The sequence below is a fragment of the Neisseria sp. HMSC068C12 genome (assembly GCF_001814095.1).
Lineage (GTDB): Bacteria > Pseudomonadota > Gammaproteobacteria > Burkholderiales > Neisseriaceae > Neisseria > Neisseria perflava.
In genome coordinates, this window is the sequence record NZ_KV814776.1 from 1 (window position 1) to 57474 (window position 57474).

The 57474-nt window shown below is 51.7% G+C and carries 52 protein-coding genes and 3 tRNA genes (1 of these 55 only partly in view); 21 read left to right on the forward strand and 34 right to left on the reverse strand.

Features of this window, described 5'->3' with window-relative positions:
- Positions 1-224 precede the first annotated feature (224 nt).
- A complete protein-coding gene (gene uvrB, locus HMPREF2952_RS00005; protein WP_049336895.1) occupies positions 225-2252 on the forward strand; it encodes an excinuclease ABC subunit UvrB in 2028 nt (675 codons plus the stop codon).
- A gap of 38 nt (positions 2253-2290) precedes the next feature.
- Complete coding sequence (locus HMPREF2952_RS00010) at positions 2291-3352, forward strand: FRG domain-containing protein (RefSeq protein ID WP_049336896.1); 1062 nt, start codon at positions 2291-2293, stop codon at positions 3350-3352.
- A gap of 237 nt (positions 3353-3589) precedes the next feature.
- Here the strand turns inward: HMPREF2952_RS00010 and xth are convergent, their stop codons facing one another.
- From xth to HMPREF2952_RS00035, 4 genes are all read right to left on the reverse strand, one after another.
- Positions 3590-4360 carry an exodeoxyribonuclease III gene (gene xth / locus HMPREF2952_RS00015; protein ID WP_070625267.1) on the reverse strand — a complete coding sequence of 257 codons (771 nt, stop codon included), beginning with the start codon at positions 4358-4360 and terminating at the stop codon, positions 3590-3592.
- A gap of 167 nt (positions 4361-4527) precedes the next feature.
- Complete coding sequence (locus tag HMPREF2952_RS00025) at positions 4528-4806, reverse strand: ArsR/SmtB family transcription factor (protein ID WP_070625266.1); 279 nt, start codon at positions 4804-4806, stop codon at positions 4528-4530.
- 414 nt (positions 4807-5220) lie between these two features.
- Positions 5221-7002 (reverse strand): extracellular solute-binding protein, encoded by a 1782-nt coding sequence (locus HMPREF2952_RS00030; RefSeq protein ID WP_003749172.1) that lies wholly within the window; start codon positions 7000-7002, stop codon positions 5221-5223.
- 99 nt (positions 7003-7101) lie between these two features.
- On the reverse strand, positions 7102-8304 hold the full coding sequence (locus HMPREF2952_RS00035) for a YihY family inner membrane protein (protein WP_049336900.1): 1203 nt from the start codon (positions 8302-8304) through the stop codon (positions 7102-7104).
- Between the two features lie 98 nt (positions 8305-8402).
- Here HMPREF2952_RS00035 and wrbA point away from each other — a divergent pair, with 98 nt between their 5' ends.
- Together wrbA and HMPREF2952_RS00045 are read left to right on the forward strand one after the other, a co-directional pair.
- Positions 8403-9008, forward strand: coding sequence for an NAD(P)H:quinone oxidoreductase (gene wrbA / locus HMPREF2952_RS00040; RefSeq protein ID WP_049336901.1), 606 nt, complete (start codon positions 8403-8405; stop codon positions 9006-9008).
- Positions 9009-9216: 208 nt separating this feature from the next.
- Positions 9217-11394: a TonB-dependent siderophore receptor gene (locus HMPREF2952_RS00045; protein WP_049344350.1), complete on the forward strand. Its 2178-nt coding sequence runs from the start codon at positions 9217-9219 to the stop codon at positions 11392-11394.
- A 191-nt stretch (positions 11395-11585) separates the two neighbouring features.
- Here HMPREF2952_RS00045 and aroG read toward each other — a convergent pair whose 3' ends face one another.
- The 12 genes from aroG to folD all read right to left on the reverse strand — a co-directional run bounded on the left by aroG (position 11586) and on the right by folD (position 23762).
- A complete protein-coding gene (gene aroG, locus HMPREF2952_RS00050) occupies positions 11586-12629 on the reverse strand; it encodes a 3-deoxy-7-phosphoheptulonate synthase AroG (RefSeq protein WP_004520940.1) in 1044 nt (347 codons plus the stop codon).
- Positions 12630-12907: 278 nt separating this feature from the next.
- A complete protein-coding gene (locus HMPREF2952_RS00055; RefSeq protein WP_004520941.1) occupies positions 12908-13585 on the reverse strand; it encodes a TIGR02117 family protein in 678 nt (225 codons plus the stop codon).
- 215 nt (positions 13586-13800) lie between these two features.
- Positions 13801-15297: a subtype B tannase gene (locus tag HMPREF2952_RS00060; protein ID WP_191620598.1), complete on the reverse strand. Its 1497-nt coding sequence runs from the start codon at positions 15295-15297 to the stop codon at positions 13801-13803.
- A gap of 289 nt (positions 15298-15586) precedes the next feature.
- Entirely contained in the window at positions 15587-17062 is a 1476-nt protein-coding gene (locus HMPREF2952_RS00065; protein ID WP_283120690.1) for a surface lipoprotein assembly modifier, read from the reverse strand.
- A 156-nt stretch (positions 17063-17218) separates the two neighbouring features.
- Positions 17219-17590 carry a hypothetical protein gene (locus HMPREF2952_RS00070; protein WP_004520945.1) on the reverse strand — a complete coding sequence of 124 codons (372 nt, stop codon included), beginning with the start codon at positions 17588-17590 and terminating at the stop codon, positions 17219-17221.
- A gap of 172 nt (positions 17591-17762) precedes the next feature.
- Positions 17763-18458: a M48 family metallopeptidase gene (locus HMPREF2952_RS00075; protein ID WP_039862552.1), complete on the reverse strand. Its 696-nt coding sequence runs from the start codon at positions 18456-18458 to the stop codon at positions 17763-17765.
- Positions 18459-18523: 65 nt separating this feature from the next.
- Complete coding sequence (locus HMPREF2952_RS00080) at positions 18524-19255, reverse strand: lysophospholipid acyltransferase family protein (RefSeq protein ID WP_070695146.1); 732 nt, start codon at positions 19253-19255, stop codon at positions 18524-18526.
- 71 nt (positions 19256-19326) lie between these two features.
- Complete coding sequence (gene gmhB, locus HMPREF2952_RS00085) at positions 19327-19905, reverse strand: D-glycero-beta-D-manno-heptose 1,7-bisphosphate 7-phosphatase (protein ID WP_039862535.1); 579 nt, start codon at positions 19903-19905, stop codon at positions 19327-19329.
- Positions 19906-19916: 11 nt separating this feature from the next.
- On the reverse strand, positions 19917-20288 hold the full coding sequence (locus HMPREF2952_RS00090) for a DUF7832 domain-containing protein (RefSeq protein ID WP_070695147.1): 372 nt from the start codon (positions 20286-20288) through the stop codon (positions 19917-19919).
- Between the two features lie 93 nt (positions 20289-20381).
- Positions 20382-21623 carry an aromatic amino acid transporter gene (locus HMPREF2952_RS00095; protein ID WP_070695148.1) on the reverse strand — a complete coding sequence of 414 codons (1242 nt, stop codon included), beginning with the start codon at positions 21621-21623 and terminating at the stop codon, positions 20382-20384.
- A gap of 129 nt (positions 21624-21752) precedes the next feature.
- Entirely contained in the window at positions 21753-22826 is a 1074-nt protein-coding gene (locus HMPREF2952_RS00100; protein WP_049322947.1) for an AI-2E family transporter, read from the reverse strand.
- A gap of 84 nt (positions 22827-22910) precedes the next feature.
- Positions 22911-23762 carry a bifunctional methylenetetrahydrofolate dehydrogenase/methenyltetrahydrofolate cyclohydrolase FolD gene (gene folD, locus HMPREF2952_RS00105; RefSeq protein WP_070695149.1) on the reverse strand — a complete coding sequence of 284 codons (852 nt, stop codon included), beginning with the start codon at positions 23760-23762 and terminating at the stop codon, positions 22911-22913.
- A gap of 201 nt (positions 23763-23963) precedes the next feature.
- Here folD and HMPREF2952_RS00110 point away from each other — a divergent pair.
- The 9 genes from HMPREF2952_RS00110 (at position 23964) to prmC (ending at position 30931) form a co-directional block, all read left to right on the forward strand.
- Positions 23964-24041: transfer RNA gene (locus HMPREF2952_RS00110), tRNA-Pro, on the forward strand.
- A 27-nt stretch (positions 24042-24068) separates the two neighbouring features.
- Positions 24069-24145, forward strand: a tRNA-Arg gene (locus HMPREF2952_RS00115).
- A 9-nt stretch (positions 24146-24154) separates the two neighbouring features.
- Positions 24155-24230 (forward strand) — tRNA-His (locus tag HMPREF2952_RS00120).
- Positions 24231-24490: 260 nt separating this feature from the next.
- Positions 24491-24997 (forward strand): adenylyltransferase/cytidyltransferase family protein, encoded by a 507-nt coding sequence (locus tag HMPREF2952_RS00125; RefSeq protein WP_188212340.1) that lies wholly within the window; start codon positions 24491-24493, stop codon positions 24995-24997.
- The gene (locus tag HMPREF2952_RS00130) at positions 24994-26754 is read left to right on the forward strand and encodes a bifunctional biotin--[acetyl-CoA-carboxylase] ligase/type III pantothenate kinase (protein ID WP_004520956.1); all 1761 of its coding nucleotides are present in this window, start codon (positions 24994-24996) and stop codon (positions 26752-26754) included. The genes HMPREF2952_RS00125 and HMPREF2952_RS00130 overlap by 4 nt, the downstream gene beginning before the upstream one ends.
- 15 nt (positions 26755-26769) lie before the next feature.
- Positions 26770-27612 carry a hypothetical protein gene (locus HMPREF2952_RS00135; protein WP_004520957.1) on the forward strand — a complete coding sequence of 281 codons (843 nt, stop codon included), beginning with the start codon at positions 26770-26772 and terminating at the stop codon, positions 27610-27612.
- Positions 27613-28171: 559 nt separating this feature from the next.
- A complete protein-coding gene (gene tldD / locus HMPREF2952_RS00140) occupies positions 28172-29614 on the forward strand; it encodes a metalloprotease TldD (protein ID WP_070695150.1) in 1443 nt (480 codons plus the stop codon).
- Positions 29615-29667: 53 nt separating this feature from the next.
- The gene (locus HMPREF2952_RS00145) at positions 29668-30129 is read left to right on the forward strand and encodes a hypothetical protein (protein WP_070695151.1); all 462 of its coding nucleotides are present in this window, start codon (positions 29668-29670) and stop codon (positions 30127-30129) included.
- Positions 30119-30931 carry a peptide chain release factor N(5)-glutamine methyltransferase gene (gene prmC, locus HMPREF2952_RS00150; RefSeq protein ID WP_070587580.1) on the forward strand — a complete coding sequence of 271 codons (813 nt, stop codon included), beginning with the start codon at positions 30119-30121 and terminating at the stop codon, positions 30929-30931. Before HMPREF2952_RS00145 ends, prmC begins: the two co-directional genes overlap by 11 nt.
- An 88-nt stretch (positions 30932-31019) precedes the next feature.
- On the opposite strand, the gene HMPREF2952_RS00155 is transcribed toward prmC, so the two are convergent.
- The 4 genes from HMPREF2952_RS00155 to HMPREF2952_RS00170 form a co-directional block, all read right to left on the reverse strand.
- Positions 31020-31814 carry a 3'-5' exonuclease gene (locus tag HMPREF2952_RS00155; RefSeq protein WP_070587578.1) on the reverse strand — a complete coding sequence of 265 codons (795 nt, stop codon included), beginning with the start codon at positions 31812-31814 and terminating at the stop codon, positions 31020-31022.
- Between the two features lie 770 nt (positions 31815-32584).
- Positions 32585-33469 carry a lipid A biosynthesis lauroyl acyltransferase gene (locus tag HMPREF2952_RS00160; RefSeq protein ID WP_256388729.1) on the reverse strand — a complete coding sequence of 295 codons (885 nt, stop codon included), beginning with the start codon at positions 33467-33469 and terminating at the stop codon, positions 32585-32587.
- 81 nt (positions 33470-33550) lie between these two features.
- A complete protein-coding gene (gene ruvC / locus HMPREF2952_RS00165) occupies positions 33551-34093 on the reverse strand; it encodes a crossover junction endodeoxyribonuclease RuvC (RefSeq protein ID WP_070587573.1) in 543 nt (180 codons plus the stop codon).
- A gap of 7 nt (positions 34094-34100) precedes the next feature.
- Positions 34101-34931, reverse strand: coding sequence for a carbon-nitrogen hydrolase family protein (locus HMPREF2952_RS00170; RefSeq protein ID WP_070695152.1), 831 nt, complete (start codon positions 34929-34931; stop codon positions 34101-34103).
- A 95-nt stretch (positions 34932-35026) separates the two neighbouring features.
- On the opposite strand from HMPREF2952_RS00170, the gene HMPREF2952_RS00175 reads away from it, so the two are divergent.
- The 4 genes from HMPREF2952_RS00175 (at position 35027) to HMPREF2952_RS00190 (ending at position 37486) form a co-directional block, all read left to right on the forward strand.
- Positions 35027-35326: a porin gene (locus HMPREF2952_RS00175; protein WP_070695153.1), complete on the forward strand. Its 300-nt coding sequence runs from the start codon at positions 35027-35029 to the stop codon at positions 35324-35326.
- Positions 35327-35627: 301 nt separating this feature from the next.
- Positions 35628-35822, forward strand: a complete 195-nt coding sequence (locus tag HMPREF2952_RS00180; protein ID WP_063068317.1) for a CsbD family protein — start codon at positions 35628-35630, stop codon at positions 35820-35822.
- 72 nt (positions 35823-35894) lie between these two features.
- Positions 35895-36053, forward strand: coding sequence for a DUF1328 domain-containing protein (locus tag HMPREF2952_RS00185; protein WP_039862543.1), 159 nt, complete (start codon positions 35895-35897; stop codon positions 36051-36053).
- A 140-nt stretch (positions 36054-36193) separates the two neighbouring features.
- Positions 36194-37486, forward strand: coding sequence for a valine--pyruvate transaminase (locus HMPREF2952_RS00190; protein WP_070695154.1), 1293 nt, complete (start codon positions 36194-36196; stop codon positions 37484-37486).
- 68 nt (positions 37487-37554) lie between these two features.
- Here HMPREF2952_RS00190 and HMPREF2952_RS00195 read toward each other — a convergent pair whose 3' ends face one another.
- The 7 genes from HMPREF2952_RS00195 to HMPREF2952_RS00225 all read right to left on the reverse strand — a co-directional run bounded on the left by HMPREF2952_RS00195 (position 37555) and on the right by HMPREF2952_RS00225 (position 46422).
- Entirely contained in the window at positions 37555-38313 is a 759-nt protein-coding gene (locus HMPREF2952_RS00195) for an iron ABC transporter ATP-binding protein (protein WP_049328943.1), read from the reverse strand.
- A gap of 83 nt (positions 38314-38396) precedes the next feature.
- Positions 38397-39023 (reverse strand): FmdE family protein, encoded by a 627-nt coding sequence (locus HMPREF2952_RS00200; RefSeq protein ID WP_070695155.1) that lies wholly within the window; start codon positions 39021-39023, stop codon positions 38397-38399.
- A gap of 140 nt (positions 39024-39163) precedes the next feature.
- Positions 39164-41029 (reverse strand): acyltransferase family protein, encoded by a 1866-nt coding sequence (locus HMPREF2952_RS00205; protein ID WP_070695156.1) that lies wholly within the window; start codon positions 41027-41029, stop codon positions 39164-39166.
- Between the two features lie 142 nt (positions 41030-41171).
- On the reverse strand, positions 41172-42143 hold the full coding sequence (locus HMPREF2952_RS00210; protein ID WP_070695157.1) for an iron chelate uptake ABC transporter family permease subunit: 972 nt from the start codon (positions 42141-42143) through the stop codon (positions 41172-41174).
- On the reverse strand, positions 42133-43101 hold the full coding sequence (locus HMPREF2952_RS00215; RefSeq protein ID WP_070695167.1) for an ABC transporter permease: 969 nt from the start codon (positions 43099-43101) through the stop codon (positions 42133-42135). Before HMPREF2952_RS00215 ends, HMPREF2952_RS00210 begins: the two co-directional genes overlap by 11 nt.
- A 227-nt stretch (positions 43102-43328) precedes the next feature.
- Positions 43329-44291 carry a siderophore ABC transporter substrate-binding protein gene (locus tag HMPREF2952_RS00220; protein ID WP_070695158.1) on the reverse strand — a complete coding sequence of 321 codons (963 nt, stop codon included), beginning with the start codon at positions 44289-44291 and terminating at the stop codon, positions 43329-43331.
- A 115-nt stretch (positions 44292-44406) separates the two neighbouring features.
- The gene (locus HMPREF2952_RS00225; protein ID WP_049336909.1) at positions 44407-46422 is read right to left on the reverse strand and encodes a TonB-dependent receptor domain-containing protein; all 2016 of its coding nucleotides are present in this window, start codon (positions 46420-46422) and stop codon (positions 44407-44409) included.
- 418 nt (positions 46423-46840) lie between these two features.
- Here HMPREF2952_RS00225 and groES point away from each other — a divergent pair, with 418 nt between their 5' ends.
- From groES to groL, 3 genes are read left to right on the forward strand one after another with little or no spacing between them, the layout of a single operon-like run.
- Positions 46841-47128 carry a co-chaperone GroES gene (gene groES, locus HMPREF2952_RS00230; RefSeq protein ID WP_003744509.1) on the forward strand — a complete coding sequence of 96 codons (288 nt, stop codon included), beginning with the start codon at positions 46841-46843 and terminating at the stop codon, positions 47126-47128.
- Between the two features lie 18 nt (positions 47129-47146).
- Complete coding sequence (locus HMPREF2952_RS00235) at positions 47147-47365, forward strand: hypothetical protein (RefSeq protein ID WP_049336910.1); 219 nt, start codon at positions 47147-47149, stop codon at positions 47363-47365.
- 29 nt (positions 47366-47394) lie between these two features.
- Entirely contained in the window at positions 47395-49029 is a 1635-nt protein-coding gene (gene groL, locus HMPREF2952_RS00240) for a chaperonin GroEL (RefSeq protein WP_049322649.1), read from the forward strand.
- A gap of 234 nt (positions 49030-49263) precedes the next feature.
- On the opposite strand, the gene accC is transcribed toward groL, so the two are convergent.
- The 3 genes from accC to accB form a co-directional block, all read right to left on the reverse strand.
- Positions 49264-50625: an acetyl-CoA carboxylase biotin carboxylase subunit gene (gene accC / locus HMPREF2952_RS00245; RefSeq protein ID WP_070625230.1), complete on the reverse strand. Its 1362-nt coding sequence runs from the start codon at positions 50623-50625 to the stop codon at positions 49264-49266.
- Between the two features lie 28 nt (positions 50626-50653).
- On the reverse strand, positions 50654-50848 hold the full coding sequence (locus HMPREF2952_RS00250) for a YqaE/Pmp3 family membrane protein (RefSeq protein ID WP_039862547.1): 195 nt from the start codon (positions 50846-50848) through the stop codon (positions 50654-50656).
- Positions 50849-50918: 70 nt separating this feature from the next.
- Positions 50919-51377 (reverse strand): acetyl-CoA carboxylase biotin carboxyl carrier protein, encoded by a 459-nt coding sequence (gene accB, locus HMPREF2952_RS00255; RefSeq protein ID WP_070504010.1) that lies wholly within the window; start codon positions 51375-51377, stop codon positions 50919-50921.
- A 357-nt stretch (positions 51378-51734) separates the two neighbouring features.
- On the opposite strand from accB, the gene queA reads away from it, so the two are divergent.
- Positions 51735-52763, forward strand: a complete 1029-nt coding sequence (queA, locus tag HMPREF2952_RS00260) for a tRNA preQ1(34) S-adenosylmethionine ribosyltransferase-isomerase QueA (protein ID WP_004520993.1) — start codon at positions 51735-51737, stop codon at positions 52761-52763.
- 205 nt (positions 52764-52968) lie between these two features.
- Here the strand turns inward: queA and gyrB are convergent, their stop codons facing one another.
- The 4 genes from gyrB to HMPREF2952_RS00280 all read right to left on the reverse strand — a co-directional run.
- Complete coding sequence (gene gyrB, locus HMPREF2952_RS00265; protein ID WP_049336914.1) at positions 52969-55359, reverse strand: DNA topoisomerase (ATP-hydrolyzing) subunit B; 2391 nt, start codon at positions 55357-55359, stop codon at positions 52969-52971.
- A gap of 194 nt (positions 55360-55553) precedes the next feature.
- Positions 55554-56441, reverse strand: a complete 888-nt coding sequence (gene prmA, locus HMPREF2952_RS00270; RefSeq protein WP_049336915.1) for a 50S ribosomal protein L11 methyltransferase — start codon at positions 56439-56441, stop codon at positions 55554-55556.
- Positions 56442-56530: 89 nt separating this feature from the next.
- A complete protein-coding gene (gene dapB, locus HMPREF2952_RS00275) occupies positions 56531-57340 on the reverse strand; it encodes a 4-hydroxy-tetrahydrodipicolinate reductase (protein ID WP_049336916.1) in 810 nt (269 codons plus the stop codon).
- 9 nt (positions 57341-57349) lie between these two features.
- Positions 57350-57474, reverse strand: partial view of an outer membrane protein assembly factor BamE gene (locus HMPREF2952_RS00280; protein ID WP_049336924.1) — the end only. 271 nt of this gene lie beyond the right edge of the window; 125 of the gene's 396 nt are visible here — the last part of the coding sequence; its start codon lies off the right edge, out of view — the gene reads right to left on this strand; its stop codon occupies positions 57350-57352.

Here is a 57474-nt window from a genome sequence, read left to right on the forward strand (position 1 = left end):
ACGGGGTAGAAACCTGATCTAAAGGGAGGAAGCGAATAAAGAAAAAGGACGTGGGGTACACGTCCTGGGAGAGGGTAGTTTAATTGTTCCAGCTAACACAACCAACCTCAGTTAGTTAAGGAAGGAGATGAAATATTTAGTCTTATCAGATTGGCACACTATCAATTTTCAGACGGCCCTTTGTTATAATTCTCTCTTTACCTGAACATAAAACAGGCCGTCTTATGGAAGTCATCCAATATCCCAATTCTCCGTTTAAACTCCATCAGCCGTTTCCTCCTGCCGGTGACCAGCCCACTGCCATTGCTGGCTTGCTCGAAGGGCTTTCAGACGGCCTAGCCTATCAAACCTTGCTTGGTGTAACCGGTTCGGGCAAAACCTACACCATGGCGAACGTCATCGCCCAAAGCGGCCGTCCCGCCATCATCATGGCGCACAACAAAACCCTTGCCGCCCAACTCTACGCCGAAATGCGCGAGTTTTTCCCCGAAAACGCGGTGGAATATTTCGTCTCCTACTACGACTATTACCAACCCGAAGCCTATGTACCCAGCCGTGACTTATTCATCGAAAAAGACAGCGCGATCAACGAGCACATCGAGCAGATGCGCCTTTCTGCCACCAAAAACCTGATGACGCGCGACGACGTGATTATCGTCGCCACCGTGTCCGCCATTTACGGTATCGGAGACCCGACCGAGTATCAACAAATGGTGTTGTCCGTCAAAGAAGGCGACACTATCGAGCAACGCGACATCATCGCAACGCTCGTTTCCATGCAGTACGAACGCGGCGATTTGGATTTTAAACGCGGCAGCTTCCGCGTGCGCGGCGACGTGATTGACGTATACCCCGCCGAAAGCTCCGAAAATGCCTTGCGCATTAGCCTATTTGACGACGAAATCGATCGCCTCGATATGTTCGACCCGCTTTCAGGCAGCCTTATTCAACGCGTCGGCCGCTACACAGTCTTCCCGTCCAGCCATTACGTTACCCCACGCGACACCGTATTGCGCGCCTGCGAATCCATCAAAGAAGAACTGCGCGAGCGCATCGAATTTTTCGCCCGCGAACAACGCCCCGTCGAACAACAACGCATCGAACAACGCACCCGCTTCGACCTCGAAATGCTCTACGAAATGGGCTTCTGCAAAGGCATTGAAAACTACTCCCGCCACTTCTCCGGCAAAAAAGAAGGCGAACCGCCCCCCACGCTGATGGACTACCTACCTGACAACGCCATCATGTTTATCGACGAAAGCCACGTTACCGTTACCCAAATCGGCGGCATGTACAAAGGCGACGCATCGCGCAAACAAAACCTCGTGGACTACGGCTTCCGCCTGCCTTCCGCCCGCGACAACCGTCCGCTCAAATTCCACGAATTTGAAAAAGTTATGCCGCAAACCGTCTTCGTTTCCGCCACCCCCGCCAAATACGAAGAAGAACACGCCGGACAAGTGGTCGAACAAGTCGTCCGCCCCACAGGGCTGGTTGACCCCCAAATCATCATCCGCCCCGTCGCCACCCAAGTCGACGATTTAATGAGCGAAATCAACGACCGCATCGAAAAAGGCGAACGCGTACTCGTTACCACCCTCACCAAACGCATGGCAGAGCAACTCACTGACTATTACAGCGAACTCGGCATCAAAGTGCGCTACCTGCACAGCGACATCGACACCGTAGAGCGTGTTGAAATCATTAGAGATTTACGCCTCGGACTGTTTGACGTACTCGTCGGCATCAACCTCTTGCGCGAAGGCCTCGACATTCCCGAAGTCTCCCTCGTCGCCATCCTCGACGCCGACAAAGAAGGCTTCCTGCGCTCCCACCGCAGCCTGATTCAAACCATAGGCCGCGCCGCGCGCAACGTGAACGGCGTCGCCATCTTGTACGCCGACAAAATCACCGACTCCATGAAAGCCGCTATCGACGAGACCGAACGTCGCCGCGAAAAACAAATTAAATTCAATGAAGAACACGGCATCGTACCGCAACAGATTAAAAAACAGGTCAAAGACATCATCGACGGCGTGTACCACGAAGAAGACAGCGGCAAAGGCCGTCTGAAAGGTAAAAACAAGGTCAAAGTCGGAGAGATTCACAACGAAGAAGATGCGATTAAAGAAATCGCCAAACTGGAAAAAGCCATGCAGCAGGCGGCTAGGGATTTGCAGTTTGAAGAAGCGGCTGTGTTGCGGGATAGGATTCGGGGGATTAAGGAAGGGTTGTTGTTTGGGGCGGAGTGATTTTTACCCAAGTTTATAATTTTAACTCAGGATGCAAAATGGATAAAATTAAATCAGTTAGTGATTTTTTATGTAAATTAAATACCATTAATCAAGAGGAAAATTCTCTTAGATATTTTCGTGGTCATCCAAATGAAAGCTACGAACTTACGCCGAGTATTTATCGCAATATAGGTTTAATCGAAAATGAGCATAACATTATTCGTGATGCATTAACTTACTGTCCAAATGATTTTGGTCTAACAGATACAAATTTTGAGAAATTAGTTAAATTACAGCATTATGGCTATCCTACGAGACTGCTTGATTTAACTAGTAATGCTTTAGTAGCATTATATTTTTCAGTAGAAATCAAAGAAAATCAACAATATACTAATAATGAGGAAAATGAAAAAGATGGTGAAGTAATTATTTTTGATATTCCGAAAGAAGAGGTGAAATATGAGGATAGCGACAAAGTATCAATCTTATCTGCATTGGCATTTCATGATAGTAATTTTGAAAAGTTTAATAATATGATAGACCGAACTGAGGAATATATGAAAGCATATATAGATATTGCATTAAATAATATTTCACTAGGAGAAGATTGGCAAGGAATGAGGGAAAATCTTGAACTTTTAAGAAATTTTGCCATCTCTGCGGTTACACATGATGCTAAAATATTTAAAGAATTCATCGAAAAACACTTGGCACCAATGGAGGCAAAAAGATTGTTTAATGATTTTAATGAGATTCGTAGGTTATTGCATATTATTAGAGCAGATAAATCTTATTTTTTGCCAATTATTAATTATGAAGATCTTAAAAAAGTAATAGCAGTTAGAGCTAAACTAAATAATCCAAGGATAGAGCGCCAGCACGGAAGCTTTCTAATATTTGGTATTGGATCAAAGAAAACAGAACAAGCAGAATTGCCAGATACATGGTGGATATCAAAAAAGGATGATGAAAATAGATTAATTATTGACGCAGAATCAAAGGGAAAAATACTATCCGAGTTGAGTTATTTGGGTGTGTCTAAACAATCATTATTTCCTGAATTGGAGGCTCAGGCGGATCATATAAAAAGGAGATATCAAACCAACAAGCAATCGTAGCAAGCCATAGATCGTATCTCCACCTACCGCGTGCGTGGCTACACCTCCCTACCTACGGGCGACACAAACTTTAAAACCGAAGTGTAGGGTGTGTGCGGTACGCATGCACGCATTTTTTGGTGTTCAAACCATTGTTTCAAACTTTCAGACGACCTCAAACATCATCTGAAAACCTTTTGCAATAAGGCCGTCTGAAATCCAGTTTTCAGACGACCTTATTGTTTATTCACTCAAAATCTAACAGTCAAACTCGGCAATTACCGGCGCATGATCACTGGGGCGTTCTTGGGCGCGGGTTTCTAGGTCGACGGTGACGTCGGTAAGGGGGGCGGCGAGTTCGGGGCTGGTGAGGATATGGTCGATGCGCAGGCCGAGTTTGCGTTGGAACATGGCACCGCGGTAGTCGAACCATGTGTAGAACGCGCCTTCGGGATGGATTTTGCGCAGGCTGTCGGTCAGGCCGAGGTCGAGCAGGTTTTTAAACCATTGTCTTTCGATGGAGGAGCAATGGATTTTTTCGTGCCATTTTTCGGGGTCGTAGCAGTCGGCATCGGCCGGGGCGATGTTGAAGTCGCCGAGCAGGACGAGTTTGGGGTGGGCGGCCATTTCGGTGCGGACAAACTCGGTCAATGCGGCAAACCATTGTTCTTTGTATTGGAATTTTGGGCTGTCCAGTGCTTCGCCGTTGACGCAATAGACGTTGATGACGCGCACGCTGTTGATGGTGGCGGCAATGACGCGGCGTTGCGGGTCGTCGGGGAGGGCGGGCAGGCCGCAATGTACGTCTTGCGGTTCGTGGCGGCTGATGATGGCGACGCCGTTGTAGGTTTTTTGGCCGCTCCAGACGCAGTGCCAGCCCATCATTTGCAGGGCGGCGGCCGGGAATTTGTCTTGGTCGAGTTTGAGTTCTTGTAAGGCGAGGATGTCGGCTTGGTGGTCGGCCAGCCAGTTTTGTACTTGGGGCAGGCGGACGTTGAGGGAATTGACGTTCCAAGTGGCGATTTTCATGATGTTTCCGTGTGTGCTGTTGGGTGGGAAGGCGGCGGATGGCGCCTGTGGGCATGGGCGGTATTGTATAGCGGATTGGTTTATTTTTCGATATGGGCTGAAAGGGGCAGGCCGTCTGAAAGCTGATGTTTCAGACGGCCTTGTTGTTGTGATGTGGAATAATTTGTTTATTCGGCTGGGTCTTTGAGCGTGCGCAGGGTATTGAGGATGGTGGCGGCTTCTTCGGAGATGAGGCGGTATTCAATGATGCGGTGGTAGCGCGTGAAATCGATGATGCCTTCGGTGCGCAGGCGTGCGAGGTGGTTGGCGATGCCGGTCGGGGAGGAGCCGAGTGCTTGTGCCAGTTCGGTAATGCTGCGGTCGCCGTCGAGCAGCAGGAAAAGGATGGCCATGCGTTCGGGGTTGGCAATCAGTTTGAGAATGGTAGAGAGACGCTTGATTTCCATATTATTGTTCCTTTTGTCTGTTATATGAATGCTTGATTTAGGTTAAATTTGGATGATTGTAGTTTTTATTAAGATTAACCTTATAATTCAAACTCTTACCTTGCAGTGTACACGGTTTTGTAAAATTTGAGGGCATTGTTTTGCAATTTTTTGTTCATTTTCGAGATTTTGCTTCGGTTGTGAAACTGGATTGAAAAAAGACGAAAAGGCCGTCTGAAATGTTCCGTTGCAGATGATTTTGCTGACGGATGTTTCAGACGGCCTTTGATTTGGCTTTAAGTTGTTTTTTCTTTTATGTTTGTGTTGAATCAGCCGATTGATTGTTTTTAAACAAACAACTAGGTTTTATGATTCTATGCTTAGGACTACACGCCAAGGGCTTGTCAGACGCTTGGACGTGTTGTCGAAATGCGACTACTTTTTCTTCCAGCCTGCGGTCATGGCGAAGGTAATGGGGTCGTAGTATTTCGGCAGCTTGGACGGAATGCCTACATCGTTACGGTACACGACGCGGTAGCGGTCGGCGAACCAGTTTGGAACGATGGTGTATTGGTGGCGGATCAGTCGGTCGAGCGCGCGCGAGGTGGTTTGCAGCTCTTGGCGGTTGGTAAAGCTGTTGAAATGGGTCAGCAGTTTTTCGACCGCGGGATGGCAGACGCCGGACAGGTTGCGGCTGCCTTCGGTTTTGGCGGCGGCGCAGCTGAAGTAGTCGTATTGCTCGTTGCCGGGGCTTTCGCTGTTGCCGTAGTAGCCGGTGGTTACGTCAAAATCGAAGTCGTTCATGCGTTTTTGGTACACGGCGGAATCGGCGGTGCGCACGTTCATGGTAATGCCGATTTTGGCGAGGTCGCGCTGCCATTTGGCGGTAATGCGTTCGTAGTTTTTGCTGGGGGCGAGGAATTCAAAGGTCAGCGGTTTGCCTTGTTTGTCGACTGCTTTGCCGTTTTTGTATTGGTAGCCGCCTTTTTCAAGCAGGGCGCGTGCTTTGAGCAGGTTCGGGCGCACGCCCAGTTTGGGGTCGGTAACCGGCGGCATAGGGACGTCTTGATCCAATACGCCATCGGGCAGCTTGGTGCCCAATGATTTGAGCAATGCGGTTTCTGCACGGTCGGGCTTGCCAGTTGCGGCCATGGTGCTGTTGGTGAAGAAGCTGTCGGTGCGGCGGTATGCGCCGTAGAAGATGCGGCTGTTGACGCTTTCGTAGTCGAAGCTTTCAATCAAGGCGCGGCGGACGTAAATATTGTCCAAGGGCTTGTGGCGCATATTGATGACGAAGCCTTGCATGCCTGCGGTGCTGTTTTGCAGCCATTCGTGTTTGGACAGGTTGCGTTTTTTGAGGACTTCGTCGGAGTAGGCGCGCGCCCAGTTGCGGGCGACGTTTTCTTGTACAAAGTCATATTGGCCGCCTTTTAACCCTTCAATGCGGACAACTTCGTCTTTGACGTATTTGATGCGGATGTGGTCGTAATTGTAGCGGCCTTTGCGCACGGGCAGGTTTTGCGCCCAGTAGTTTTTGTCGCGGACAAACTCGCTGATGCGGCCGTTTTCAGCTTTGGCAAAACGGTAGGGGCCGGAGCCGATGGGCAGGCTGTTGGGCGCGGCGGCCAGGCCTTTTGGATAGCTTTTATGCGAGAAGACGGGCAGGCTGCCGAGAATCATGTGCAATTCTGAGTTACGCTGCTTGAAGCGGAATACGACGGTGCGGTCGTTGGGCGTTTCTACTTTGGCTACGTCGCTCCAGTAGAAGTGGTACATGGGGGCGGCGGCTTTGTCTTTGGTCAGGATGTTAAATGAAGCGGCAACGTCTTTGGCCAAAACGGGGTCGCCGTTGTGGAATTTGGCTTTGGGGTTGATTTTGAAGGTAACGGAAAGACCGTCCGGCGCCAGGGCGATGTCTTCGGCAATCAGGCCGTAAACGGCGTAAGGTTCGTCCATGCTTTGCTCGGTCAGGGTGTCGAGCGTCAGCATGCTGATGCCGTATTCGTGGTTGCCTTTGAGGGTAAAGGGGTTGAGCGTGTCAAAAGCACCGAGGAAAGGCGTGGTAAATGTGCCGCCTTTGGGGGCGTTGGGATTGACGTATTCGAAAGCAGTGAAGTTGGCCGGATATTTGGGCGGTTGGCCGAGGCCTACGCCGTGGGCGGCAAAGGCGGCAGATGGAATCAAACCGAGCAGAGAGAGTAGGGCTGGTGTTTTCATCTATTTTTCCTTGTAGGTTGAATATTGTATTCAGTAGTGTGCCGATTATAGCAAAGGCCGTCTGAAACTTGATATTTTTGCTTTCAGACGGCGTCAGGTCTAAGAGGATTGTTTTTTTGTATGGGCGCCGAACTCGGCAAGCGTCATGTTCAAGGTTTCCAAGCAGGGCTGCATGATGTGGTCAACCGTTTGATTGACTTTGTCTTTGTTGAGCGTTTGCGGACGGTAGACAAAGAGTTTGAACAGCTCCGCCAAGTCGATGGACTCCGCCCCCGTTTTCAAGACCCAGCCTTGGCGGCCGGAATAGACATAGCCGTGTCGCGCCAGTTTTTCCAAAAGTTCGCCCAATTCGTCAAAGCCCATATTGATATGCCGTCTGAACTCCTGCACCGGCAACGCCTTGCCGTTTTGTTGGGCAGAATCGAGCAGCAGCAGGATTTTCAATACATCGTCAAAGCGGCCGCGCGCATCCAAACTGCGGCGGAACGCTTCGCCGCGCCAGTAGGACAGGGACGAGGTCAAGACCGCGCCGCCCAATACCAGCGTCCATAACAGGTTGAGCCACAACAGGAAAAAAGGTACCGCGGCAAATGCGCCGTAAATCGATTTGTAGCCGTCAAAGTTGCCCATGTACCAAGCGAACAAAAAGCGTGCCGTTTCCAAGCAAAACGCCGTTACGGCCGCGCCGACCAAAGCATGGCTGGCCGGTACGAAACGGTTGGGCACAAAGCGGTACAAGCCCCACAGCAGCGCCGTAATAAATGAAACCGCAGTGATAACTCTCAGCCATTCCGAGCCGCCCACCAATTGCACCTGGCCGATCACGACCGACAAGCCCACGCCCAAAGACAAAGGCCCAAACGTCAGCAACGCCCAATACACCAAAAACTGCATCATCCAGGGCCGTTGCGAATTGACGCGCCAAATCCGGTTGAACGCATTGTCTATCGTCCGAATCAGCATCAGCGAGGTTACGACCAACATCACACTACCGATGGCCGTCAGCTTGGTGGCCTTATCGCGGAACGCATTGATGTAGTCAAACACCATATCCGCGCCCTGCGGCACAATGGTGCGGTTGATAAAAGAGACAAATTCCCCCGACCATTGGTCGAAAACGGGGAAGGCCGACGCGATGACGACCATCACCGTTAACACGGGCACCAAAGCCAAAAGCGTCGTAAACGTCATGCTTGCCGCCACCTGCGGCACACGCTCATCATCAAAACGGCGCACGACAAACCAAGCAAATGCCACGCCCTTACTTTTCAAAAAATCTTGCCACCATTGCGAAAACGGCATAACCTTTTCCCACTTTTGAATAGAAATTTTTCTTTTCAGACGGCCTGAGTATTTAAAAGACCATCTGAAACCTGACAGCATTGTAACGGAAACCCCAAATGAACCCAAATCCCCTGAAAATCCTCGTCCTCTTTTATTCCCAAAACGGCAGCACGCGCAACCTTGCCCGCCAAATCGCACGCGGTATCGAAAGCGTGGACGGTTGCGAAGCCGTGTTGCGTACCGTGCCCAAAGTTTCCACCGTTTGCGAAGCCGTTGAAAAAGCCGTTCCCGACGAAGGCGCGCCCTATGCGACTGCCGACGACCTCAAAAATTGCGCCGGCCTCGCGCTCGGCAGCCCGACACGTTTCGGCAATATGGCCGCAGCGATGAAATACTTTATCGACGGCACCATTCCCCTTTGGCTCGGCGCAGAACTCGTCGGCAAACCTGCCACCGTATTCACCAGCACATCTTCGCTGCACGGCGGCCAAGAAAGCACCCTGCTGACCATGATGCTGCCCCTGTTGCACCACGGCATGGTCATCAGCGGCATTCCCTATACCGAGTCCGCACTCAGCAATACCCAAAGCGGCGGCACGCCTTACGGCGCAAGCCATGTTTCCGGCCACGACAGCAAGCCGGCATTGACCGCCGAAGAAAACGACATTGCCTTCGCACAAGGTAAACGTTTGGCAGAATTGGCACGAAAATTGGCAGACTGATTTTTGTGATAAAAAGATTGAGGCCGTCTGAAAACCTGATGATTCAGTTTTCAGACGGCCTTTTTAGTTATTTATAACTAGTAAAGGAATAAATATTTCTAATTAAACAAACTACTTAGAAAATAGGGATTAGAGCATAGTTTCATCGAACTACATCTTTTTGATAGAATCTGCCACCAAATTAAAACATCAGCTAACTGGAGAAGCTATGTCACTACCTGTATTTCCCTATGGCAAATTAAGCTTTGCCGTCAGTCTGGCTTTGTGTTCGGCGTATTCTTTCGCAACCGAAGTAGAAAATAGCCAGCCGCAAGAACGTGTCGATTTGCCGACAGTTACCGTCCAAGGTGTCGGAAAACAGACTACTTCCAACTACACCATTCCCGCATCTTCCGCCGCAACAGGCATCCGCCTGACCCAGCGCGAAACGCCGCAGTCCTTGTCTGTCGTCACCGAAAAACAAATGGACGACCAGGGTTTGGATACCTTGCAGGACGTGTTGAAACAAACGCCGGGCGTGTTCCACAGCAAAATGGGCAACAACGTCTCCGGCCACAGCCAATTTATTTCGCGCAGTCAGGCGATTGACAGCATTTCCGTGGACGGCGCGCCCAAATTCCTTTACGACGGTAAAGCCATCCGCCGCGGCACCAACAATCTGGACAGCGCATTGTACGAACAAGTCGTCGTCGTGCGCGGCGCAAGCGGCTTGTCCAACGGCGGCATGGGCGAGCCGGGCGGTACGGTTGCTTTGGAGCGTAAAAAACCGACTGTCAAGCCAGCCGTCAGCGTGGAAGCCGGTGTCGGTTCTTGGAAACACTACCGTTTCGTCCTTGATGCCAATCATCCTCTGAATGCCGACAATACCTTGCGCGGCCGCGCCATTTTGGTCAGCGACCACGGCGGCGATTACCTGCCGAACACATCGCGCCATAATCACACTTTCTACGGCATTTTGTCTTACGATCTCACGCCGCAAACCCAATGGCGCCTCGGTACGGAAATACACCGTTTCCGCAATACCGGCAGCTCGCGTTTCAGCTATCTGACAGCAGCAGGTAATCGCAAAGACGGATTCAAACCGTTTGAATCTTCGCCACGCAGCAATTCTTCCGCACGCTGGGCATACGGCAAAGACAACAGTGCCGAAGTATTCACTTCCCTTAGCCATGAGTTTGACAACGGCTGGAAACTGACTGGTGATTACAGCCATGTTTCGGGTAAAAACGACATCGTTTCAGGCATTGCCGGTACATTTGAAATCAATCCCGATTACTCTGCACTTTTCACTTCAGACCGCGACCGCAGCAAATACCGTGATCAGAATTTTGCGCTGGCCTTGGACGGCCATTATCCAGCGCTGGGCCGCTCGCACGAGTTCAATGTCGGCATCAGCTATCAGGACAACAAAGAAAACCTGTCTTTCTATGAAGAAGGCGAGTCGATGATTCCCGATTTGCGTAAATTTGACGGCAACATCGCCAAACCCGATATGCCGTATCTGCGCGATGGTTTTTCACGCATGAAAAACCTGTCGGTTTACGGCTCGACCCGTTTCAAACTGACCGACAAGCTCGCCTTTATCGGCGGCGGCCGTTTTGTGGATTGGCGTTACCGTTACAGCACCAGCCGTAACAAATTCGCACACAGCAGCCACAAACAAAACGTTTTCATTCCTTATTTGGGCGTAACCTACGACATCGGCGACAATCTGACCGCCTATGCGTCTTACACCACCATCTTCCGTCCGCAAGTGCGTTACCTGACCAAAGACGGCGCAGCGCTCAAACCGCAGCGCGGCAAAACCTACGAGACCGGTTTGAAAGCCTCATGGTTTGAAGGCCGTCTGAATGCTTCCGCCTCCGTCTTTATGAACAAACGCGACCATTTGGGCGTGGTTGCAGGCAAATTTGCGAATGGCGAGGAATACTACCGCGCAGCCGACAACACCACGACAAAAGGCGTGGAGCTCTCTGTCGGCGGCCGCCTGAGTGACAAATGGCTGCTGAATGCGTCTTATGCACGTTCCAAAATCAAAGACAGCGAAGGGGTTCAACTGCATCCGTCTTATCCCGTTCATTTGTTCAAACTCTTTACCGCGTATGACGTAACCGACCGTTTGAACCTGGGGGGCAACGTCAACTGGCAAAGCCGCAGCCATACGCTGGACGAATACCCCGCAGACATCAATCCGGCTGCCGCCGCTGCATTGACCCAACGCCCATACGCCACGCTGGACTTGACCGTACATTACAAAATCGGCAAATCCACCCGCATCGGTTTAGACTTTGAAAACGTGTTCAACAAACGCTACCGCACCATGCCGGATATTCACGTCTACGGCACGCCGCGTAGTGTGACTGCAACGGTTAAACATACGTTTTAATTGAAAAGAAAAGTAGGAGAGGTCGTCTGAAAACCTGAGTGATCGGGGTTTTCAGACGGCCTGAATTTTTTCGGACATATTGTTTTAATGTCAAACCTGACTAAAAATTGCTCGGGATCTTGAGCAAAGAAATCAAAATGACAGACACAAAAAAGACCGGAACATATCCGGTCTTTTTAATGATGTCGCACTTACGCTTTATGACCTTTCGCTTCGGCAAGCAGGGCCAGCAATTCTTCAGTCGTATCCCAACCGATGCAGGCATCCGTAATACTTTGACCGTAAACTTCAGGCTTGTCCTGACGTCCTTCAACCAAGTGGCTTTCCACCATCACGCCCATGATGTTTTCTTCACCGGCTTTCAGCTGCGCCGCAACATCGCGCGCTACATCCATTTGTTTGCGGAAGTCTTTACGGCTGTTGGCATGGCTGCAGTCCACCATCAGTTTGCTGCTCACGCCGGCTTTTTGAAGCTGCGCAACCGCGTCTTTAACGTGTTCTGCGCTGTAATTAGGCTCTTTCCCTCCACGCAAAATCGCATGGCAGTCAGGGTTGCCGCTGGTGTGGACAATCGCGGAATGACCGGCTTTGGTTACAGACAGGAAGTGGTGCGGATGATTGGCGGCGCCGATGGCGTCGATGGCGATTTTCAGATTGCCGTCCGTACCGTTTTTAAAACCGACAGGGCAGGAGAGGCCACTGGCCAATTCGCGGTGTACCTGGCTTTCAGTCGTGCGCGCACCAATCGCGCCCCAAGAAATCAGGTCGGCGTAGTATTGCGGCGTAATCATGTCCAAGAATTCAGTCGAAGCAGGCATGCCCATTTCGTTTAAAGTCAGCAACAACTGACGCGCTTGGCGCAGGCCGTAGTTGATGTCAAACGTACCGTCCAAGTGCGGATCGTTAATCAGACCTTTCCAGCCAACGGTTGTACGCGGTTTTTCAAAATACACGCGCATTACAATCAGCAGCTCTTTCTCATATTTTTTGCGCAAAGGCAGCAATTTTTGCGCATATTCTACCGCCGCCTTAGTATCGTGAATCGAGCATGGGCCGATAATGACCAGTAAACGGTTGTCGCGGCCGTGAACCAAATCCGAAATCTCATGACGCGTTTTATAAACTAAATTAGCAACCTGAGGCGTAACAGGCAGCTCATACAAATGTGCGATTGGAGGGAGTAACTCTTTGACTTCTTTGATCTTAATGTCATCGGTAGGGTGGTGTTGGGACATGATGGACTCTCTTGTTTATTTTTGATACAGATTACAGGTTTTAGCAGAATTAAACAAGGCTTAGTTTTTTGTTTTAGCAATTTTATTCTAAAATTTCTTTATTTTAATTATTTTATAGAATTTAAAATTAGTTTATTTGTAAAAATTAATATTTAATTCTATTAAAAAATTTCATTTATATAATAAAGGGCTTTGGGTTTTTATCAAAATACAGGCCGTCTGAAAATGTTCAGACGGCCTGAAGTCTTACATAGACCAAAAATTGAGAAGCGTGAAGGCTATCGGTATTGTTCCAGCAAGGGCGAAGAGAAAGGAGTCCAATACACACCTTTAAGGCCGCTTTCAACCAATTTGTCATTCAACCAAGTGTTACAAGTATTGAATAAATGATAGCGTCCTTTGGCTTCGTAAAAAGCATCGTTAGACTGATGATGGATTCCTTTTAGCAAGATGGGTTGCCCATTTTCTTGTTGAAAACCGGCCAAGAGCGATTTTGTTAAATTCCTGTATTGCTCAGCCGTGACCAAAAATTTGACGACGTGGCTATTTTCTCGTGGTTCAAAAGGATAATAAGTAACATGAATCAGCGTACGGTTCAGCCCGCTTAATGCACCTAAAGCATTGGAGAAAGTCAAATCTTTCCACTCAGGCGTGTATAAATAAAAATTGCGCTCCCCCCAGCCTAAACCGATATGCGTTATCTGAGGATCAGCAGTGAGCGTGTCTTTTGGATTGACGACATCCGACCAATCAAAAATATCATTCTTCAGCGGCATGACTACATCAGTATGCACACCGTTACTGACTAAAAATAAAGTAATTTCCCCTTTAGGCTGCTCTTCATTAAGCGGCAACGAAGCCATCATCCAAGCAGATAAAAAATACAATAGGGCAAAAATAGGGATAATCAGCGCTATTTTGCCGATTTTCTTGAGGATGTGGAGAAAGGAGCGCATTCGTTTTTTTAAAGGCAATTAAGTTTGAAGGTGTGTATTTTCCATTAAATTTGTACTTTTTTCATTAGAAATGAGTGGGTGGTAGGTATCTTGCGATTAATGATAAAAATGGTTGTTTAATTTAAATAAAAGAAAGGCCGTCTGAAAAAGTTTAGACGGCCTTTCTTTAATTAAAACGGGATACTAAATCTCATCTCAATCTATGTTGCGAACGATTATTTTGTAGAGCTGCTGACTTGCTTCATCCAGGTAAACAGGTCGTCTAAGTCATAATCACCGCCGTGGCCGACATCCCAAGGCAGGGCGTAATCGACGGTTTGGCCGTTGTTTTGCAGTTTGGCGGCTAAGACGGCGGAGACTGCCAGTGAGGTGTCGCGGTCGTTGGTGCCGACGCGGATGCGCCAGTTTTGCGGCAGGTTCACGCCCGGTTTGCCGATGTAGTTGAGCGGGTTCATGATTTTGATGGTTTCTTCATCTGCGATTTCGGCGTTGGAGGCGGTGTTGTGTTGCATGGAGAACGCGGTGAAGTGGCGTTTATCGACGGTATTGGTGCCGAAGAGTTGGTTTTCGCCTGTGCTTAAATCTACGCCGTCAAAGGCCGGCGGTGTTTTTTGGCGGCCGGCGGCTTTGGCGTAAGCATCGAAATCGACGGAGATAACTTTGCCTTTGCGGATGGTCAGCCAAGTGCGGTCGCTCAGGTCTTTGCCTGCATCAAGTTGGGCTTGTGCGGATTTGGCAAGTAAACCGGCAATATGGTTTTTAAAGCTGCCGTTGCCTTGGGCGTCCAGTGTCAGGGGTTTGCCTTCGGGGGATTTCAGGTTCAGGCTGTTGAGGTATGCGGGGTATAGGGGTTTGAGGAGGTCGGACAGTTTTTTCTCGTCATCGGTCAGCGTGCCTGCGACCAGCTCGCGTTTGACGCGGTAGTCGAGCATGGAAATGTTCATTTTTCTGTAGTCATTGATACCGTTGAACTGCCATTCGTAAGCCATATCGGCATGGTCCAAATCGGTAATCGGGCAGTATGCGGATACGGCGAAAACTTTGTCGCTGCCGTCTGCCGCGCCTAAGGCTTTGAGGTGGTTTTCGTAATCTTTTTGGTCGGCTGTTGCGCCTAAGAGGGCGGACATCGCTCCGCCTGCGCTTGTGCCGTTGGAAATGATTTTTTCGGCATCGCCGGGCATGACTTTGTCGTTGGCTTTCAGGTAACGGACGGCGGCTTTCAAATCGACAATAGCGGCAGGTACTTTGCCGGTGGGTTCTGTTCGGCCGCGTGCGCCAGGGGAGGCGACGACGTAGCCTTTGGAGAGGGCAACCAGGGCGGCGTTAGGAGATTTTTGGCTGTCTTCAGGCTCGCCGCGTTTGCCTTCTAAAGCGGGTTTGCCCGGTTCAGCCGGCATATAGCCGCCGATTTGGTTGGGCAGGAAAATCGGTGCGGTTTCGGCATTGAAACCGTCTATCTCGCCGCCGTTGTAATAGGCTTCGGGTACATAAATATTGATGATTTCGTAACGAGTATCGACAGGATTGCGGACGTAAACCACGCCTTCGTAAGCGCGGAATTTAACCGCCTGACCGTTCACTTCGATGCTTTGTTCGGTGTATTTTTGTTTGGAGAAGTCTAGGTCGTAGGTATCTGCGGTTTTGACGGAAGCGCAGGCGCTCAATCCCAGCGCGACAGAAACGGATAAGAGGGTTTTGTTTAGGGCGTTCATCATCATACTTTCTGAAGAGGTAAGCGGATATGATAATGAATACTAAGGCCGTCTGAAACGCCAAGTTGGGTTTCAGACGGCCTGCTTTTTTTGTAGCGTTATGTAGTGTTGTACGTTACGTTGTAAAGTAATATGGGCTTAAATTTCATCTATTTGATAAATATGAATTTAATAAGAAATTATACCTTAAAAAATCTATTTATCCGGTATCTGTAAAAGTTTGAATCTGTCTTGTAAATAAGTATGCAGGACAGGCATTTTTGCTTTATCTACAGATTGATTCTACTTGTCAGAACGTTTTGCTCAATTCGACAAACATTTTGGTTTTGCCGTATTCGTAGAACTTGTCGTTGCTCCATGTTTTGTTGTGGGCAATGGTCAGGCGCGGGGTGATGCCTTTGAAATGGAGGGCGCGGTGCCATACGCTCAGGGAGGCGGAGGCTTCTTTGTCGCGGCGGTTTTGTTCGTTGCTGAAAACCCCGGGGGCTTGGTAACGGCGTTGGGCGGCGCTGAGGCGTAGGACGGTGGAGAGGCCTTTGGGCCATTCTTGTCCCCATGTGGTGCGCAGGGCGTAGCGGTTGAAGCTGTCGCCTTTGTCGTCGCGGTTGCGTTCGCGGTAGAGGTCGATACCGGCTACCCAGTATTGGCGTGCGTTGCGGTAGTACACGATGGAGTTGCTGAGCAGTTGGCTGGTATTGTTGGAATGCTCGCGGCGGCTGTTTTTCAGACGGCCTGCTTCAAATGCGCTGAGGGTTTGCAGCTTGGGTTGCCACCAATGGTTGTAGTGGAGGCGTGCGCCGCTGGTGTAGGTGTAGGGGTCGTTGCCGTAGAAGCGGCGCTCGTGGAACGGGGTCATGCCGACGTCGTTGCGCTGGTCGGCATAGCCGATGCCTGCTGAGAAGCGTGTGGTGAGGTCGTTGTAGTTGGTGTGTTTGGGGTAGATTTTGCCGTAATGGTCTGCGCCTACCGTGGCATAGAAGCCGCGTGGCAGCGACCATTTTTTTTCTGCGCCGATTTGATAGTGGATGGCGGTGGCATCGATGGGTTCGGGGAATGTCCAACCTCGGAAGCAGTCGTCGTCGGGATAGACAAGGCGCACGGCGCGGCATTGTTCGTCGCTCAGGTGGTTGCCCAGACGGCGTTGGCTGGGGGCTTGGTTGATGTTTTGTTCGCGCGTGATGTTCAAGCCGGCGTTGAATTGCCATGAGTCGCGTTCGCGCAGGGCTTTGCGGTAGGTTTCGAGGCGTTCTTGCAAGGCAGGCGGGAGGGATTCGGTTTGCAGTTTGTTGAACTGGTCGGCCGCGGCTTCGTTTTGTTTGTCTTCAAACAAGGCGGTCGCAAGCTGCCAGCGGACGGCGGAAGCGTCGGGTTGCTCGGCGATAAAGCGGCGGTAATGGCCGACGGCTTCGGCGGCGCGCCCTTCGGATTGGGCAAGCAAACCTTTGGCATAGCGTGCCATGGCACGGTCGTGTTCGGGCCATTGTTCGTAAATGGGCAAAACGGCTTTGATGCCGGGGATATTGTGGGCGACGACGGCGGAATACATGGCGCGTGCCAGTAATTCGGTGTTGGCAAGCAGGGTGTCGGCATCGACGTCGATGATTTTTTCAGACGGCCTGTTTGTCTGTTCGGCAGGGATATTGTGCGCTTCGGGCTGTTGGGGTTCGGCAGTGTTGACTTGAAGCTCGGGTTTTACGTTGGGCGGCACATCGGCGGCGTAAAGGGAAAGGGGCAGGATGGCGAGGAGGAGCAGACGTTTTTTCATGGCAATGTTGGGGATGTTATCGGTATAAGTGGGCAGATTGTACAATGTTTTGAGTCGGAAATTTTGCAAACCGAGTGCCATTTTATCTGATAAAGACGACAAAAGGCCGTCTGAAAACCGATGGGATTTCAGACGGCCTTTGTTTGCGAGTCGGATTTAGTTTTTGTCCAAATCTAAATCGGCTTTATATTCGATACGGCCTTGGCCTTTGTCTTCGATGGAAACGTCCAGCTCTTGTTTGCCGCGTTTGAATTTCAGATCGGCATCGTCGTGTTTGATTTCAGACTCAACCACATGGAAACCTTTGCTGCGCGCGTGGGCGATCACTTTTTTGGCCAAGGAAGGAATGGAATTGCGTTGGCCGGAAAGTTCGGCTTCGTATTCAAATTCGCCGTCGCCTTGATGATCGGCTTTGATGGTGTGCGCGCCATCCGGACGGTAGATTTCGGAAGGCAGTGGGGAGGCGAATGCCGTGGCGGAGAAAAGAGCCAAAATGCCGGTGGCCAGTAACGATTTTGCTTTGGTCATCGGTTTTCCTTTCTGAAAAGGGTTTTGAGAACGAAATCATCTTATCGGCATGCCTGAGGGGGCGGCAAGCGGATAAACCTGATTTTACGCGCGGCTACATGATTTGTTTGGAGGACGTTGATTCTTTGCTTTGGGCTGGTGTTTGCTTGCAGAAAAATGCTGCTGGAAAGACTTAGCCGAGGTGGAATAATTCGCCGCCGTGCGCCTTCAGCCATTGTTCGGCTTGGTCGACATGCGGCGTGAGCGAGTGGGTTAGAGCCCAAAATGCAGGGCTGTGGTTGGGATGGCGCAGGTGGGAGAGTTCGTGCAGGCAGACGTAGTCGGCGACATATTCGGGCGTGCCGATGAGCCGCCAGTTGAGGCGGATGCCGGTGGTGTGGCGGCAAACGCCCCAGAAGGTTTTGGCGTTGGAAAGGGAAATGGCGCTCGGGGTCAGGTGGGTGGTTCGGATATGGCCTTCGAGGCGCGGTAGCAGATATTCGTGCGCACGCTCGTGCAGGAAGCGGCGCAAATGGGTAAGTTGGGCGGCGGTTTCTTTTTCGGGCAACAGAATTTCAGACGGCCTGATTTGGATGTGGTTTGCTGCGTGGACGGACAAGGCCGTCTGAACGCCTTGATACCAAATCCATTCGGGAAGCGTGTCTGTAGGTGTTTGCCGAGCCGGTGTTTTGTTTAGGGTACGGCGCAGGATGGCTTCGTTGTCGTTCAGCCATTGGGTAAAGGTGCGCTGGGTAACAAACGGAGGGATATTGATGCTGACGGTATCGGCGGAAACGGGGCGCAAGATGAGGTTTTTCTTGGCACTGCGTTTGAGCTGGATATGAATGGTGAGGCCGTCTGAAAGGGTATGGGTATGGAGGTGGGGCATGATGTTGAGAAAAATATTGGACGGCATGGAAAGGGCGGGTATAGCGGCCCACCCGATGGAATGATTTATTTGGTTTTGGGCGCGAACGGGCCTTGTCCGGTAATCAGGGGCTGTTGGCTTTCGATCCATTGCTCGCATTGAGCCATGAGTTCGGCTTCATTGCCGTTGTTGTGGGCAATGGGTTTGCCGATGATGACGCTGACCGTGCCGGGGTATTTGAGGAAGGAATTGCGCGGCCAAAACTCGCCGCTGTTGAGCGCGACGGGGACGATGTCCATCTCAAACATTTTTGCCATGCGCGCGCCGCCGAGCTTATAGCGGCCTTTTTCGCCGGGCGGCAGGCGTGTGCCTTCGGGGAAAATGGTAATCCAATAGCCTTCGTTTTTACGCGCAAGGCCTTGTTCTAAAAGTTGTTTGTTGGCTTCGCGGCTGTTGCTGCGGTCGATGCCGATGGTTTTAACCAGTTTCAAGCCCCAGCCGAAGAAAGGGATTTTGAAGAGTTCGCGTTTGGCAACATAGACTTGAGGCGGAAAAATCTCTTGCAGGGCGAGGGTTTCCCAGCCGCTTTGGTGTTTGGCGCAAATGATGGCAGGGCGGTCGGGAATGTTTTCCGCACCGTTTAAGGTGTAGTTCAAACCGATGACGTGCTTGAGCGACCAGTTGAGGATGCGCACCCAAACTTGCGCCATTTTGTGCGCGCCGCCTTGGAAGGGCAGGGCAAGCAGCATAAAGGGGAACAGTAAAATAATGCTAGAGGAAAGGATGAACCAGTAAATCAGGTTGCGGATAATCAGCATATCGGGGAAAAGTCAGTCGTTTGAAGGCCGTCTGAACACCGTTGTCGGCAGTTTTCAGACGGCCTTGTCGTTTATAGGATGGCTTGCGCGGCTTCTTCGATTTGTGTGTTTTCACGCATGATGTATTGCGAGAAAGCGAGCAGGTTGTCGAAGACTTGGGTGTGTTCGGGCAGGTCTTGTTCGTGTTTGGCCAGCGTTTTTTTGCCTTTGCCAGTCAGGACGAGCGCGGATTTGCCTCCTGCAGCATCAATGGCTTGCAGGTCGCGCAGGCTGTCGCCGACCAGCCAGGTTTCGGCGGCATTGGCCTTGAAGCGTTCGATGATGTCGATAATCATGCCGGGCTTGGGTTTGCGGCATTCGCAGTTGTCGGCGGCGGTGTGCGGGCAAAACCAAATGCCGTCGATGGTACCGCCTGCTTGAACGGCAAGACGGTGCATTTTTGCGTGCATTTCGGTCAGGTCTTGCACGGTAAAGTATTTGCGGCCGATACCGGATTGGTTGGTGGCCACGGCGATGGTGTAGCCTGCCTGCGTTAAAAAGGCGATGGCATCCATGCTGCCTTCGATGGGAATCCATTCGTCAACGGATTTGACGAAATCGTCGCGGTCTTGGTTGATGACGCCGTCGCGGTCGAGGATGATGAGTTTCATGGTGGTGGCTCTTATTTTTCTGCTTTCAAACTGCTTTTCCATTTTTCAAAGGCCGTCTGAAAAACGGGTATCAGTTTGGCGAAGGTTTCCGGGGTATTTTTGACGTGGTAGAAGCCGCCGAGCGAGGGCGTGTCGAGGGCGAGGATGTAGTCTTCCATAAATGCGCCGTCCATGTGTTTGAGCAGGAAGTGCCGTCCGCTGATTTTGCCCGAGGTCATGGCGGCGAAGTCGGCTGCGGTTTCGGGGGCGGTTTGCCAGACGGGGTTGACGAGGCCTGCCTGCGCCGCCCACTGCCAGTACATGCCGATGTGGGTGGCAGCGTTTTCGGGTGGGAGTTGGTCGGGATAGTCTTCGTCGAGATGGAAACGGATATTGTCGTACATGGACGGTGTTCGTTGGGGGAAAGGGGGTATTGTAGCGGAAAATAATGAATTAGGCCGTCTGAAAGAGGGTGTTTCAGACGGCCTTAAGGGAATTTAACCTTTAAATACGGGAACAAGCTCCAGTTGGCTCAATATCTGGGCGGCAATGTTGATGATGCCGAAGAGGAAGACCCAAACCATCAGCCAGAATCCGCCGTAAACTTTGTAGTTTTTGCCGGCACCGAATTTATGGCGCGAGCGGTAGAGCAGCATGGCGGGGATGATGCCTGTCCAGATGGTGGCGGCCAGGCCGACGTAGCCGATGGCGGTAACGAAGCCGGTAGGGAAGAGCAGGCAGGAAATCAGGGGCGGCAGGAAGGTCAGCGCGGCAGTTTTGGTACGGCCGGAAATGCTGTCGTTCCATTTGAAGATGTCGGCAATGTAGTCAAACAGGCCGAGCGTTACGCCGAGGAAGGACGTTGCGATCGCCATGTAGGAGAACAGGGTCAACACTTTGTCCATATTGCCGGTTTGGGCGAACTTGGACAGCGTTTCGATCAGGACGGAAACTTGGCCTTCGGCAGCGATAACCGGTGCGAACTCGCTGCGCGGCAGGTTGCCTTGGATGGCGATTTGCCAGAGGATGTAAATCACAAGCGCAATCAGCGTTCCTGCCCATAGGGATTTGGCCACTTTGGGCGCGTCGCCTTTAAAGTATTTGAGCAGGCTGGAAACGTTGCCGTGGAAGCCGAATGACGCAAGGCAAACGGGCAGGGCGGTGGCGACATAAATCCAGTAGTTGGTGCCGGCAGGGGCTTGGGTATCAAACAAAACAGGCATTTTGGCATCGGCAATCAGGCCGCCGGTTGCCCAGATGAAGGTCAATACCATGCCGCCGATGAGGATGCTGGTGAAACGGTCAACCAAGCGTGCGGATGCCCAAACGCAAAAGGCGAGAATGCCGAAGAAGACGAGTTGGCCGACGGTGAGCGAGATTTCGCCGCCTACCGCGCTGCCGATGCCTTTGGCGGTCAGGTCGCCGCCGACGAAGATGTAGGCGTAGGTGAGCAGGTATAAAACGAAAGCGACGGCAACGCCGTTGATGATGTTCCAAGCCGGGCCGAGCAGGTCTTTGACCATGGTGTCGAAGCTGGCGCCGTGCGGATAATGGGTATTGACTTCCAAAATCATCAGGCCGCTGGAGAGCATGGAAAACCAGGTGTACAGCAACACGGCCAGCGAGCCGGTAAACCATACGCCGGAGGTGGCGGTCGGGTTGGCAAGCATGCCTGCGCCGATAACCGTACCGGCGATAATCATCGCGCCGCCGAATAGGGAAGGGGTTTTGGTTGACATTATTTATCTTTCTTCTAGAAATGCGTGGCTGCCATTATGCCGTAAAGTGTAAGAAAAGGTAAAGCAAAGGCCGTCTGAAAACCCGATTGTCGTTTTCAGACGGCCTTTTGTGTGTATAAACGCAACTGATTAAATCAATTTTCGCAGTTTCAATTCGTTTTTCAAATAGGCGTAATAAACCGGCGCGACGATGATGCCGCCGATGCCGAAAATGCGTTCAAAGACGACCATCGCCACCAGCAATTCCCACGCGCTGGATTCGATTTCCGAGCCGATGATTTTGGCGTTGAGGAAATATTCGAGCTTGTGGATGACAACGAGGAACACCAGCGAGGCGAGTGCGACGTAAAGCGATGCGCCGAGGCTCAAAATAATGATGATGGTGTTGGAAATCAGGTTGCCCGCTACCGGAATCAGGCCGACGATAAAGGCGACGATCAGGACGGTCATTTTAAACGGCAGCTCAACGCCGAACAGCGGTAAAACCAAGTAAAGGTACAGGCCGGTCAGGAAAGTGTCGATCAGCGAGATTTTGACTTGGGCGAGGAACACGCGTTCAAAGCTGGTTTCAAAAGTGACGATGCGTTGCACCAATTCGGCTTTAAACAATGGCATTTTGCGGCGGTTTTTACGCATTTTCAGGCGGTGGAAGCTGAGCATGGCGCCGATGATGATGCCGATGAGGATGTACACGAAGGACGTGATGCTGTTTTTACTGATGCGGGTCAGCGCGGCGCGGTATTCGTCAATCAGCTTGATCGCCGAGGCTTTGATTTCGGCCATATTGTTGGGCAGCATATTGAGAATGGCCGCAGGCAGGTCTTGGCTGTTTTTGGTGTCTTCCAAAATCGCCGCCAGCTTGGCCAGCATAAAGCCGACATGGCCGCCGTGTATCAGGTGGTAAATGCCCAAAGACATCATCGCAATGATGCTGAACACGATGGCCAGCGTCAGCGTGGTGGAAATCAGGTTGATGTTGTGCGCATTGAGCGATTTATGCAGCCGCGTGTTGCGCGGTAAAACACGGCGGCGGAGTTTGAGGATGACGCCGTTGGTGCGCGTAATAAAGATATAGGTCAGGATAACCGACAGCAGCAGCGGCAGCAGATGGTAGTGCAAGACAATCAGCAAGGCCAAACCCATCAGGATATAGGAAGCGTTGCGGAAAGTCGGGTTGTCGGTGTGGGAAGCGAGTAAGGACATGTGAAGCCGATAAGGTAAAAAAACAAAAAACAGGTCAGGCCGTCTGAAAAACCATGTTCAGACGGCCTAATTTAATGACGGCGGTTAGTCGTGCAATGAGGCCGCGTGTAGCGTGTTTTCCAACAAAGTGGCAATCGTCATCGGGCCGACGCCGCCGGGAACGGGCGTAATCATGGACGCACGTTCTTTGGCGACATCAAACTCCACGTCGCCGCACAGGCTGCCGTCTTCCAAGCGGTTGATGCCCACATCGATAACGACGGCGCCGGGTTTGACCCATTCGCCTTTAACAAAATTCGGAATGCCCACGCCGACCACCAAAATATCGGCGGCGGCAACTTCATCGGCAAGGTTTTGCGTGGCGCTGTGGCAGATGGTTACCGTCGCGCGGGACAGCAGCAATTCCAACGCCTGCGGGCGGCCGACAATATTGGACGCGCCGACAATCACGGCTTTTTTGCCTTTCGGGTCGATGCCGTAGGCTTCCAACAAAGTCATCACGCCTTTGGGCGTGCACGGGCGCATCAGCGGCATTTTGACGACCAGGCGGCCGACGTTGTAAGGGTGGAAGCCGTCCACATCTTTATGCGGCATGATACGTTCCAAAACTGCCTGGCTGTCGATGTGGGCCGGTAGCGGCAGTTGCACCAAAATACCGTCGACGGCAGGGTCGCCGTTCAATTCGTCCACCAGTTTCAACAAATCGTCTTGCGTGGTTTCAGACGGCAGCTCGTAAGAGCGCGATTCAATGCCGCTTTTTTGGCAGGCCAGTTTTTTATTGCGTACATAAACCGCGCTGGCAGGGTCGTCGCCGACCAATACCACCGCCAAACAAGGCGTGTGCAAACCTTTTTCCTGACGCGCTTTTACCGCCTGTGCGACCGCCTCGATGCGTTGCTGGGAGATTTTTTTTCCGTCTATAAGTTGTGCAGCCATGATTTTTCCTCCTCAATAGGGATAAATATTGCGTTTAAATTATCGCATTTTTCAGACGGCCTGACACAAAAGAGTAGCCCTGATTGTGAAACATAAAAATAAATAACGATTAAAAATAATAAGATAATCAAAAAATGAAAAAATAAAGCAAAGTAGATGTTGACCGGGTTAAAAAGGGTCTGTATAGTTCAGGTCTTCAGTCGGGGCGTAGCGCAGCCCGGTTAGCGCATCTGCTTTGGGAGCAGAGGGTCGTGAGTTCGAATCCCACCGCCCCGACCACAAAATTCTTAGCACGAATCGGCATGAGCGCCCGTAGCTCAACCGGATAGAGCACCGACCTTCTAAGTCGGGGGTTACAGGTTCGATTCCTGTCGGGCGTGCCAATTTTTACGGTGGCTGTAGCTCAGTTGGTAGAGCCCTGGATTGTGATTCCAGTTGTCGTGGGTTCGAGCCCCATCAGCCACCCCAGATGAAAGCCTGCATATTGTATGCAGGCTTTTTTCCATTTATACCCGAATTTTACTTCAGATTTAATTGGGTTTCAAAAAAGTATTTATCAAACCGTTTCATCATGGCATCGGCAAAAATAGCATTTGCTGTGTTATCAAATATCAATGAATACGCAGTCAAGCCCGAATATTGTACCGTTCGGTATCTTTATTATGGCGTTTCGCCGTTATCCTTTATAATACCCCGATTATTTTCTGTTTCATTCCCAAAGGAACCGCATCATGTCCGAATGGCCAGCTCCAGAATTTGAATCCAAAATCTGTCCGCCCGAAAAGCTGGCGGAGCGTTTGGCGGCATTGCCCCGTCCGCTGGTGTTTACCAACGGCTGTTTCGATATTCTCCATAGGGGCCATGTAACGTATCTGGCGCAGGCGCGATCGGCCGGTGCGGCTTTGGTGTTGGCATTGAATACCGATGCTTCGGTGCGCCGTCAGGGCAAAGGGGACGATCGTCCGATTAATCCTTTGGAAAACCGCGCGGCAGTGGCAGCGGCATTGGCGAGCGTGGATTTGGTCACATGGTTTGATGACGATACGCCGGCTGCGTTGATTGAAATGGTCAAACCTGATGTATTGATTAAAGGCGGCGACTGGCCTGTGGATAAGATTGTCGGTGCGGCTGAGACGTTTGCGCGTGGCGGCAAAGTATTTTCGATTCCGTTTTTACACCAGACTTCGACCACCAAAACGTTGGCGAAAATTCGCGAAGCCGGAGGAGGCGAATGACGGATTTGAACAGCCGCCATTGGGCCTTGCTCGCCGCACTTTCAGACGGCCTGCCGCAACACGTTTCTCAGTTGGCGCGCGTGGTCGGTATGAAGCCGCAACAATTAAACGGATTCTGGCAGCAGATGCCGGGCCATATCCGCGGTTTGCTGCGCCAGCACGACGGGCAATGGCGTTTGGTGCGCCCTTTGGCTGTGTTTGCCGAAGAATCTCTGCAACAAATGGCCGGAAAACAGGGTTTTCGTGCGCAGTTGAAACACGAATGTTCGTCCAGCAATGATGAAATCATGGCATTGGCGCGCCAGTCGGCAGATTTGGCGCATAAGGCCTTGTGCGTGGCGCATTTCCAAACCAAAGGACGCGGACGGCAAGGGCGAAGCTGGGTCAACCGACAGGGTGAATGTCTGATGTTCAGCTTGGGCTGGGCGTTTGACAAGCCGCAGTATGAGCTGGGTTCGCTGGCGTTGGTGGCGGCATTGGCTTGCCGACGCGCGCTTGCCGATATCGGTTTGGACGTAAATATCAAGTGGCCGAACGATTTGGTCGTGGCCAACGATAAATTGGCCGGTATTTTGATTGAAACGGCGCGGGTAGAGAATAGGACTGTCGCCGTCATCGGCATCGGTATCAATTTTGTATTGCCGAAAGAAGTTGAAAACGCCACTTCCATACAGGCATTGTTTCAGACGGCCTCTAAGCAGGGCGTAAGCGTCAAAACCTTATTGAATGCGGTATTGGCGCAACTCGATGCGCTGTTGAACGAATACGCGCAAAACGGATTCGCGTCATGTGTCGGCGAATACGATGCCGCCAACCGCGACACAGGCAGGCCGGTCTTGCTGCTTCAAGAAGGGCGCATTGTTCATGAAGGCGTAGTCAAAGGCGTGGATGCGCAAGGCGCGTTGCGTTTGTTGACCGACAATGGCGAGAAAACCATTGTCAGCGGCGAGATCAGCTTGCGTCCGGATAATCGTCCGGCGCAACCTGCCGCGACTAAGCCGGAACGCTTTTTGCTGCTGGACGGCGGCAACAGTCAGTTGAAATGGGCGTGGGTAGAGAACGGCACATTTTCCGAAGTCGGCCGCGCGCCGTATCGTGATTTGACCCAGCTGGGCGAAGAATGGCTGCAATTTGCCGATGATGATGTGAAGATTGTCGGTTGCGCCGTGTGCGGTTCGGTAAAAAAAGCGATGGTGGAAGAACAATTAACCCGTCCGGTCGAATGGCTGTCTTCCATGCCGCAGGCTTTGGGTATCCGCAACCATTACCGCCGTCCTGAAGAACATGGCTCCGACCGTTGGTTTAATGCGCTGGGCAGCCGTCGCTTTACGCAAAATGCCTGCGTCGTCGTCAGCTGCGGCACCGCCGTAACCACCGACGCGCTGACGGAAGACAATCATTATCTCGGCGGCACCATCATGCCCGGTTTCCACTTGATGAAAGAGGCGATGGCGCTCAAGACCGCCAACCTCAACCGCCCCATCGGCAAGGTATATCCGTTCCCAACCACAACGCCGAACGCCATTGCCAGCGGCATGATGGATGCCGTTTGCGGCGCGTTGATGATGATGCATGGCCGTCTGAAAGACAAAACGGGCGAAGGCAAACCGGTCGATATTATTATCACGGGCGGCGGCGCGGCCAGAGTCGTGCAGGCGCTGCCGGAGTCATTCGTTCATGACAATCAAGTGAAAATCGTCGATAATCTCGTGATTCACGGGCTCTTGCATTGGATTGCCCATCGCAACGGACAATAAAAAGGAAAACGCATCATGAAATGGCTGTTTGCGGTCTTGGTCGCACTCAACATCATTGTTTTTGGCAGCATGGTTGCCTATCGGACACAACATAAAACCGCGAAACCCGAATCTGCCTTGGAAGGCGGCACGCACGAATTATTGCGCCCGTCTTCTTTGGACGCGCCCAAAGCCGAGCCTCAGCAGGCATCGCAACCCGATTGGGTGGCGGATGAATCAGACGGCCTGATTATGGCAGAACCTGAATCCGAAGAAGCAGAAGCCTTGCGTAAAAAGCAAGAAGCGCAGCAGTTGAAAGAGAAAAAAGAAAAAATGCGCCGCGAGAAAGAAGCGCAAGAGCGTCGCGCAGCCGAAGAAGAGATGGACGCGGCCGGCGTGGAACGCTTGTGTACCAGCAGCGCCACCGTAGTGATGGATGAAGACGATTACCACCGCATCAAAGGCTTGTTGGGCAAATGGCCTCATGCGGCCAGCCGCAGTATCGAAAAACGTAACGGCGCATCCGGTGGCGAAACTTCTTCCAAAACCTTCCGCGTGGTCTTGCCTGCCGACGGCGACACTTCCGCCCAGCTTGATGCCTTGGGCAGCCGCGGCTTTAGCGGCAGTATTCACAACGGCGAAATCAGCATTGACGTAACACGCAGCCGCTCTTCCGCCCAAGTTTTGATTTCACGCTTGTCCAGCGCAGGTTTTGGCGGTGCGCGCATTGTCGAACAGGAAGACAGAAGCGCACCCGATACCGGTTTGAGCGTAGCACGCATGACCGTGGTCTTTATGGCGGTCGACGAGCGCGATGCCCAAGACATCAGAAACATTGTCGGCCGTTATGGCAAGTTGAACATGAAAACCTGCCGATAATCAGGCCTATTCGGTTTCAGACGGCCTGATAAGCAGCCGGCCAAGCCTGATAAACCGAACGCCAAAAAACACGAAACCCACTGTATCGGCAGTGGGTTTCATGTTTTTCGGTTTTGAGTATCTGATATAAAGGGGAACAGGTATGTTTCGTATATGCGCACTCCGAGTATCAAGAGATAATGGGAAAGAGGGGGATAAAATCTGTCGTTTAATGGCTCGGATTAGGACGTCTTCCGAGTGGTTTTGATTATACGCTAATAATAACTATTATCAATAGCAAAATTGAAAAAATAATGGTTTTTGTTGTAATGCTTTGTTTTGTATGGAAATTAAATTGTGGCATTGGCTTTGCCGTGATTGAAAAGGCCGTCTGAACGTCAAACGAACAGGCCGGTTGAAATAGGGTAAGGCAAACATTTCAACCCTATATTTCAGACGGCCTTTTGATTTGTTTCAATCACTCATAAATCCAAGCAATCAACATATCCAAAGCCATATAAAATACCGTATAATCAAGGCCAAATTAACTTTGCCTGCTCGTCGGGCCGTCTGAAAAATTATGCAACAAACCTACGCCGCGGTACAGCGAGATTTGCTCGAAGCCAACCACCTTTCCCCCGATTTGCTCGCCCAAAGCCTGAGTATTATCGGCGCCAACCATGTCGATTATGCCGACATCTATTGCCAGCGTACTGCCTATGAAAGTTGGCATTTGGAAGAAGGCATCGTCAAATCGGGCAGCTTCCAAATCGATCAGGGTGTGGGCGTGCGTGCCGTTTCGGGCGATAAGACTGCTTTTGCCTACGCTGACAGCCTGTGTATCGATTCGATCAACCGCTCTGCCAAAGCCGTGCGCGTGATTGGTGCGGCTGGCGGCGAAGCCAGCGTCAAAGTGCCGACACCTGCCTACGGCAAGCCTGTCCATATGGCGATTGACCCTATTGCCAGTCTTGATTCTGCTGCCAAAGTCGCGCTGTTGAACAAAGTTGAAACGCTGGCCAAAGCCGCCGATCCGCGTATCGTGCAAGTGATGGCCGGTTTGACCTGCGAATACGACATGGTGTACATCGCCCGTCTGGACGGCAAACACGCTGCCGATATCCGTCCGATGGTGCGCATGAACGTAACCGTCATTGCCAAGCAGGGCGAACGTCGCGAGCAGGGCAGCGCGGGCGGCGGCGGACGTTATGATTTGGCGTATTTCGATGAAAACTTGGTGCATCGGTTTGTCGATGCCGCCGTCAAACAAGCCCTGACCAATCTCGAATCCCGTCCTGCGCCTGCCGGAGAGATGACCGTTGTTTTGGGCAACGGCTGGCCGGGTGTGTTACTGCACGAAGCGGTCGGACATGGTTTGGAAGGCGATTTCAACCGCAAAGAAACCAGCGTTTTCTCCGGCCGTATCGGCGAGCGTGTGGCCGCCAAAGGCGTGACCGTTGTGGATCAAGGCGATATTGCCGACAGACGCGGTTCACTCAATATCGACGACGAAGGCAATGAAACCCGCCGTACTGTATTGATTGAAGACGGTATTTTGGTCGGCTATATGCAGGACGAAACCAACGCCCGCCTGATGGGTACGCAATCGACCGGCAACGGCCGCCGCGAAAGTTACGCTTCTGCGCCTATGCCGCGCATGACCAATACCTTTATGGAAAACGGCGGCTATGAGCCGGAAGAAATCATCGCGTCCATCGACAAGGGCATTTACGCCGTCAACTTTGGCGGCGGACAAGTGGACATTACCAGCGGTAAATTCGTGTTCAGCGCATCCGAAGCATGGTGGGTGGAAGGCGGCAAGCTGCAATATCCTGTTAAAGGCGCGACCATCATCGGCAACGGCCCCGAAGTGCTGAAACACGTTTCCATGATAGGCAATGACACTGCACTCGACAGCGGCATCGGCGTCTGCGGCAAAGAAGGGCAGAGTGTTCCTGTCGGCGTCGGACAACCGACCCTGAGGATTGATGCCGGACTGACCGTCGGCGGTAGCGAAATTTAAACGGCAGGCCGTCTGAAAGGTTTTCAGACGGCCTTTTGCATTAGGATAAAACCATGCAGAAACAGAATCGGAAATCAAGTTTTCCCATCGTGATGTTGCTGGTGTCGGTTGCCCTGTGGATAGCATCTTTGTCCAATGTTGCATTTTATTTGGGCAATCATGAAAGCATGAAGGGTTTGACCGTTTTGATTTTGGGGTCGATATTTGCTTCTTTGGATATCAGGTATTGTGCGGCCTATGCGAATTATGTTTGGTTGGCGGCCATTGTGTTGCTGGCGTTGCGGAAGAAGGTCGTGCCTGTCCATGCGGCGCTTTGGAGCTTGGCGCTGGTGGCTTTCAGTGTGAAAGCCGTACACGTTGATGAAGCAGGGAATACATCGGATATCGTACGCTACGGCGCGGGATTTTATTTGTGGTATGCCGCATTTGCGGTTGCCACCATCGGCACGTTTGCCGGAAAGAGTAAGGAAAGAAAAGCCACAACGCTGGCAGATGGGACGAAAAATGACGCTTGATGAATGGTTGCGCCAATCGGCACTGCCCAAAAATGAAGCGCGGATGTTGTTGCAATATGCGCTGGGTTATACGCGCGCGCAGCTGGTGACGCGCGGTACGGACGATTTGGCAGACTCTGCCCTGCAAACCTTGGAGGCTTTGGCTCAACGCCGTCTGAAAGGCGAGCCGATGGCCTATCTGTTGGGAGAACGCGAGTTCTACGGACGACACTTTGCCGTCAATCCCCATGTGCTGATTCCACGCCCTGAAACCGAGCATTTGGTGGAAGCCGTGCTCAAACGCTTGCCGCCGCAAGGCCACGTGTGGGATTTGGGAACGGGCAGCGGCGTCATTGCCGTAACCGTCGCGCTTGAACGCGTTGATGCCGATGTTCGCGCATCCGACATCAGCGTCGGTGCTTTGGATACCGCCCGTCAAAATGCGGCCAAATTGGGTACAAAAGTCGAATTTGCGCAGGGTTCGTGGTTTGATACCGACAGGCCGTCTGAAGGCCAATACGATGTGATTGTTTCCAATCCGCCGTACATTGAGGACGGCGATGTGCATTTGTCGCAAGGCGATTTGAGGTTTGAACCGCAAAACGCGCTGACCGACTTTTCAGACGGCCTCAGCCATATCCGCCACATTACCCAAGAAGCCCCTAAATACCTGAAAGCCAACGGCTGGCTGCTGTTTGAACACGGCTATGACCAGGGCGAAGCGGTGCGGAACATTATGCTGGAGAACGGGTTTGCCGAAGTGGCAACCGAACAGGATTTGGCAGGATTGGACAGAGTCACGCTGGGGCGTTTGCCTGCTTAGCGGGCATGGTTAGTCGGAATATAAAAAAGGGCGTGTCGATCACGCCCTTTTGGTTTTTTTTTTGGTTTAGCTGTTCAGACAGCCTGGTTTAACGCCAAGCAGCGACGAACTCCGCCCAGTGTTGTTTTTCTTCGGCTTGTGCGGCCAGATAGTGTTTGATGCGTTTGATTTCGACTTCGTATTCGTCGGCATCGAGCGCGCCGCTCATCATGCGAAAGCGCATGTACATCAGGTAGGTATTGGCGGCATCGGTTTCGCAATAGTCGCGGATGTCTCTCAGACGGCCTGCGTGATAAGCGTCCCAAACCTTGCTGCCGTCCATGCCCAATTTGCCGGGGAAACCGCAGAGTTTGGCCATATCGTCCAAAGGCACGCTGGCACGCGGTTGGTAGAGGGCGAGCAAATCCATTAGGTCGCAATGGCGGGTGTGGTAGCGGCTGATGTAGTTGTTCCACTTAAAGTCGCGGCTGTCGCCAAAGTCGCCGTCGCCCATGTCCCAGTAGCGGGCGGCACTGATGCCGTGTATCAGGGCGCGGTAGTGGAGGACGGGCAGGTCGAAACCGCCGCCGTTCCAGCTGACGAGTTGCGGCGTATAGTTTTCGATAACCTCGAAGAATTTGGCAATCATGACTTCTTCGCTGTCTTCGGGATCGCCGATGGTGCTGACGCGGATTTTGTCCTGCCCCCAGCGCATACAGCAGGAGATGGCGACGACTTGGTGCAGATGGTGTTGCATAAAGTCGCTGCCGGTTTTGGCGCGGCGTTGCTGTTGGGCAAACAGGACGACTTCGTTGTCGGGCAAATCGGCAGGCAAATCGTAAAGCAGGCGGATGCCGTTTACGTCGGGTATGGTTTCGATGTCGAAGGCGAGTATCGGGGTCATGGCGTGTTCGGGTTGGATAAGGAATGATGCCATTGTGGCATGACGGCTCAGATAAAAAAAGAGGCAATCCCCCACAGGATTGCCCCAATACCTCAAATCAGAGATTTACGCTTCACAAACAATACAGGCTTTCACCTGCGGCTTTACAGATACAGCTCAACTCTGCACCGGTAAACTTTCATTTCGGGTATTGCGCCGAAATCCTCTAAAAATACTGCAATTGCTTGCAATATCAGAAAACTGCTTACAAAAACATTTAAAACCGGCTGAGGCCGTCTGAATGTCTTGTAATTTGATGTAGTGAAATTTACGCGAAATTTTACAGTTTGCCAAGTGTTTTTTTCTGAAGGTTTGGTTCAGGGTAAATTGCGGTTATTGTCATAATTTTGCAATTAAATTTCATAATTAATTTAAAATTAGATGTTTATTTTGTATTTCTTGCTTTAAATTTAATTTAATTTCATATTTCGAATGATTAAAATTTGTTTTATTTTAAAGGTTATTTTATAACATTTTGTTTTTAAATGAAATTAAATTTAACATATAAATGAAAAGGGTATTGGCTGGGGCGTTTTTTATTTGAGAAAAAATATAAGGTTGTTTGAAAGTTTCAATTGCCTTGAAAAAAGTTGTTTTTAAAGCATTTAAAGTGGAATTTGATTTGATTGTTTGAAATTGAAGCTGAGCTTGAGTTTGATACAACTAAAATGAAAAAGCGGCAAAAGAAAGGTTTTACCGCTTTTTCATGCTTAAATTGTAATTTTATGTAGTCAGTAAAAGCTGCTTTCGCCTTCGGGACGGGTTTTGAAGCGTTTGTGCAGCCAGAAATATTGTTCGGGATGCTCGCGTACCCGCTCTTCGATGAAGTCGTTCATGCGCTGGGTGTCGGCTTCGACATTTTCGGTCGGGAAATTGTCCCAAGCCGGATAGAAGCGCAGGGTTACGGTATTGTCGGCTTCGCGCGTGGGGATGGCGGGAATGATTTTGGCTTTGGTCATGCCGGCGATACGGCTGAGACCGGTAATCGTGGCCGTCTGAATGCTGAAGAAATTGACGAAAATGGAATCGTTGCGGCCAAAGTCTTGGTCGGGCAGATAAAGAAAGGGCGCATTGCTTTTGCGCAGGTGCTTGATGATGGCGCGCAGGCCTTCTGTGCGGCCGATCAGGAAAACATTGTTGTAGCGGTGACGGCCTTTCAGGATTTGCTCGTCCAGGGCTTTGTTTTTTTGGTGCGAATACATGCTGGTCAGCGGCACATCCTGATTGAGCGTGTAAACCGCCATTTCAAATGCGGTAAAGTGCGGATAGAGGATGATGACTTTTTCGCCGGCGGCGAGGGCTTCGTCAAGATGGTGTTTGTCTTGATAGCGCACCAACGAGCGCAGTTTGTCCGCAGGCGCATACCAATAGAGGCCGTATTCGAGCATCAGCTTGGCCATGTGTTGGAAATGGCGTTTGAGCAGGGCGGTGCGCTGGCTGTCGTTCAGCTCGGGAAAGCATTTTCTGAGGTTGACCTCGCCGACTTTGCGGCGCGGTTTGACTGCGTAATAGGCGAGAATACCGATCGCGTCGGCAATTTTGTGCAACACGCAAAAAGGCAGCAGGCGGATGAGGTAGAGAAAAAGGAAGGCGGCTTTCATGCAGGCTCGCTGTATGTGGGCAAAGGGTTATTATAACCGAAAGGCCGTCTGAAAACGGGCTGGAACACGATTTCAGACGGCCTGAATGTCGGCTTACTATTGGAAACGGCCGCGTTTGACCTGCAGGCCTTCGGGATTGAGTTGCGAAGCTAATCCGTGATTGCGCAGGGCGTGGGTGAGGGCGACGGCGAGTCCGTCGGCGGCATCGGCTTGCGGCGTGCCTGAAAGCGCGAGCATTTGGACTACCATATGCTGCACCTGCTCTTTGGCGGCCTTGCCCTTGCCGACCACTGCCTGCTTGACTTGAAGCGCGGTGTATTCAAACACGGGCAAGTCGTGCATGACCAAAGCGGCAATCGCCGCACCGCGCGCCTGACCGAGCATTAACGTCGCGGCCGGATTGACGTTGACGAAGACTTGCTCGATGGCCGCCTGATGCGGCTGATAGTGGCGGATGATTTCGTCGATATGGCGGACAATTACGGCGATGCGTTCGGAAAGCGACGCGCCGGTCGGCGTTTTGATACAGCCGGAAGCAACATAATGATGCTCGCGGCCGTGGACATCGATAACGCCGAAGCCGGTCACGCGGCTGCCGGGGTCGATGCCGAGAATGCGTGTGGGTTGGGAGTGGGACATAGTGTGTTTAAAGTAGTCGGTGTTTCAGGGCAGGCAGGCGCGTGCGCACGCTTTGCAGTCGCGCGGTATCCAAATCGGCACAAATCACGCCTTCGCCTTCGGGCAACGTCGCCAACACATCGCCCCAAGGGTCGATAATCATACTGTGGCCGAATGTGCGGCGGCCGCTTTCATGCAGTCCGCCTTGTGCCGACGCGATGACGTAGCATTGGTTTTCCACTGCACGGGCGCGCAGCAGCAATTCCCAATGTGCCTTGCCGGTCGTATAGGTAAACGCGGCCGGCAACAGCAAAACATCAAACGGCTGCTGGGCGCGGAAAAACTCAGGAAAGCGCAAATCGTAGCAGACCCCGGCCGCCAGCGGAACATCGTCCACGCTTAACTTCGGCACATCGCTGCCCGCCAGTATCGTATCGGCTTCGGCGTAGCGTTCGCCCAAACCGGAAAAGCCGAAAAGGTGCATTTTGTGGTAAAGCCCGATTCGGTTGCCGTCGCGGTCATATACAAGCATTGTATTCATCACCTTGCCCGCGTCTGGGCTTTGCAGTGGAACCGTACCGCCAAACAACACCACGCCGCATTCCCTTGCCGTTTCGCTTAAGGCCGTCTGAAAACGGGTGTCGCAGGTTTCGCCAACTCTTCCATCGTCCAAAGGCTCGGCAAATGCCAGTTTGTCCGTGTCGTTTTTGCCCATCAGCGGCCAATATTCGGGTAGCAACACCCAATCCGCCCCTTGTTCGGCCGCCTCGCAGACAAGGCGCTTCATGGTGGAAATATTGGTTTCGGGGTCGGTGGACGACACCATTTGCACAGCGGCGGCACGTAAAGAGCGCATCATCAAAACTCCTGTCAGATTTTGCAAGAATTGTAACTTGTTTACGCACAAGGCCGATACAATCGTCACACAATTCCTCTCCAAAAAAAGGATAAACCATGAACTTGAAACTTCTCCTCACTGCCGCACTTTCCACCGCCACACTCGCCGCACATGCCGACTTACAGCTTTACGGCAGCATCAAAAGCGGTATCGAAACCTCGCAAACCCGTTTCGGCGGCCAAACATACAGCCGAACCGCCGTTGCCGACCAAGGCAGCCACATCGGTTTACGCGGCTCGCATCCGATTGGCGGCGGAACGAATTTTATTTGGGAAGTCGAACAAGACACACCGGTCGGTAAAAGCGGCTCCATCCGCCAAGACTGGCGCGAACGCCGCGAGAATTTTGGCCGTTAAAGGAAAGATTGAATAGTACAGGCCGTCTGAAAGATTTTCAGACGGCCTGTTTTTTATAGTGAGGTCGATTGATTTAAAGAATACACTTAAAAGGCGGCAATCAATAATATCTTAATATTTTCAAAATTTAACAGGTTTGTATAACTTATTGATTATTTGAGAAATTAATAAAATATTGGGTAGCTGATTAAAAAATCAGCATTGGCATTGCTTGCAAATTAAAAAATTATCAAGTAAGGTTAAATGCAAGCGGTTTTATCCGTGAGTTAAATATTAATCAATAAGATAGGATGGTATAACCATGAATGAAGATATTATCAAAGGAAAATGGGAGCAACTTAAAGGTAAAGCCAAAGAAAAATGGGGCGAGTTGACAAACGACGATTTAGAAATCATCGAAGGCAAGCGCGATCAGTTGGCTGGTAAGCTCCAAGAGCGTTACGGTCGCACTAAAGATGAAGCTGAAAAAGAAATTGATGATTGGTTGAACAGCTAAGACCGTTGAATTTCCCAATAAACGGTCGTCTCTCCCTCAACCGTTTTTATATTAAACCGAAAGGAAAAAATCATGCTTCATTATTCGATCGTTTTCTTTATCATCGCTATTATTGCAGCTGTATTAGGTTTCGGTGGCATTGCAGGTAGTGCGGCAGGCATAGCCAAAATTTTATTTGCCGGTTTCTTGATCTTGTCGGTGATATCACTGATTTTTGGCAGGAAGAAATAATACCTGTAGACCGATAAGGTTGTATCAAGCCACCATTCCGTCAAATAGGCCGTCTGAAAAATCAGGATAACTGGTTTTCAGACGGTCTTTGTTCTTATAATAGCGGTTTATTTTTTTACACACCCAGCAACGGAGTTTCCATGCAGTTTTCAGCATTCGGTGAAAAATTCACACAACACAGTGGCATTTTGCAATTGATGGACGATTTGGGCGATGCGCTCAAAAGTGACAAGCCCGTCAACATGCTTGGCGGCGGCAATCCGGCGAAGATTGCTGAAGTCAATGCGGTGTTCGCCGATGTGTTTTCTAAACTGGCGGCGGAACACGCTGTTGAGAATATCGGCAATTATTCCAATCCGCAGGGCGATGCGGCGCTGATTGCGGCTTTGACTGAGTTTCTCAACCGCGAATACGGCTGGAACCTGACGGCGGACAATATCGCGCTGACCAATGGTTCGCAAAACGCGTTTTTCTATTTGTTCAACCTGTTTGGCGGTAAATTCAATCTTTCAGACGGCCAAACGGCTGAAAAAGCCATTTTGTTGCCGCTGGCGCCTGAATATATCGGTTATGCCGACGTGCATGTCGAGGGGCAGCATTTTATTTCGGTAAAACCGAAAATCGAAAATGTCGAACACGAAGGCGAAGCGGGATTTTTCAAATACCGCGTGGACTTTGACGCGCTGGAGAGCCTGTCTGAATTGAAAGAGGGCAAAATCGGTGCGATTTGCTGTTCGCGCCCGACCAACCCGACCGGCAATGTGTTGACCGACGGCGAGATGGCGCGTTTGGACGCGTTGGCGCAGGAACACGGGATTCCGCTGATTATCGACAACGCTTACGGAATGCCGTTTCCGAATATTATTTACAGCGATGTGACGCTCAACTGGCACGAAAACATCATCCTCTGCTTCAGCCTTTCTAAAATCGGCCTGCCCGGCGTGCGTACCGGCATTATTGTCGCCGCGCCGGAAGTGGTCAAAGCCGTCAGCAGTTTGAATGCGATTGTGAATTTGTCGCCAACCCGTTTTGGCGCGGCGATTGCGGCTCCGCTGTTAAACGACGGCCGTCTGAAACAGCTGTCCGACCAAGTGATTCAGCCGTTTTACCGTCGGCAGGCGCAAACTGCCGTCTCGCTGCTCAAACGCGAATTGGGTGCGTATCCGTTGAAAATCCACAAGCCTGAAGGTGCGATTTTCTTGTGGCTTTGGTTTGAAAACCTGCCTGTTTCGTCGCAAACCTTGTACGAAATGCTCAAGGCCGAAGGCACGCTGATTATTCCGGGAGAGCATTTCTTTGTCAGCATCGATAGGCAAGACTATCCGCACGCCCACGAGTGCATCCGCATGAGCATTGCGCAGGACGCGGAAACGCTGGAAAAAGGCATTGCCGCAATCGGTCGCGTGGTGCGCGGTTTGTACGATAAAAAATAAACGCTTTGAATAGACAAAGGCCGTCTGAAACCTGAACAATCGGGTTTCAGACGGCCTTTTTGTCGGATTTAGATATGGTGGATAACCAGTTTTTTGCCTTCGTAATCGAGGACGTTGACGTCCATATCGAATAGGGTTTTGATGTTTTCGGCGGTGAAAATATCGTTGGGCTTGCCCTGCATGGCGACTTGGCCGTTTTTCATGGCGACGACGTAATCGGCATAGGCGGCGGCCTGGTTGATGTCGTGCAGGACGACGACGGTGGTGCGCTTGTGTTCGTCGGTCAGTCGGCGCAGGATTTGCATGAGGGAACGGGCATGATACATGTCGAGGTTGTTCAGCGGTTCGTCCAGCAAAACGTAGTCGGTGCGCTGGCAGAACACCATGGCAATCATGGCGCGTTGGCGTTGGCCGCCGGAAAGCTCGGTCAGGTAGCGGTCGGCAAAGTCTTGCAGGTGGAACTCTGCAAGTGCTTCTTCGACGATGGTTTTATCTGTTTCAGACGGCCTGCCTTGGTGGTAGGGATAGCGGCCGAACATGAGCAGGTCGCGCACGGTAATGCGGCTCATGATGCTGTTTTCTTGGGTGAGGATAGAGAGCGTACGGGCAAGTTCGGCGGTGGGGGTAGTTTTGATGTCTTTGCCTGCGTAGCTGATGTCGCCATGTACCAAGGGCTGCAGGCGCGCCATAAAGGAGAGGAGGGTGGATTTGCCTGCGCCGTTCGGGCCGATTAGCGCGGTAATGCCGCCTTCGGGAATGTCGAGGCTGACGTCGTTGAGGATGGGGTTGCTGCCGATGGTGTGGCTGACGTTGCGGATGGTAATCATAGGCGGGTCCGAAAATGGGAAGTTGGGGTTTCAGACGGCCTTTCAGCATGAGGCCGTCTGAATTTTATTCCTGTATGGTGTTTTTAGATTTCGCTGACGGTGACAAATTCGGGATTGTCGGCTTGGTCAATCAGGAAGGCGCGGACGCGTTCTTGCCAAAGCTCGCCGAATTGTTTGAGTTCATCGGCACTTGCGCTGCCGCTGACGGCTTTGGGCATAATGTCGCGCATTTGCGGGGCAAAGAGTTGGAGAGCGGCGTTGAGGCTGACGGCAACGGTTTTGCCGGTATCGCGGCGGCGGAGCGCGAGTGTGCCGTTGATTTCGCCTGCACCAAAGGACAAGAGGTGGCGGCGGGCAAAGCGTCCGGCAGGGCCTACGCCGCCAAAGCCGGTTTCGGGTGCAGCGCCGGTAAGGAGTTGGACGACGGAAGCGGTAACGCCGGTCGTGCCCTCGTCACGCTCGCCCTGCATAAAGGCTTCAATGTCGCCGCGTTGCGGCAGCTCTGTGCCGTAAAGGGCTTTCAGGCCTTTAATGACCATCAGGTAGGCGCCGGCGACGGTCGGGCAGGAATGGCCGCACAAGCGCACGGCATCGGCGTAGTGGTAAGTGAGGATGCCGTTTTCGGCCGCGCCGAGGAAGTCGGCCAATGCGTCTTGGACGGTAATGGTCGGGGCGTCATCGAAGAATGAAGGGAGGCGTTCTTGTGTCATGAGGGTTGTCCTTTATGGGTTTGCTTAGGCCGTCTGAAGGTTTCAGACGGCCTGAAACCTTTGCGGCATACTGTTTGTTGTGCTTTGAGCGGCATTTGCATTCAGTATTGCGGCAAAGGTTTCGGACTGAAACTGCGGTGTTATTTTAGGAGTATTTTTTTGTCCTGTATAAATTTTTCCGCCAGTTTTGTCACACCGTGGGTATTGAGGTGGTTGGTGTCAAAATATATCGGCAGGCCGTCTATGGTTTTATCTGCCGGAATCGGCCCCATGATGTTGACCCAATGCACGGCAGGCCGCTGTTTGACGATGTTTTCTATGGTTTTGTCCGCTTCTGCGGAGCGGGCAATTTCCGCTTTTTTATGTTCGGAAACGTATTGCATATCGATGCCGAGACGCTGTTTCAGGTAGTAATGGCGCAGGGGCAGTTGCGCGTTCATCGGCGTGTCGGCAAAGACGTAAACCTGCTTGCCCTGTTGGATCAGGGTATCGAGCATTTTGCCGAAATGCTCCGTAAAACCGGGCTTGTCGGTATGCAGGAACCAACGTTGCGAGATAAAGACCACCGGATAGTTTTCGACCTTTTGTGCGATAAAGCGGTTGTAAGGGTTGCAACGGTTGGCACGGCGGTCGCTTTGAGGCAGGAGGAAGCCGAAGGCAACGCCGCAACTGTTGGACGAGATAATGTCGGCGGCAAAGCCTTCCTGTTTGCCCACTATATCGATAAATGGCGTCAGGTGGGCGGCGTGTGAGTCGCCCATCAGCAGGACTTTGCTGCTTTGGTTTTCCGCACCGACAGCGCAGTCGGTTTTGGTTAAGGTATCTGCGCAGATTTTACTTTCGTCAACCGTATATAGGTTTGCCTCGTATGCGGCCGGTTTGGCAGTCAGCAGGTAGCCGGCGGCAGGAATCAGCAGGGCGAAATAAGCGGCGATTACTCCAATGAATTTCTTGGTGGTGAAATTCTTTATCCGTCGCGCCGGTGTTTCGACGAAGTAATAGGACAAAACAGACAAGCCGGACATCAGCACCACTGCCAATACAATCGCGGACATCGGCAAAGCGTTGTCCATGTAAACATAGCGCATGACGGCCAAGACCACCCAATGCCAGAGATACAGCGAATAGGAAATCAAACCGATAAACACAACGGGCTTGAGGCTCAACAGTTTGGCGGTATTGAAGCCGTTTTGCGTTTGCAGGGTTTTGCCCGAGTAAATCAAGCTGCCAACCGCCGTACAGCACAGCAGCCGTTCGATATTGCCTTCGCCGGGCAACACGCCGTAAGGAAGCAGCAGCATGGCGGCAATCACCGCCATCATCGCCCAGCCGACCAGAGGCGTGCTGAAACGGTCGTTGGTTTGGGAGGGCGGAATAAAGGCAAAAAGTGCGCCGATCAGCAGCTCATATGCGCGCACATAAGGCAGGAAATAAGGATCCATGCCGAAGGTGGGCAAAAAGACGGACAACAGGCTCAATACAATCAGCAAAAGAATGAATTGGCGGATGTTTCGCCCTTTGCCGAATCGGAAAAAGGCAATCAGCAAAACTGGAAAAACAAAGTAAAACTGCTCTTCTAGAGATAAAGACCAAATGTGTTGCAAAGGTTTTTCCGCCGCGTCGGCATCGAAATAGCCGCCGCGCCGTGCAAAAAACAGGTTGGCCGAAAACAGCAACGCAAACACTGCGGATTTGACGTATTGGCGCAGGTCAAACGACAAGAAAAAGATTGCGGCGGCCAAGCTCGTACACAGCAATACGCAGGAAAAAACAGGCAAAATGCGCTTCGCGCGGCGTTTGTAAAACTCTAAAAACGAAAAACTGCCGTTTTGCATTTCGCGGCTGATGATGGTGGTGATCAGGTAGCCGGACAGGACGAAAAACATATCCACGCCGAGAAAGCCGCCGGGCAGCCAAGCGGCGTCAATGTGGAAAATAATGACAGCCAAGACTGCCAAAGCCCGTATGCCGTCCAAGTCGGGACGGTATTTTAATGTCGTGCTCATTTTTTGTAATTCTAGTAAATCCAGTAATGTTTACTATGAGTACATGTCAGAAATTTAGTTTCATTTCAAGGATTAAATATTTTTTAAACATGGATTTCAGACGGCCTGAATTTATTTTTGCGAACGTTTGGGCACGTTTAATTTATTTCTTTTTCAACACCAAATATAAAAATACCAATCCGCCTGCAAATTCGACGACCACGCTCAATACTGCCTGCATACCGAGGAAGTGTTCGAAGATGGTTTGCCCACCGACCAATAGGATGCCGCCGACACAAAAAGTCATGGGCAGGCGGACGGAATGTTTGACCGACGGGGAAAAATGGTTGGCCAGCGCGGCAACCAGCAGGCCGAAAAAGCTTACCGGGCCGACAACGGCGGTCGCAGTTGCAACCAGCGCGGCGATCCACAACAGCAGCCATAAGGTATTGCGCGTGTAGTTGATGCCCAAATTGATGGCTTGATTGCGGCCGAGCAGGTAAACATCGAGGCGGTGGCGTTCGCGCCAGATCACGGCGGCGCTGATGAGCAACACGACTGCGCCGATGCCCAACAATTCCGAGTGGACGGTATTGAAGGTGGCAAACATATTCGCCTGCGCCGCGGTAAATTCTTCGGGATCGATCATGCGCGAAAGCAACGATGACAGGCTGCGGAACAAAATCCCGAAAATCACGCCGATTAAAATCATACGCGACAAATCGCGTCCGCCCTGTTTGATGAGCGTGTAGAACAGCAGCAGCGAGCCGCCCATCATGATGACCAGTTCAAAGCCGAATTTACCCGTCAACGGCAGGGAAGCATAGCCCACGCCACCGAGCGTAAACACCAGCAAGGTCTGTAAAAACACATACAGCGAATCGAAACCCAAAATCGAAGGGGTCAGAATCGGATTATTGGTCAGCGTTTGGAAGAGTTGAGTGGACACGCCGACCGCATAGGCGACCATCAGCAACGCGGCAAGTTTGGTCAGACGCAGGTGCAAGACAAAGTCCCAATCGCCTTTGACGTTGAGCGTCATAAACAGAACGCAGGAAACCAGCAACAGTGCAAAGGCGACCCACAACGGACGGCTGCTTCCTGCCATAAAACCGATATTTTTTTCAGACGGCATGAGCAGGTTTCCTTAATAAAAGCCACAAAAACAAAGCCGTCCCCATCACACCAAAAACCGTAGAGACCGGAATTTCAAACGGAAACACAATCACGCGTCCGACAATATCGCACAGCAACACCAAAGACGCGCCCAGCAAGGCCACTGCAGGCAGGCTTTGGCGCAGCTTGTCGCCCATCAGGCGGCTGATGATGTTCGGCACGACCAAGCCGATAAACGGAATATTGCCGACCGTCACGACCACTAAAGACGTAATCAGCGCCACAATAATCAGCCCCGACCACAGAATCGCCGTCCGGTTCAGCCCCAAATTCACGCTTACCGTTTCGCCCAAACCCAAAATCGTCAGCTGGTCGGCAATCAAATAGGCAAACAAAGCCAAAATCCCCGTTGCCCACAACAATTCATACCGCCCGAGCAACACGCCGGAAAAATCGCCCTGTTGCCACACGCCGAGCATTTGTAGCATTTCGTTTTCATACGCGATAAAGGTGGCCACCGCCTCAATCACACCGCCGAAAATAATCCCGACCAAAGGCACCATCAGTTGCGCGGTCGGCGGCAGGCGGCGGATCAGCAGCATAAAGACCAGCATCCCGATCAGCGCGGCAACGGCGGCAACCGACATTTTTGCCAGCAGCGGCGCGGCCGGAAGCAGCAGGGTCATCAACAGCAAACCCAAAGCCGCGCTTTGGCTTGCGCCCACCATCGACGGTTCGACAAAACGGTTGCGCATCAAAATCTGCATAATCATGCCGGCTACCGCCATCGACGCGCCCGTCAGCACAATCGCAAACGTGCGCGGCAGGCGGCTGATGAACATGACCTGCTGGCTGTCGGATAGCGAAAACAGGGCGGACCATTTGAATTCGGCCACGCCGACCGACAGGCTGACGGCAAACAATATCAGCAGCGCCACACCGTTGGCCGCATTTAAAAATGAAGGTTTGTGAAACATAAAATGGTTCGGAAAAATAAGGCCGTCTGAAAGAAGGGTTAAGGTATTTGGCAAAAAAGCAGGTTTGCCCATCATAAAAACAGATGCAAACAGGCAAAAATTGTCCATTTGCACCATGTATTTCAGACGGCCTAAATCCAATGACTTCAGGTCAAGCAGCTTGACCCTGTGTATCATCAAACCCTTCAGGCCGTCTGAAAGAAGCGGGCGGCTATGCCAGCGCCGAATTACTTGGCCGCATTAAACGCATCGCTTACCTGTTTGGAAGCGTTCAGCAATTCTTGCGCGCCGCCGGCCGCCAAATAAGTTTCAGGAACAAGGTAAACCACCTGTCCTTTTTTCCATGCAGTTGTTTCGGCAACCAGTGGATTGTTCAACACATCTTTCGCAGCCTGACCTTCTTCGCCGATGGCCGCGCCGCGGTCCAAAACAAACAGCCAATCAGGGTTTTTCTCTTTCAGGTATTCAAAGCTGATAGGCTGGCCGTGGCTGCCTTCTTTAATCGATTCATCAACAGCGGGAACGCCGATGTCTTTATGCAACCAACCGCCCAAACGTGAGGAAGGGCCGAAAGCCGACATCTTACCGCCGTTGACCAATACCACCAAACCCTTGCCTTTGCCTTGCGCAGAAGTTTTCGCCGCTTCAAACGAAGCATCGATTTCCGCTTTCAGCTTGTCCGCTTCGGCCTGTTTGCCGAAGATTTGACCCAGTGCGTCGATGCGCTCTTTTGAGCTTTCTTTCAGATTGGCGGTTTCGGCGGTCATCTCGATGGTCGGTGCGATCTCGTTCAACTTGTCAAACGCTTTGGCTGCACGGCTGCCGATGATGATGAGCTGCGGTTTGTAAGCGTTGAGTGCTTCGTAGTCAGGCTCAAACTGCGTGCCGGCAGGTTTCGTGGTTTTGAAATATTCGTCCAAGTAGGGCAGGCGGTTTTTGTCGACGGACAAACCGGTTTTCACGCCCAGTTTGTTTAAAGTGTCAAGCATGCCCAAATCGTAAACGGCGATACGCTCCGGATTTTGCGGCACTTTCGCATCGCCGCGCGTGGTTTTCACCGTCAGGCTTGCGCCTTCGGTTTGGGCGGCAGAAGCGGAAGCAGTTTGGGCTTGGTTGGACGCAGAATCTTTCGGTGAACACGCACCCAAAGCGAGGGTGCAGCATACGGCTAAAGCGGTCAAACGTAACATAGGGTTTCTCCGTGGTCGGAAATAAAGTAAATAGAAATGATAACTTGTATCGGATTATAAAGCTAGATGCCGTCTGAAAACTTTTGTTTTCAGACGGCTTTTTCAAGCTGATTGCTTAGAAGCGGTAGTTCACGCTTAGGCGGACATCGCGGCCTGGTTCAGGCAGGGAATTGGCACCTGCGCGTTGGCTGTGCGGCTTGTAGTTTTTATCAAAGACATTGTTGACGGAGAAGTTGACGTTCAAGTCGTCTTTGCCTGTCGGTTTCCAGTTGGCGAAGATATCGTTGACGCCGTAGCCTGCACGGACGACATTCAGAGCCACATCAGAGCCGCGCGAGGTCGGGGCATAGCCTGCATTTTGGACATAACGTCCGCGCCAGCCGATTTCCAGATTCGGATTGTCGAATTGGTAAGAGAGACCGGTTGTCCATGTGCGTCCCATCGGGATGGCGGTCGTTACTTTGTCAGCGGTATCGCCATTCAGCTTCGGTTTGCTGTAGGCTACGCCTGCACGTGCGGTCAGACCTTTCCAGCGGTAGGCTGCATTCAGTTCGTAACCTGTGTTTTTCAGCTTGCCGCCGTTATACCAGACGTTGTTTCGTCCTTCTTGACGGATGGCCTGTACATCTTTGATTTGCTGATGGAAATAGCTGCCGGAGAGCGTCAGGGCAGAATTCCAGTGGTAGTTAAAGCCGATTTCTGCATTTCGCGAGCGTTCTGCTTTCAAGTCAGGTGATGAAATAATCGGCCTGTTGTTTGCTAAAGCTGCTTCGTACAGGCGGGGGCTGCGGGTTGCATAGTTCAGGCTGGTGTTGATGGAAAAATCAGGGGTAATGTCATAAACCAACCCGATGCTTGGATTGAGGTTGCCGTCTGAATTTTCTGTATTACTGCTGGTTTTCATTTTCCAGCGGTCATAGCGCAAACCTGTGGTCAGCGTAACCGGTGAGAAATCCCAAATGCCTTCTACATATACGCCGGCATCGCTTTTCTTCTCGCTGTTTTCTCCTTTTGAGCTGCTTTTTTGAGTGCGCCAGTTTACTCCGTATTTCAAGGTATGGCGGTCAAATAGACGGCTGTCGAGATTGAGGTTGGCTCCGTATGTCCGTACTTCGCCGTCCAATTCATAATCTGGACTGGGGGCTTCATCACGTTTGGTATTCAAACGGTAAACATTGGCTTTGATTTTGTCAATAAAGCCCAAGTTTCCGCCTTTGAATTCCAAGTTGGTGGTGTCTTGGGTCAGTGTGCGGTAACGCGGCGAGTTGGTGGCGACATTCGGAATACGGTTGCCGTTGGCATCCAAAACGTATTGACCCGTACGGCGGTCGGTTTGGAATACTTGCGAGAAATCGAACTCTTCGCGCAGGGCGCGTTCCCCATATTGCTTCTCTTGGCGGTGGCTTAATTCAATACGGTTGTCCTCGTTGAAACGATAGCCGATTTTGCCCAGCAAACCGCGTGAACCCAATCCACTGTTTAAAACCTTATCGCTTCCGAGCAGATTACGGTAGCCTTTGCCTGCCGTGTATTCTTTGTCGCGTACGAAATTGCCTGAAACCAAAGCGTCAAAACCGCCTGCCTGACCATAAACGCTTGCGCCGCGTGAATAGCCTTTATTGCTACTGATGCCGGCATTGACTTTGAAACCGACGTTTTGACCCTCTCTCAGCAAATCTTTGGCTTCAACCGTTTCGGCAACAATCGCGCCGCTGGTTGCACCGATACCTGCGGAGGCCGAACCCGTACCTTTTTGCACGGCAACGACTTTTACCAATGCGGGGTCAAGCATAAAGCGGCCGTTGTGGTGGAAAATCTGGCTGTCGGTGTAAGTATCGTCAACTTTATAGTCTATTTGGTCTTGTCCCATACCGCGGATGGTTACCCACTGCGACTGACCGTTGCCGCCGCCGAAACTGATAGAGGGTTCGTTGAACAATACGTCTTTTAAATCAGTGGAAGTCGTTTCTTCCATACGTTTTGTCGTTACGCGATGTGTGGCGCTTGTGGCCTGACCTTTGACGGTAACGGTATCAAGCACAACATTGTCTTTGGCTTCATTTTCTGCATGGGCAAAACCGGCTGCCAGTGTCAGTGACAGCAGGCTCAGTCGGAACAGGGGCGTATTCATTGAGAAATGTCCTTAATAAAATGACAGTAATAAAAAAATAAAAGCAAATAAAGAGAAATTATCTTTAAAAATATGCAATTAAGAATAATCATCATTTATAATAATGCATATAAAAGAAACAGTTGTAAAGAGTTGTATTGAATTTGTTAAGGAAATGGGTTGTTTTTAAACGAACTTTGCAGTTGGTATATCAGGCCGTCTGAAAAATATGTGATCGGGCATTTTTGCGTATGAAAATATTTGGAAAGACTGCATAGAAATTTTTACTTTTTCCCTTGAATTTGTCGCAAACAACCCAAATCTACTCGCCATTACGGCAGGCTTTCTACTAAGTGTGCCGCTATTTCCAAGCAAACCGTGTCTGTCATGTCCGACAGACAATTGTTTTCAATCTATTTATTTATCGGAGCATTAAGACATGACCATCCGCCCTTTACACGACCGCGTAGTCGTCAAACGCTTAGAAGCTGAAGAAAAAACCGCCTCTGGCATCGTTTTGCCGGGTGCGGCTGCTGAAAAACCCGACATGGGCGAAGTAATCGCCGTAGGTGCGGGCAAAATCGGTAAAGACGGCGCGCGCCGTCCGCTGGATGTCAAAGTCGGCGACAAAGTGATCTTCGGCAAATACAGTGGCCAAACTGTAAAAGCCGACGGCGAAGAGCTGTTGGTAATGCGTGAAGAAGACATCTTCGGTATCGTTGAATAAACTAGTGAGATTTACGTTATGACCAAATGCAAAGAACTTGATTTACTGAAATCCTACTTAACTGACAAATTAAAAGCTGAGAAAAGTATCATTAAGGATGCTGAGCGGTTTACTTTTCCTGGTAGTGATTTGATCGTAGATGTTTTTCACACAGGTACTGTTCGTCCGCAAAATGAACATAAAGATGTGGAGCTTTGGAAAAAAATTCAAACACATATCGACAGCCTAAATTCTTAACTTATTATTAAAATTTCTGGAGATAAAATATGGCAGCAAAAGACGTACAGTTCGGCAATGAAGTTCGCCAAAAAATGGTAAACGGCGTCAACGTATTGGCAAACGCCGTACGCGTAACTTTGGGCCCTAAAGGCCGCAACGTGGTACTCGACCGCGCTTTCGGCGGCCCGCACATCACTAAAGACGGTGTGTCTGTTGCAAAAGAAATCGAATTAAAAGACAAATTCGAAAACATGGGCGCGCAAATGGTGAAAGAAGTGGCGTCTAAAACCAACGACGTAGCCGGCGACGGTACCACTACTGCAACCGTATTGGCGCAATCCATCGTTGCCGAAGGCATGAAATATGTGACCGCCGGTATGAATCCGACCGACCTGAAACGCGGTATCGACAAAGCCGTTGCCGCTTTGGTTGACGAGCTGAAAAACATCGCCAAACCTTGCGACACTTCTAAAGAAATCGCCCAAGTCGGCTCTATTTCCGCCAACTCTGACGAACAAGTCGGCGCGATTATCGCCGAAGCGATGGAAAAAGTCGGCAAAGAAGGCGTGATTACCGTTGAAGACGGCAAATCTTTGGAAAACGAGCTGGACGTGGTTGAAGGTATGCAATTCGACCGCGGCTATCTGTCTCCTTACTTCATCAACGACGCTGAAAAACAAATCGCTGCTTTGGACAATCCGTTTGTATTGTTGTTCGACAAAAAAATCAGCAACATCCGCGATTTGTTGCCTGTTTTGGAACAAGTGGCCAAAGCCAGCCGTCCGCTCTTGATTATCGCTGAAGACGTAGAAGGCGAAGCCTTGGCGACTTTGGTGGTGAACAACATCCGTGGCATCCTGAAAACCGTTGCCGTTAAAGCCCCTGGCTTCGGCGACCGCCGCAAAGCCATGTTGCAAGACATCGCTATCCTGACCGGCGGCGTGGTGATTTCTGAAGAAGTCGGCCTGTCTCTGGAAAAAGCGACTTTGGACGATTTGGGTCAAGCCAAACGCATCGAAATCGGTAAAGAAAACACCACCATCATCGATGGCTTCGGCGACGCAGCCCAAATCGAAGCGCGTGTTGCCGAAATCCGCCAACAAATCGAAACCGCAACCAGCGAATACGACAAAGAAAAACTGCAAGAGCGCGTGGCTAAATTGGCAGGCGGTGTGGCAGTGATCAAAGTCGGTGCTGCTACCGAAGTGGAAATGAAAGAGAAAAAAGACCGCGTGGAAGACGCGCTGCACGCTACCCGCGCAGCCGTTGAAGAAGGCGTGGTTGCCGGCGGTGGCGTAGCCCTGTTGCGTGCCCGTGCTGCTTTGGAAAACCTGCACACCGGCAATGCCGATCAAGACGCAGGCGTACAAATCGTATTGCGCGCCGTTGAGTCTCCGCTGCGCCAAATCGTTGCCAACGCAGGCGGCGAACCTAGCGTGGTCGTCAACAAAGTGTTGGAAGGCAAAGGCAACTACGGTTACAACGCAGGCTCCGGCGAATACGGCGACATGATTGAAATGGGCGTACTCGACCCTGCCAAAGTAACCCGTTCTGCGCTGCAACACGCCGCATCTATCGCCGGCCTGATGCTGACCACAGACTGCATGATCGCTGAAATCCCTGAAGAAAAACCTGCTATGCCTGATATGGGCGGCATGGGTGGTATGGGCGGCATGATGTAAGGCCGTCTGAAACCTTCAGACAAAAAGCAAAACCGCACGGCAAGCAGCCGTGCGGTTTTTTATTTGCCAGAAAGAAGCGTAAGATGGTGAGGGGTATGTCATGATTTACGGAGAAATAAGGGCAGCCAGTTCCATTGAATCTGAAGCAATCAAATAAACTTCATCATCAAAAAAAAGCCGTCTAAAACTTTATTTTACGTTTCAGACGGCCTGATTTTTAGTCAAAACAAGGGATTATTTATCCAGTTTGGCTTTGCGTTCTTCCAACCAATGTTCCAAGTAGTGGATGCTGACACCACCTTTTTGGAAACCCGGATCGCTGAACAAGTCGCGGTGCAGCGGCGTATTGGTTTTGATGCCGGTAATCGCCAGCTCATCGAGGGCAACACGCATTTTGGCCATGGCTTGGTCGCGGTCTTTACCGACGACACAGACTTTGCCGATCAGGCTGTCGTAGTAAGGAGGGATGCGGTAGCCTTGGTAAATATGGCTGTCGACGCGGACGCCGAAGCCACCGGGCAAGTGGCAGCTTTCAATCAGGCCCGGGCTTGGAATGAAGTTGTACGGGTCTTCAGCGTTGATACGGCACTCAAACGCGTGGCCTTCGACTTGAATGTCTTCCTGTTTGTATTGCAAAGGCAGGCCGGATGCGATGCGTAATTGCTCTTGAACGATGTCTACGCCGGTGATGAGCTCGGTAACCGGATGCTCAACCTGAACGCGTGTGTTCATCTCGATAAAGAAGAATTCGCCGTCTTCGTACAGGAATTCAAACGTACCTGCGCCGCGATAGCCGATGCGTTTGCAAGCGTCGGCACAGGCTTTGCCGATTTTGGCGCGTTCTTCTTCAGTGATGAACGGGGCCGGTGCTTCCTCAATGACTTTTTGGTGGCGGCGCTGCATGGAGCAGTCGCGCTCGGCGAGGTAGATGGCGTTGCCGTGTTCGTCGGCAATCACTTGGATTTCGACGTGGCGCGGACGTTGCAGATAGCGTTCCATGTAAACCATCGGGTTGCCGAATGCCGCGCCTGCTTCGGCTTTGGTCATTTCGACAGACTGGAGGAGGTCTTCTTTTTTCTCGACGACGCGCATACCGCGGCCGCCGCCGCCGCCGGAGGCTTTAATAATGACGGGATAACCGACTTTATCGGCGATTTTGAGGATTTCTTCGCCGTCGTCTGGCAATGCGCCATCAGAACCGGGAACGCAAGGTACGCCGGCTTCGATCATGGCGTGTTTGGCAGATACTTTGTCGCCCATCAGACGGATGGTGTCGGCTTTAGGGCCGATGAAGACAAAGCCAGATTGTTCGACTTGTTCGGCAAAATTGGCGTTTTCGGCGAGAAAGCCGTAGCCGGGGTGGATGCCGTCGGCTTCGGTTACTTCGGCGGCAGCAATGATGGCCGGGATGTTGAGGTAGCTTTGTGCGGATGCGGCAGGGCCGATGCACACGGATTCGTCGGCAAGTTTGACGTGCAGGCTGTCTTTGTCGGCTTCGGAATGGACGGCGACGGTGGCGATGCCCATTTCACGGCAGGCACGCAGGACGCGCAGGGCGATTTCGCCCCGGTTGGCGATCAATACTTTTTTCAGCATGATAATCTTTCCGGATGGTTCAGACGGCCTATTGTCGGCCGCCTAATGCGTTGCGGATTTTTTGGTCGGTTTTGTATTGGCTCAAGGCATAAACCGACCACATGGCTGCCGGTATCCAGCCAACCAGCGTACATTGCAGAATCAGACAGATAATGCCTGCAAACGGACGGCCGATGGTGAAAAACTGAAGCCATGGCAAGAAAATAGCCAAAATCAGACGCATGGTTTGTCCTTAATGAACAGAAAAGGAATTTCAGACGGCCTTAAAGCTAAAGGCCGTCTGAAAAAGCGGATTATTCAATGATGAAGAGCGGCTCGCCGTATTCGACCGGAGTACCGTTTTCAACCAGAATTTCTTTAACGACACCGGATTTCTCGGCTTCGATTTCGTTCATCAGCTTCATGGCTTCGATGATGCACAAAGTATCGCCGGCTTTGACTTGTTGGCCGACTTCGACGAAAGCGGCGGCGTTCGGGCCGGGGGCGCGGTAGAACGTACCGACCATAGGCGATTTTTGCGCGTTGGACAAATCGCGAGCGGCAGGGGCGGCGGCCGGAGCGGCTGCAGCCGGAGCAGCTGCAGGGGCGGCAACCGGAGCGGCTGCGGCAGGTGCCGGAGCAGCATAAATAGGAGCTGCGGCGGCAGTGGTACGCGTAATGCGGACTTTTTCTTCGCCTTCGGTAACTTCAATTTCTGCAATGCCTGATTCTTCGACCAAATCAATCAGTTTTTTTAATTTACGCAAATCCATTGCTTTTCCTTTTTTGCGCGGCATATAAAGTGCATATTAGGTATGCGCCGCAGTGGTTTTAGATGATTTCCTGATACGTCGGAAGGCTGGTTTGCCATCCGGCGTTTAAATAATGTCGGAACAGGGCGGAGCCTGAAAAATGAATCCGGCTATTTTCCCGAACTTGTCGGTAAATGTCCAGTAAAAGATAGAAAAAAGGCGTTTTTCGGCGAAAAAAGAAAGGAACGCTGATTTTCGTTAAAAAGTGATTTCCCCAAGAGCGTTTATTCTAATTTATTGGTTTTTCGACAAAACATGCCGTCTGAAAACCCACTTTGCGCGTATAATGGCGCCTGTTTTTTTAAATTATGCACGACAATGGATATTTCCGATTTTGATTTTGAATTGCCCGAAAAACTGATTGCCCAGCATCCGCCGGAAGTACGCGGCAGCAGCAGGCTTCTGGTTGCCTTGCCTACATTGCCGATTGAAGACAAACATTTCGGCGATTTACCCGATTATGTCGCACCGGGCGATGTGCTGGTGTTTAACAATACCAAAGTGATGAAGGCACGCCTGTTCGGCCAAAAAGCCAGCGGCGGCAAAATCGAAGCCCTAATTGAACGGGTATTGGACGCGCATACCGCATTGGCGCATATCCGCTCGTCCAAATCGCCGAAACCGGGTACAGAATTGATTTTTGAAGGCGATATCCGTGCCGTCATGATGGAGCGTGCGGAAGAATTGTTTTGCCTGAAATTTGAAGGCGAGCAAACCGTTTACGAACTTTTAGAGCAAAACGGCCATCTGCCCTTGCCACCTTATATCGAACGCGTGGCCGATGATGAAGACGACAGCCGCTATCAGACCGTGTACGCCAAGTACCAAGGCGCAGTGGCCGCACCGACGGCAGGCTTGCACTTTACCGATGAATTATTGGGCCGTCTGAAAGCCAAAGGTGTAGAAACCGCGGAAGTAACCCTGCACGTCGGTGCCGGCACATTCCAACCCGTGCGCGTCGATAAAATTGAGGAACACAAAATGCACAGCGAGTGGTTTGACGTACCGGCCGAGACTGTTGCCGCCATTGAAGCCGCCAAAGCGCGCGGCAATAAAGTGTGGGCGGTGGGCACAACCTCCATGCGCGCCTTGGAATCTGCCGCACGCGAGACAGGCCGTCTGAAAGCCGGTCGCGGCGATACCGATATTTTCATTACGCCGGGCTACCGCTTCAATGTTGCCGATCGATTGATTACCAACTTCCACCTGCCCAAATCAACCTTGCTGATGCTCGTCAGCGCGTTTTCGGGCATGGAGCATATCCGCAGCGTTTACCGTCATGCGGTGGAACAGGAATACCGCTTTTTCAGCTATGGCGATGCGATGATTTTGGGGAAAGCGGAATAAATTTGAAGCGGATTGGAGCATTTCAAACTGGTTATTTGGGTTGTCCCGAATCCGAATCAGTTGGAACGCTCTAAAATACGCGAATTAAAATAAATTATTGAAGTAAACACGCGAAGTTATTGGAATTTGAGTTGTAAGAAATAAAGCACAAAACAAAAAGGCCGTCTGAAAATCGTTTTTCAGACGGCCTTTTATCTTTCCATGCTTAGGCGTCGATGTTTTGCGCCAGCAGGGCGTTGTTTTCGATGAAGGCGCGGCGCGGTTCAACTTCGTCGCCCATCAGGGTAACGAACACTTCGTCGGCGGCGATGGCGTCTTCGATGCGGACTTTCAGGAGGCGGCGGACGGTAGGATCCATCGTGGTTTCCCAAAGTTGTTCCGGGTTCATCTCGCCCAAGCCTTTGTATCGTTGGATGGACATGCCTTTTTGAGCAACGCTCATCAAGATGTCCAAAGCGCCTTCAAAGCTGTCGATATCGTATTCGTTGTCGCCTTTGTAGAGCTTCGCCTCTTTTCCGACTATGCCTTTGAGTGCGGCGGCGGTTTGGGTAAGGGTTTGGTAGGCTTTGCTGTTGAGGAACTTAGGCTCAAGGTAGCTCACCATCACATTGCCGTGCAACTTGCGTGTGATTTTGATGAACTGGTGTCCTTCGTGGCCTTCGATACGTTCGAGCGCGACTTCTTTTTCGTCCAAGAGGCCGCTCAATTCGGCAACGGCCCGGTCTGCGCTTTCTGCGGTGCTGAGATCGACTGGCGAAGCGTGCAGCATGGCATGCAGGACGAGTTCGTCAATGATGCGGCTTTCTTGCTCGATGACGGTTTTTGCCAACAGGAATTGTTTGGCGGTATTGGCAAGCTCTTCGCCTTCGATGGTGCGGCCGTCTGAAACGATTTTGGCTTTTTCCAAGGCCAAGCCGAGCAGCCATTGGTCTTTTTCCAATTCGTCTTTGAGATAGCGCTCTTGTTTGCCGTATTTGGCTTTGTACAAAGGCGGCTGGGCAATGTAGATGTAGCCGCGTTCGACCAGCTCGGGCATTTGGCGGTAGAAGAAGGTCAGGAGCAGGGTGCGGATGTGCGCGCCGTCCACGTCGGCATCGGTCATGATGATGATGCGGTGGTAGCGCAGTTTTTCGGCATTGAATTCTTCTTTGCCGATGCCTGCGCCCAAAGCGGTAATCAGCGTGGCGACTTCTTGGCTGGCCAGCATTTTTTCAAAACGTGCTTTTTCGACGTTCAAAATCTTACCTTTGAGCGGCAAAATTGCTTGGAATTTGCGGTCGCGGCCCTGCATGGCGGAACCGCCTGCGGAGTCGCCCTCGACGAGGTAGAGTTCGGACAGGGCAGGGTCTTTTTCTTGGCAGTCGGCCAGTTTGCCCGGCAGACCCAAGCCGTCCATCACGCCTTTGCGGCGGGTAATTTCGCGGGCTTTGCGGGCGGCTTCGCGCGCGCGCGCGGCATCGACGATTTTGCTGGTGATAATTTTGGCTTCGGTCGGGTTTTCTTCAAGGAAGTCGGTCAAGGCTTGGTTGATGACTTCGTTAACGACGGGGCCGATTTCGCTGGAAACCAGTTTGTCTTTGGTTTGCGATGAGAATTTCGGGTCGGGCAGTTTGACGGACAAAACGCAGGTCAGGCCTTCGCGCATATCGTCGCCGGCGGTTTCCACTTTGGCTTTTTTGGCGACTTCGTTGGCTTCGATATAGTTGTTGATGGTGCGGGTCATCACTTGGCGCAATGCGGTCAAGTGGGTGCCGCCGTCGCGTTGCGGAATGTTGTTGGTAAAACATTGCACGCTTTCTTGGTAGCTGTCGTTCCATTGCATCGCGCATTCGACGCTCATGCCGTCTTTTTCGCCGAACGCGTAGAAGATTTTTTCGTGCAACGGTGTTTTTTTGCGGTTCATGTATTGTACGAAGCCGGCCACGCCGCCGGAGAGGGCGAAGCTTTCGTGTTTGCCGTCGCGTTCGTCGATCAGCTCGATATCTACGCCGTTATTGAGGAAGGAAAGTTCGCGGATACGTTTGGCAAGGGTGTCGAAGCTGTATTCGACATTGCCGAAGGTTTCGCTGCTGGCGAGGAAGCGTACGGTTGTACCTTTTTTGTCGGAATCGCCGACGACCTTCAACGGCTCTTCGGTTTCGCCGCGTACGAAGCGGACGAAGTGTTCTTTGCCGTCACGGTAGATGGTCAGCGTTACCCAGTCGGACAGCGCGTTGACGACGGATACGCCCACGCCGTGCAGACCGCCGGAGATTTTGTAGCTGTTGTTGTCGAATTTGCCGCCTGCGTGCAAGACGGTCATGATGACTTCGGCGGCGGAGCGGCCTTCTTTCGGGTGGATGCCGGTCGGCATGCCGCGGCCGTTGTCGGCCACGCTGACGGAATTGTCGGCATGGATGGTTACGGTGATTTTGTCGCAATGTCCGGCGAGCGCTTCATCAATAGCGTTGTCGAGCACCTCGAACACCATGTGGTGCAGGCCGCTGCCGTCCTGCGTGTCGCCGATATACATACCGGGGCGTTTGCGTACCGCTTCCAAGCCTTCCAGCACTTGTATGCTGTCGGCGCCGTATTCTTCGTGTTTTTGGTCAGTCATGGTCTTTTCTTGCTGAATTTCAAGGAATTTTTCCGTGCGCGCGATGAAATGTCAAACGGGCGCGGCGGATGTGTTCCGAAAGGTCAAAATAATAGGCAATTATACCTGATTTTGCTGGAATATTCAGCGTTTTAAGTACAAAAAGGCCGTCTGAAAGATTAAATTTCAGACGGCCTTTGTATCGGAAAACAGGTTTAGCGTTTGACGCCGCTCAATCGCGCCCAGCCTTCTTCGATTTCGGCAGGCTCAATGTCAAACCATTGGCTGTAAATGCCGCTGAGTTCTTCGACTTGTTCGTCCAAAAGGCCGGACAAGACAATGCGGCCGCCTTGTTTGGTACGCGCGGCAAGCATTTCGCCGAGCATACGCAGCGGGTTGGCCAGAATGTTGGCGACAACGACATCAAATTGGCCTTGCGGCAGGCCGTCCGGCAGGTAGAACTGCGCGTCAACGTTGTTTTGCGCGGCATTGTCTTTGCTGGCGCGGATGGCTTGTTCGTCAATATCTACGCCGATGGCGGAGCCTGCGCCGAGTTTGAGGGCGGCAATGGCCAAAATGCCTGAGCCGCAGCCGTAGTCCAATACGCTTTCGCCGCCTTTGAGCTGTGTGTCGAGCCATTTGAGGCAGAGGCGGGTGGTCGGATGGCTGCCTGTGCCGAAGGCAAGACCCGGGTCAAGTTGCAGGTTGACGGCGTTGCCGTCGGGCGCTTCGTGCCAAGACGGGGTAATCCATAGGCGGTCGGAAATTTGAATCGGGTCGAATTGCGCTTGGGTCAGGCGTACCCAGTCTTGATCTTCAAGAATTTCGCCGGTGTATTTCAAATCGTTCAAACCGCATTCCTGCGCGGCGGATTCGATAATGGAAGCGGCGTCGTCGCTTTCGCCGAAAAGGGCGATGACTTTGCTTTGTTGCCAGATTTGCTCGGTCGGCATGCCCGGCTCGCCGAAAATGGCCTGCTCGTTTTCTGTGCCGGCGTAGGCATCTTCAATGGCGGCGGACAATGCGCCGTGTTCCATCAACGCGTCGGCAAGGCGTTCGGCGACGGCATCGTTGACGTTGATGGTGATTTGTTGATAGGACATGGTGGGGCTTTCTTTTTAATAAGGCCGTCTGAAAATCGACGTTGTGCTTTCAGACGGCCTTGTAAGGTATGAAACCTGATGATGCGGGTTTATCGGTTTTTCAAACCCAGTACGTCTTGCATATCGTACAGGCCTTTTTTGCCGTTTGCCCAAACTGCGGCGCGTACAGCACCGGCGGCAAAGGTCATGCGGCTGCTGGCCTTGTGGGTGATTTCCACGCGCTCGCCGTCGGTGGCGAAGAGGGCGGTGTGGTCGCCGACAATATCGCCTGCGCGGACGGTGGCAAAACCGATGGTGGACGGATCACGCGGGCCGGTGTGGCCTTCGCGGCCGTAAACGGCGCATTCTTTGAGGTTGCGGCCGAGTGCGTCGGCAATGACTTCACCCATGCGCAACGCGGTGCCGCTTGGGGCATCGACTTTGTGGCGGTGGTGGCCTTCGATGATTTCGATGTCGTAGCCTTCGTTTAACACGCGGGCGACGGTGTCGAGGATGTGGAAGGTCAGGTTGACGCCGACGCTGAAGTTGGCGGCGAAGACAACGCCTATTTTTTCGCCTGCGGCTTGGATGGCGGCTTTGCCTGCGTCGTCGAAGCCGGTGGTGCCGATGATGATGTTGACGCCTTTTTCCACGCATTTTTGCAGGTGTTTCAGGGTTGGCTCGGGACGGGTAAAGTCGATGAGGACATCGCTTTGAGCCAGTACGGCATCTGCGTCGTCTGAAATGGTAACGCCGGTTTTGAGGCCGGAGGCGAAGCCTGCATCCAAACCCAATACTTCCGAACCGGAATGCTCGAGTGCGCCGGAAAGGACGGCATCGGGATGGTTGTTGACCGCTTCAACCAAAACGCGACCCATGCGGCCGTTGACGCCGGCAATGGCGATTTTCAATGCGCTCATGGGGCTTCCTTATTGCGGCTTGGTTTCGGTGGTCGGAACGATGTTTTGTCCGGCTTGAACCGCTTCGATGGATTTCTGAATGGCATCACCTTCGGCGCGTGTGAGGACATCGTTTTCAAAGTACAGGGTCAGGT

Coding starts and splice junctions, on each gene's coding strand:
- HMPREF2952_RS00180 (WP_063068317.1), top strand. CDS start 35,628: ATGAATGAAGATATTATCAAAGGAAAATGGGAGCAACTTAAAGGTAAA.
- HMPREF2952_RS00190 (WP_070695154.1), top strand. CDS start 36,194: ATGCAGTTTTCAGCATTCGGTGAAAAATTCACACAACACAGTGGCATT.
- prmA (WP_049336915.1), bottom strand. CDS start 56,441: ATGTCCTATCAACAAATCACCATCAACGTCAACGATGCCGTCGCCGAA.
- HMPREF2952_RS00090 (WP_070695147.1), bottom strand. CDS start 20,288: ATGTACGACAATATCCGTTTCCATCTCGACGAAGACTATCCCGACCAA.
- ruvC (WP_070587573.1), bottom strand. CDS start 34,093: ATGTCCCACTCCCAACCCACACGCATTCTCGGCATCGACCCCGGCAGC.
- gyrB (WP_049336914.1), bottom strand. CDS start 55,359: ATGACTGACCAAAAACACGAAGAATACGGCGCCGACAGCATACAAGTG.
- HMPREF2952_RS00080 (WP_070695146.1), bottom strand. CDS start 19,255: ATGCTGATTATCCGCAACCTGATTTACTGGTTCATCCTTTCCTCTAGC.
- HMPREF2952_RS00045 (WP_049344350.1), top strand. CDS start 9,217: ATGTCACTACCTGTATTTCCCTATGGCAAATTAAGCTTTGCCGTCAGT.
- HMPREF2952_RS00075 (WP_039862552.1), bottom strand. CDS start 18,458: ATGCCCCACCTCCATACCCATACCCTTTCAGACGGCCTCACCATTCAT.
- tldD (WP_070695150.1), top strand. CDS start 28,172: ATGCAACAAACCTACGCCGCGGTACAGCGAGATTTGCTCGAAGCCAAC.
- HMPREF2952_RS00155 (WP_070587578.1), bottom strand. CDS start 31,814: ATGACCCCGATACTCGCCTTCGACATCGAAACCATACCCGACGTAAAC.
- HMPREF2952_RS00100 (WP_049322947.1), bottom strand. CDS start 22,826: ATGTCCTTACTCGCTTCCCACACCGACAACCCGACTTTCCGCAACGCT.
- HMPREF2952_RS00210 (WP_070695157.1), bottom strand. CDS start 42,143: ATGCCGTCTGAAAAAAATATCGGTTTTATGGCAGGAAGCAGCCGTCCG.
- HMPREF2952_RS00235 (WP_049336910.1), top strand. CDS start 47,147: ATGACCAAATGCAAAGAACTTGATTTACTGAAATCCTACTTAACTGAC.
- HMPREF2952_RS00010 (WP_049336896.1), top strand. CDS start 2,291: ATGGATAAAATTAAATCAGTTAGTGATTTTTTATGTAAATTAAATACC.
- queA (WP_004520993.1), top strand. CDS start 51,735: ATGGATATTTCCGATTTTGATTTTGAATTGCCCGAAAAACTGATTGCC.
- HMPREF2952_RS00185 (WP_039862543.1), top strand. CDS start 35,895: ATGCTTCATTATTCGATCGTTTTCTTTATCATCGCTATTATTGCAGCT.
- HMPREF2952_RS00195 (WP_049328943.1), bottom strand. CDS start 38,313: ATGATTACCATCCGCAACGTCAGCCACACCATCGGCAGCAACCCCATC.
- HMPREF2952_RS00055 (WP_004520941.1), bottom strand. CDS start 13,585: ATGCGCTCCTTTCTCCACATCCTCAAGAAAATCGGCAAAATAGCGCTG.
- accC (WP_070625230.1), bottom strand. CDS start 50,625: ATGCTGAAAAAAGTATTGATCGCCAACCGGGGCGAAATCGCCCTGCGC.
- HMPREF2952_RS00250 (WP_039862547.1), bottom strand. CDS start 50,848: ATGCGTCTGATTTTGGCTATTTTCTTGCCATGGCTTCAGTTTTTCACC.
- aroG (WP_004520940.1), bottom strand. CDS start 12,629: ATGTCCCAACACCACCCTACCGATGACATTAAGATCAAAGAAGTCAAA.
- HMPREF2952_RS00095 (WP_070695148.1), bottom strand. CDS start 21,623: ATGTCAACCAAAACCCCTTCCCTATTCGGCGGCGCGATGATTATCGCC.
- groL (WP_049322649.1), top strand. CDS start 47,395: ATGGCAGCAAAAGACGTACAGTTCGGCAATGAAGTTCGCCAAAAAATG.
- xth (WP_070625267.1), bottom strand. CDS start 4,360: ATGAAAATCGCCACTTGGAACGTCAATTCCCTCAACGTCCGCCTGCCC.
- wrbA (WP_049336901.1), top strand. CDS start 8,403: ATGAACCCAAATCCCCTGAAAATCCTCGTCCTCTTTTATTCCCAAAAC.
- prmC (WP_070587580.1), top strand. CDS start 30,119: ATGACGCTTGATGAATGGTTGCGCCAATCGGCACTGCCCAAAAATGAA.
- HMPREF2952_RS00135 (WP_004520957.1), top strand. CDS start 26,770: ATGAAATGGCTGTTTGCGGTCTTGGTCGCACTCAACATCATTGTTTTT.
- HMPREF2952_RS00070 (WP_004520945.1), bottom strand. CDS start 17,590: ATGACCAAAGCAAAATCGTTACTGGCCACCGGCATTTTGGCTCTTTTC.
- HMPREF2952_RS00030 (WP_003749172.1), bottom strand. CDS start 7,002: ATGAAAACACCAGCCCTACTCTCTCTGCTCGGTTTGATTCCATCTGCC.
- gmhB (WP_039862535.1), bottom strand. CDS start 19,905: ATGAAACTCATCATCCTCGACCGCGACGGCGTCATCAACCAAGACCGC.
- HMPREF2952_RS00170 (WP_070695152.1), bottom strand. CDS start 34,931: ATGATGCGCTCTTTACGTGCCGCCGCTGTGCAAATGGTGTCGTCCACC.
- groES (WP_003744509.1), top strand. CDS start 46,841: ATGACCATCCGCCCTTTACACGACCGCGTAGTCGTCAAACGCTTAGAA.
- HMPREF2952_RS00220 (WP_070695158.1), bottom strand. CDS start 44,291: ATGTTACGTTTGACCGCTTTAGCCGTATGCTGCACCCTCGCTTTGGGT.
- HMPREF2952_RS00225 (WP_049336909.1), bottom strand. CDS start 46,422: ATGAATACGCCCCTGTTCCGACTGAGCCTGCTGTCACTGACACTGGCA.
- HMPREF2952_RS00175 (WP_070695153.1), top strand. CDS start 35,027: ATGAACTTGAAACTTCTCCTCACTGCCGCACTTTCCACCGCCACACTC.
- HMPREF2952_RS00200 (WP_070695155.1), bottom strand. CDS start 39,023: ATGACACAAGAACGCCTCCCTTCATTCTTCGATGACGCCCCGACCATT.
- HMPREF2952_RS00145 (WP_070695151.1), top strand. CDS start 29,668: ATGCAGAAACAGAATCGGAAATCAAGTTTTCCCATCGTGATGTTGCTG.
- HMPREF2952_RS00130 (WP_004520956.1), top strand. CDS start 24,994: ATGACGGATTTGAACAGCCGCCATTGGGCCTTGCTCGCCGCACTTTCA.
- HMPREF2952_RS00205 (WP_070695156.1), bottom strand. CDS start 41,029: ATGAGCACGACATTAAAATACCGTCCCGACTTGGACGGCATACGGGCT.
- dapB (WP_049336916.1), bottom strand. CDS start 57,340: ATGAGCGCATTGAAAATCGCCATTGCCGGCGTCAACGGCCGCATGGGT.
- HMPREF2952_RS00060 (WP_191620598.1), bottom strand. CDS start 15,297: ATGAACGCCCTAAACAAAACCCTCTTATCCGTTTCTGTCGCGCTGGGA.
- HMPREF2952_RS00215 (WP_070695167.1), bottom strand. CDS start 43,101: ATGTTTCACAAACCTTCATTTTTAAATGCGGCCAACGGTGTGGCGCTG.
- uvrB (WP_049336895.1), top strand. CDS start 225: ATGGAAGTCATCCAATATCCCAATTCTCCGTTTAAACTCCATCAGCCG.
- HMPREF2952_RS00065 (WP_283120690.1), bottom strand. CDS start 17,062: ATGAAAAAACGTCTGCTCCTCCTCGCCATCCTGCCCCTTTCCCTTTAC.
- HMPREF2952_RS00025 (WP_070625266.1), bottom strand. CDS start 4,806: ATGGAAATCAAGCGTCTCTCTACCATTCTCAAACTGATTGCCAACCCC.
- folD (WP_070695149.1), bottom strand. CDS start 23,762: ATGGCTGCACAACTTATAGACGGAAAAAAAATCTCCCAGCAACGCATC.
- accB (WP_070504010.1), bottom strand. CDS start 51,377: ATGGATTTGCGTAAATTAAAAAAACTGATTGATTTGGTCGAAGAATCA.
- HMPREF2952_RS00035 (WP_049336900.1), bottom strand. CDS start 8,304: ATGCCGTTTTCGCAATGGTGGCAAGATTTTTTGAAAAGTAAGGGCGTG.